Origin of the sequence: Fodinicurvata sp. EGI_FJ10296 (assembly GCF_040712075.1) — a bacterium.
GTDB lineage: Bacteria > Pseudomonadota > Alphaproteobacteria > DSM-16000 > Inquilinaceae > JBFCVL01.
This window is the reverse complement of the sequence record NZ_JBFCVL010000007.1, coordinates 228,074-285,744: the sequence shown is the minus strand read 5'-3', so window position 1 is coordinate 285,744 and position 57,671 is coordinate 228,074. Positions and strand designations below refer to the sequence as shown.

Annotated in this window: 45 protein-coding genes (2 of these 45 running past the window's edge); 37 read left to right on the top strand and 8 right to left on the bottom strand. The window is 63.4% G+C overall.

The features are described from left to right. Positions 1-442, top strand: the 3' portion of a protein-coding gene (locus ABZ728_RS17135; RefSeq protein ID WP_366657457.1) for a tripartite tricarboxylate transporter TctB family protein. It extends 77 nt beyond the left edge of the window; 442 of the gene's 519 nt are visible here — the last part of the coding sequence; the start codon falls outside the window, past its left edge; the stop codon is at positions 440-442. A 61-nt stretch (positions 443-503) separates the two neighbouring features. After that, positions 504-2,057 carry a tripartite tricarboxylate transporter permease gene (locus ABZ728_RS17130; RefSeq protein WP_366657456.1) on the top strand — a complete coding sequence of 518 codons (1,554 nt, stop codon included), beginning with the start codon at positions 504-506 and terminating at the stop codon, positions 2,055-2,057. 82 nt (positions 2,058-2,139) lie between these two features. Here ABZ728_RS17130 and ABZ728_RS17125 read toward each other — a convergent pair whose 3' ends face one another. Further along, complete coding sequence (locus tag ABZ728_RS17125; protein ID WP_366657455.1) at positions 2,140-2,877, bottom strand: hypothetical protein; 738 nt, start codon at positions 2,875-2,877, stop codon at positions 2,140-2,142. Between the two features lie 430 nt (positions 2,878-3,307). Between ABZ728_RS17125 and ABZ728_RS17120 the strand changes: the two genes are divergently transcribed. The 5 genes from ABZ728_RS17120 to ABZ728_RS17100 are packed head-to-tail and all read left to right on the top strand — an operon-like array spanning position 3,308 to position 10,394. After that, on the top strand, positions 3,308-4,408 hold the full coding sequence (locus tag ABZ728_RS17120; protein WP_366657454.1) for a GntG family PLP-dependent aldolase: 1,101 nt from the start codon (positions 3,308-3,310) through the stop codon (positions 4,406-4,408). A 3-nt stretch (positions 4,409-4,411) separates the two neighbouring features. Continuing rightward, positions 4,412-6,490 carry a hydantoinase/oxoprolinase family protein gene (locus ABZ728_RS17115; protein WP_366657453.1) on the top strand — a complete coding sequence of 693 codons (2,079 nt, stop codon included), beginning with the start codon at positions 4,412-4,414 and terminating at the stop codon, positions 6,488-6,490. Next, the gene (locus ABZ728_RS17110) at positions 6,487-8,157 is read left to right on the top strand and encodes a hydantoinase B/oxoprolinase family protein (RefSeq protein ID WP_366657452.1); all 1,671 of its coding nucleotides are present in this window, start codon (positions 6,487-6,489) and stop codon (positions 8,155-8,157) included. The genes ABZ728_RS17115 and ABZ728_RS17110 overlap by 4 nt, the downstream gene beginning before the upstream one ends. After that, entirely contained in the window at positions 8,154-9,329 is a 1,176-nt protein-coding gene (locus ABZ728_RS17105) for an aminotransferase class V-fold PLP-dependent enzyme (RefSeq protein WP_366657451.1), read from the top strand. Before ABZ728_RS17110 ends, ABZ728_RS17105 begins: the two co-directional genes overlap by 4 nt. Before the next feature lie 45 nt (positions 9,330-9,374). Further along, positions 9,375-10,394 carry a tripartite tricarboxylate transporter substrate binding protein gene (locus tag ABZ728_RS17100; protein WP_366657450.1) on the top strand — a complete coding sequence of 340 codons (1,020 nt, stop codon included), beginning with the start codon at positions 9,375-9,377 and terminating at the stop codon, positions 10,392-10,394. Between the two features lie 277 nt (positions 10,395-10,671). Here the strand turns inward: ABZ728_RS17100 and ABZ728_RS17095 are convergent, their stop codons facing one another. After that, a complete protein-coding gene (locus ABZ728_RS17095; protein ID WP_366657449.1) occupies positions 10,672-11,634 on the bottom strand; it encodes an ABC transporter substrate-binding protein in 963 nt (320 codons plus the stop codon). Between the two features lie 232 nt (positions 11,635-11,866). Between ABZ728_RS17095 and ABZ728_RS17090 the strand changes: the two genes are divergently transcribed. Continuing rightward, positions 11,867-12,640 (top strand): DUF1445 domain-containing protein, encoded by a 774-nt coding sequence (locus ABZ728_RS17090; RefSeq protein WP_366657448.1) that lies wholly within the window; start codon positions 11,867-11,869, stop codon positions 12,638-12,640. Positions 12,641-12,657: 17 nt separating this feature from the next. On the opposite strand, the gene ABZ728_RS17085 is transcribed toward ABZ728_RS17090, so the two are convergent. Next, a complete protein-coding gene (locus tag ABZ728_RS17085; protein WP_366657447.1) occupies positions 12,658-13,473 on the bottom strand; it encodes a glycerophosphodiester phosphodiesterase family protein in 816 nt (271 codons plus the stop codon). A gap of 244 nt (positions 13,474-13,717) precedes the next feature. On the opposite strand from ABZ728_RS17085, the gene ABZ728_RS17080 reads away from it, so the two are divergent. From ABZ728_RS17080 to ABZ728_RS16975, 22 genes are all read left to right on the top strand, one after another. Then, a complete protein-coding gene (locus ABZ728_RS17080) occupies positions 13,718-15,076 on the top strand; it encodes an extracellular solute-binding protein (RefSeq protein WP_366657446.1) in 1,359 nt (452 codons plus the stop codon). Positions 15,077-15,194: 118 nt separating this feature from the next. Further along, positions 15,195-16,076, top strand: coding sequence for a sugar ABC transporter permease (locus ABZ728_RS17075; RefSeq protein ID WP_366657445.1), 882 nt, complete (start codon positions 15,195-15,197; stop codon positions 16,074-16,076). 3 nt (positions 16,077-16,079) lie between these two features. Further along, entirely contained in the window at positions 16,080-16,907 is an 828-nt protein-coding gene (locus tag ABZ728_RS17070) for a carbohydrate ABC transporter permease (protein ID WP_366657444.1), read from the top strand. Beyond that, positions 16,904-17,995 (top strand): ABC transporter ATP-binding protein, encoded by a 1,092-nt coding sequence (locus ABZ728_RS17065; RefSeq protein ID WP_366657443.1) that lies wholly within the window; start codon positions 16,904-16,906, stop codon positions 17,993-17,995. Before ABZ728_RS17070 ends, ABZ728_RS17065 begins: the two co-directional genes overlap by 4 nt. Positions 17,996-18,027: 32 nt before the next feature. After that, positions 18,028-18,936: a glycerophosphodiester phosphodiesterase family protein gene (locus ABZ728_RS17060; RefSeq protein ID WP_366657442.1), complete on the top strand. Its 909-nt coding sequence runs from the start codon at positions 18,028-18,030 to the stop codon at positions 18,934-18,936. A 127-nt stretch (positions 18,937-19,063) separates the two neighbouring features. Next, a complete protein-coding gene (locus tag ABZ728_RS17055) occupies positions 19,064-19,579 on the top strand; it encodes a hypothetical protein (RefSeq protein ID WP_366657441.1) in 516 nt (171 codons plus the stop codon). Positions 19,580-19,868: 289 nt separating this feature from the next. Next, positions 19,869-20,135 carry a hypothetical protein gene (locus tag ABZ728_RS17050; protein WP_366657440.1) on the top strand — a complete coding sequence of 89 codons (267 nt, stop codon included), beginning with the start codon at positions 19,869-19,871 and terminating at the stop codon, positions 20,133-20,135. A gap of 262 nt (positions 20,136-20,397) precedes the next feature. After that, positions 20,398-22,278, top strand: a complete 1,881-nt coding sequence (locus ABZ728_RS17045; protein WP_366657439.1) for a hypothetical protein — start codon at positions 20,398-20,400, stop codon at positions 22,276-22,278. A gap of 215 nt (positions 22,279-22,493) precedes the next feature. Beyond that, positions 22,494-23,030 carry a type VI secretion system lipoprotein TssJ gene (tssJ, locus tag ABZ728_RS17040; RefSeq protein WP_366657438.1) on the top strand — a complete coding sequence of 179 codons (537 nt, stop codon included), beginning with the start codon at positions 22,494-22,496 and terminating at the stop codon, positions 23,028-23,030. A gap of 73 nt (positions 23,031-23,103) precedes the next feature. Then, positions 23,104-24,441: a type VI secretion system baseplate subunit TssK gene (gene tssK / locus ABZ728_RS17035; RefSeq protein WP_366657437.1), complete on the top strand. Its 1,338-nt coding sequence runs from the start codon at positions 23,104-23,106 to the stop codon at positions 24,439-24,441. 6 nt (positions 24,442-24,447) lie between these two features. Continuing rightward, a complete protein-coding gene (icmH, locus tag ABZ728_RS17030) occupies positions 24,448-26,004 on the top strand; it encodes a type IVB secretion system protein IcmH/DotU (RefSeq protein ID WP_366657436.1) in 1,557 nt (518 codons plus the stop codon). Beyond that, positions 26,004-29,687: a type VI secretion system membrane subunit TssM gene (tssM, locus tag ABZ728_RS17025; protein ID WP_366657435.1), complete on the top strand. Its 3,684-nt coding sequence runs from the start codon at positions 26,004-26,006 to the stop codon at positions 29,685-29,687. Before icmH ends, tssM begins: the two co-directional genes overlap by 1 nt. Positions 29,688-29,718: 31 nt before the next feature. After that, positions 29,719-31,671 (top strand): serine/threonine-protein kinase, encoded by a 1,953-nt coding sequence (locus ABZ728_RS17020; RefSeq protein ID WP_366657434.1) that lies wholly within the window; start codon positions 29,719-29,721, stop codon positions 31,669-31,671. Positions 31,672-32,067: 396 nt separating this feature from the next. Then, positions 32,068-33,216, top strand: coding sequence for a type VI secretion system protein TssA (gene tssA, locus ABZ728_RS17015; protein WP_366657433.1), 1,149 nt, complete (start codon positions 32,068-32,070; stop codon positions 33,214-33,216). Positions 33,217-33,354: 138 nt separating this feature from the next. After that, on the top strand, positions 33,355-33,876 hold the full coding sequence (gene tssB / locus ABZ728_RS17010) for a type VI secretion system contractile sheath small subunit (RefSeq protein ID WP_366657432.1): 522 nt from the start codon (positions 33,355-33,357) through the stop codon (positions 33,874-33,876). Next, positions 33,873-35,372 carry a type VI secretion system contractile sheath large subunit gene (gene tssC / locus ABZ728_RS17005; protein ID WP_366657431.1) on the top strand — a complete coding sequence of 500 codons (1,500 nt, stop codon included), beginning with the start codon at positions 33,873-33,875 and terminating at the stop codon, positions 35,370-35,372. Before tssB ends, tssC (ABZ728_RS17005) begins: the two co-directional genes overlap by 4 nt. 100 nt (positions 35,373-35,472) lie before the next feature. Then, on the top strand, positions 35,473-37,074 hold the full coding sequence (tssC, locus tag ABZ728_RS17000; RefSeq protein ID WP_366657430.1) for a type VI secretion system contractile sheath large subunit: 1,602 nt from the start codon (positions 35,473-35,475) through the stop codon (positions 37,072-37,074). A 55-nt stretch (positions 37,075-37,129) separates the two neighbouring features. After that, entirely contained in the window at positions 37,130-37,939 is an 810-nt protein-coding gene (locus ABZ728_RS16995) for a type VI secretion system accessory protein TagJ (RefSeq protein ID WP_366657429.1), read from the top strand. A gap of 40 nt (positions 37,940-37,979) precedes the next feature. Beyond that, positions 37,980-38,459, top strand: a complete 480-nt coding sequence (gene tssE, locus ABZ728_RS16990; RefSeq protein WP_366657428.1) for a type VI secretion system baseplate subunit TssE — start codon at positions 37,980-37,982, stop codon at positions 38,457-38,459. A gap of 30 nt (positions 38,460-38,489) precedes the next feature. Then, entirely contained in the window at positions 38,490-40,325 is a 1,836-nt protein-coding gene (gene tssF / locus ABZ728_RS16985) for a type VI secretion system baseplate subunit TssF (protein ID WP_366657427.1), read from the top strand. Next, positions 40,289-41,536 carry a type VI secretion system baseplate subunit TssG gene (tssG, locus tag ABZ728_RS16980; RefSeq protein WP_366657426.1) on the top strand — a complete coding sequence of 416 codons (1,248 nt, stop codon included), beginning with the start codon at positions 40,289-40,291 and terminating at the stop codon, positions 41,534-41,536. Before tssF ends, tssG begins: the two co-directional genes overlap by 37 nt. Beyond that, positions 41,533-43,227 (top strand): class I SAM-dependent methyltransferase, encoded by a 1,695-nt coding sequence (locus ABZ728_RS16975; protein WP_366657425.1) that lies wholly within the window; start codon positions 41,533-41,535, stop codon positions 43,225-43,227. The genes tssG and ABZ728_RS16975 overlap by 4 nt, the downstream gene beginning before the upstream one ends. A 78-nt stretch (positions 43,228-43,305) precedes the next feature. Here the strand turns inward: ABZ728_RS16975 and ABZ728_RS16970 are convergent, their stop codons facing one another. The 4 genes from ABZ728_RS16970 to ABZ728_RS16955 all read right to left on the bottom strand — a co-directional run bounded on the left by ABZ728_RS16970 (position 43,306) and on the right by ABZ728_RS16955 (position 46,046). Further along, positions 43,306-43,524 (bottom strand): hypothetical protein, encoded by a 219-nt coding sequence (locus tag ABZ728_RS16970; RefSeq protein ID WP_366657424.1) that lies wholly within the window; start codon positions 43,522-43,524, stop codon positions 43,306-43,308. Positions 43,525-43,769: 245 nt separating this feature from the next. Continuing rightward, positions 43,770-44,528, bottom strand: coding sequence for a PP2C family serine/threonine-protein phosphatase (locus ABZ728_RS16965; RefSeq protein ID WP_366657423.1), 759 nt, complete (start codon positions 44,526-44,528; stop codon positions 43,770-43,772). A 32-nt stretch (positions 44,529-44,560) separates the two neighbouring features. Beyond that, entirely contained in the window at positions 44,561-45,631 is a 1,071-nt protein-coding gene (locus ABZ728_RS16960; RefSeq protein WP_366657422.1) for a methyltransferase domain-containing protein, read from the bottom strand. Between the two features lie 31 nt (positions 45,632-45,662). Then, positions 45,663-46,046, bottom strand: a complete 384-nt coding sequence (locus tag ABZ728_RS16955; RefSeq protein ID WP_366657421.1) for a PAAR domain-containing protein — start codon at positions 46,044-46,046, stop codon at positions 45,663-45,665. Between the two features lie 296 nt (positions 46,047-46,342). Between ABZ728_RS16955 and tssH the strand changes: the two genes are divergently transcribed. From tssH to ABZ728_RS16930, 5 genes are all read left to right on the top strand, one after another. Next, positions 46,343-49,003 (top strand): type VI secretion system ATPase TssH, encoded by a 2,661-nt coding sequence (gene tssH / locus ABZ728_RS16950; protein WP_366657420.1) that lies wholly within the window; start codon positions 46,343-46,345, stop codon positions 49,001-49,003. Between the two features lie 171 nt (positions 49,004-49,174). After that, positions 49,175-49,651 (top strand): type VI secretion system tube protein Hcp, encoded by a 477-nt coding sequence (locus ABZ728_RS16945; protein WP_366657419.1) that lies wholly within the window; start codon positions 49,175-49,177, stop codon positions 49,649-49,651. A gap of 169 nt (positions 49,652-49,820) precedes the next feature. Further along, positions 49,821-51,878, top strand: coding sequence for a type VI secretion system tip protein TssI/VgrG (locus ABZ728_RS16940; RefSeq protein WP_366657418.1), 2,058 nt, complete (start codon positions 49,821-49,823; stop codon positions 51,876-51,878). Positions 51,879-51,892: 14 nt separating this feature from the next. Next, entirely contained in the window at positions 51,893-52,471 is a 579-nt protein-coding gene (locus ABZ728_RS16935) for a hypothetical protein (protein WP_366657417.1), read from the top strand. A gap of 38 nt (positions 52,472-52,509) precedes the next feature. Then, positions 52,510-53,631, top strand: a complete 1,122-nt coding sequence (locus ABZ728_RS16930; protein ID WP_366657416.1) for an FHA domain-containing protein — start codon at positions 52,510-52,512, stop codon at positions 53,629-53,631. 61 nt (positions 53,632-53,692) lie between these two features. Here the strand turns inward: ABZ728_RS16930 and ABZ728_RS16925 are convergent, their stop codons facing one another. Beyond that, positions 53,693-54,787: an AI-2E family transporter gene (locus ABZ728_RS16925; RefSeq protein WP_366657415.1), complete on the bottom strand. Its 1,095-nt coding sequence runs from the start codon at positions 54,785-54,787 to the stop codon at positions 53,693-53,695. 313 nt (positions 54,788-55,100) lie between these two features. Here ABZ728_RS16925 and ABZ728_RS16920 point away from each other — a divergent pair, with 313 nt between their 5' ends. Together ABZ728_RS16920 and ABZ728_RS16915 are read left to right on the top strand one after the other, a co-directional pair. Further along, complete coding sequence (locus ABZ728_RS16920; protein ID WP_366657414.1) at positions 55,101-57,593, top strand: MFS transporter; 2,493 nt, start codon at positions 55,101-55,103, stop codon at positions 57,591-57,593. Positions 57,594-57,596: 3 nt separating this feature from the next. After that, on the top strand, positions 57,597-57,671 hold the start of the coding sequence (locus ABZ728_RS16915; protein ID WP_366657413.1) for a glutamate-cysteine ligase family protein. The gene runs 1,494 nt beyond the window's last position; only the first 75 of its 1,569 coding nucleotides appear in the window; its start codon is at positions 57,597-57,599; its stop codon lies off the right edge, out of view.

Here is a 57,671-nt window from a genome sequence, read left to right as displayed (position 1 = left end):
TGGCTTTCTGGGCGCCTATTGGTGGCAGGCCGCAGGCCTTTCCGCCAGCGCTGTCAGTTTTCCGATGACGCTGACCGGCGTTCTTGTCGTCTTGCTGGTCGTCCAGATCGTCCTGTCATGCCGCGAGATATGGAAAGCAGTGCCCGGCGATGCCGAAGATGGCGACGCCGGATTCTTTCAGCGGATCAGAGGGCGCCAGCTCGTCGCCCCGGCCCAGCGCCTCGGTATGATGGCTCTCGGCGCGGGGTTGTTCGTCTACTGGCGCGAGCTTGGCGGCACGCTGGTAATCCTTCTGTTTACCTTTGGCGTGCTGGTGATGCTGGGCGAACGGCGCTGGCCCGTTCTGCTCCTCATGCCGGTCGGGCTGACCGTTGCACTCAGCTATCTGTTCAAGGCCGTCCTCAGCGTCCGTTTTCCGGACGGGCTGCTGGCCCTGTTTTAAGCCCGTTTCCGTCGCACGGGTTTTCTGAATTGTCGATGACGTATCGATCGGAGGACGGAATTTGAGTATCTTTGAATTGATCGGCGTTGGCCTGACGGCGGTGTGGGGTATCGAGCCCTTTGGCTGGATGCTGCTGGGCACGTTTCTGGGGATCATCGTCGGCGCCACGCCCGGCCTTTCTTCCGGCATGGCGGTGGCACTGCTGCTGCCGATCACCTTTGCCATGTCGCCCCTGAACGCGCTGATCTTTCTGACCTCGACCTATGTTGCCGTCACGTATGGCGGGTCGCTGACGGCAATTCTGCTGAACACGCCCGGCGCGCCGGAAAACGCGGCGACGGCGCTTGACGGCTATCCGCTGACCCAGCAGGGCCGGGCAAGCGAGGCGCTCGGAACGGCCATCATGTCATCCGCCTTGGGCGGCTTGTTCTCGTATCTGATGCTGCTTGTGGGCATTGGCGCGCTGGCGGCATTCGCGCTCAGATTCGGACCGCCGGAACTGTTCCTCGTGGCGCTGATGGGGATCGCCATTCTGGGCACGATCGGCTCCGGCTCGCCGCTGAAGATCCTGGCCTCGGGGGTGTTCGGACTGATGCTGGGCACGATCGGCCTGGTGCCGACGGGTGAATGGCGAGCGACGTTCGACAGCCTTTATCTGGTCGAGGGCATGCCCGTCGTGCCAATCCTGATCGGATTGTTCGTCGTGACCGAATTGCTGGTGCTGATCGGGCGCGAATACGTCGTTCAGGGCAGCAGCGGTGTCGACCAACGCAGCATCGCCGGCATGAAGCGCGGTTTCGGCGTTCCGTTCCGGCACTGGCGAACGCTGCTGCGCTCCGGTCCGACCGGTATGCTGGTGGGAATGGTGCCGGCAGCCGGCGGAACGCTGGCGGCATTCGCGTCATACGCCCTGGCCAAACGCGCGTCGAAGGATCCCGACAGCTTCGGAAAGGGCAATCCCGACGGCATCGTGGCTGCGGAATCCTCCAATAATGCCTGTTCCGGCGGCGCCCTGATGACGACCATGGTGCTGGGGGTGCCCGGCAGCGTCGCGACGGCGGTATTGCTGGGGGCGATGACCATGCACGACCTCCGCGCCGGCCCGCAGCTGGTGCATCAGCAGATACCGGTCGTCTACGGCCTGATCATGGCCGCGATCATCTCGCAGGTCTTCATGGTGGCAATGGCGGCAGGGGCGGGCTACGCGATGACCGGTGCCCTTTCGGTCCGGACCCGAATCCTCGTGCCCGTGCTGATGATGTTCTCGATCCTCGGGGCGTTCGGACTTCGCAACGCGACCTTCGACGTCTATCTCATGCTGGGGTTCGGGCTGCTCGGCTTCTTGATGCGGTACTACGACTACTCGCCGACCGCGGTGGTCATGGGCGTGATCCTCGGCCCGATCGCTGACAACGAACTGATCCGGACGATGCAGCTCTATCGGGACAACTGGTATCTGTCGTTTTTCGAGCGGCCCGTGGCGTTCGCGTTGCTGGTCGTGCTGGTGGCCAGCCTGTCGATCGGTGCCTACAAGGCCTTCAGGGGCAGCCGCGCGAAGCGCCGTATGCGGTCGCTGGTGGGACCGGGTACACAGATGCCGGTCGACGACTTCTAGCGACCGGCACCCGCTCTTTTGCTTCGCGGCTTCTTCTCCGGCATCCCTTCAGGGGTGCCGGAACCGCGTTAGGTGCCTCGGTTCAGGCCAGGGCGACCCGGCCGAACCGCTCGCCGGAGAGTTTGAAATCCAGCGTGCGGGCAATGGCCCACATTCCCGCCAGGTTGGTGGTGATAATCGGTTTGCCGACCGCCGCTTCCATCGCCGTGATATGAGCAAGGCAAGGCATGTTCCCGCCCGGCATGACGATGGCCTCGGCATCGCTACGGTCGACACTCGTGGCCAAATCGATCAGGCGGCTTTCGTCCAGCGCGGCGATATCGAAATTGGTAACGATGCCCAGCCCCGACATACCGGATACGATGAAACCGGCGCCTTCGAAATAGCGTCTGGTATCGCGGTTGATGGTATCGGCGAACGGCGTTGCCAGCGCCAGCCGCCGGACGCCCAGTGCGTTCAGCAGGTCGACCATCGTCACCCCGGCGACGAGCGCCGGTGCCCCGCTGGCATCAGAGATGCGCCGGGCCAGATTTTCGTCGTAGTCGTGTCCCATGACGAACGACGCCGCCGATTGGCAGAACAGCACGACATGGGGGTGAGCCGCGCCCAGCTTTGCGGCCTCGATATCGATCTCCGGGTCCTGGCCGGCAATGCCGGCGCGGTCGACGCGGGTCATCGTGACCCGGGCGAAATGCCAGCTTACCTCCAGCGGTCCGATCGAGTTGTACTCGCGCTCCAGCGTCGTGTTGGACGAAGGTATCAGCAGTCCAGCCCTGAAGCGCCTTTGGGCGGGGGCGGCCGGAGCCGTGGTGTCGGTCATGGAGGCGGCCTTTTGCGAAAATTGAAGGGTGCCGGGACTGCCACGCCGGTCGCGGTTCGCATCGGACAACGGTGGTGGACGAATGACGGCCGATACAGCATAGGCGTCTGGCGCGGGCAATCGTACGGTGTCATTCCCGATAACAGATATGCCTGGCCCATATGGCGGCGCGGGGCGATACCCGCATCGGCTGCGGACCATGCGCGGGTCAAACGAAGGGCTGCAATGGATGGGGTTGGGGTACGGTGATATGCCGGATCAGTATATCTGCTAGGCACCTCATCGGCTTGTTCCCGGACGCCGGCTGGTCGACTGTGATCGGACGCCTTCGATCCCCGAACGCTCAATCCGGCAACTGGCCAGCAACTGGCCGCGGGTCGACAGGGCAGACAGGGGCGGGCGCACCGGAGTTTCTCGGGAACAAGTTGGCATGCTGGTCGATCTCCGCAGCGACACCGTTACCAGACCGACGCCCGCCATGATGGGTGCGATCGCTGCGGCGACGGTTGAAGACGCTGCGCGCGGTGCCGATCCGACAGTCGACCGGCTGCAGAGCGCCGCCGCGGTGGTCACCGGCAAGGAGGCGGCCCTGTTCGTTCCGAGCGGGACCATGGGCAATCTGACGGCGCTTGCCTGCCATACCCGTCCGGGCAATTTGGTTGTCTGCGAAACATTGGCCCATGTCGTTCGATCCGAGCGGGGTGGGATGGCGGCGGTCGCCGGCGTGCTGCCGATCCTGATCGACGGCCCGGACGGGTTGCCGGACCCGGGCGCCGTGCGCGACTTGCTGCGCTCGCCCAATGCCCGGACAAGACGAAATATGGCAGGCCGCGGGCCGGGTAATGTCGGCCTGATCTGCATCGAGACCAGTCATAACGGGCGCGGTGGCGTCGTTCCGCCTCTGTCCGGAATGGCGGCGATACATGAACTGGCGGCCGAGGCCGGGATACCGATCCATCTCGACGGCGCCCGGATATTCAATGCCGCCGTTCGGCTGGATGTCACGGTCGGCGAAATCTGCCGATATGCCGACAGCGTCATGTTCTGCGTGTCCAAAGGTCTGGGCGCGCCGATCGGATCGCTGTTATGCGGCGATCGCGATTTCATCGAGCGGGCAAAGTCCACGGTCAAGATGCTGGGCGGCGCGATGCGGCAGTCTGGCCTGATGGCCGCCGCCGGACTGGTCGCCCTGGACGAGGGGCCCGCCCGCTTGCCGCACGACCACGACACGGCGCGAAGGCTGGCCGAAACACTGGCCGGGCTGGATCCGCGGCTCGTCGACATGGACAGCGTACAAACGAACATCGTCAACCTCGATCCCTGCCCCTTCGACGGTCATGCGGCGGCCTTCGCCGACGATCTCGAAGCGCGCGGCGTCCTGATCGACCGTCGCGATGACGGGACACTCCGCCTGGTAACGCATCATCAGATCAAAGACGCGGAAATCGCTGTCGCGGCCGCTGCCCTGTCGGCGGCGTGGCGCGAATTCGTGCGCGACCCCGCCCATCGCCTTGACTGGAAAAGGAACTAATTCATGGGCAATGTCCTGGTCGGAATCGACGTTGGCGGGACCTTCACCGACGTCGTGGCCATCGACCGAGATCGGGCGGAGTATCATTACTTCAAGCTGCCGTCGACGCGGGAGAATCCGGCCGATGCCGCATTGGAAGGCCTGAGCCGGGTACTGGAAATCGCCGGCGAACCGGCATCCTCGGTCAAAGCTTTTTCGCACGGTACGACGGTCGCGACGAACGCGATCCTTGAAGGTCGATATGCGCCGACCCAGCTCGTCTCGACGGCGGGTTTCCGGGACATTCTTGAACTGGCACGGCAGCGGCGGCCGCAACTGTGGAATCTGGACCGGCCCAAACCCGATCCGATCGCGCCGCGCGACCGCCGGTTCGAGGTCGAGGAACGTCTGGATGCCAGCGGCAGCGTGGTCACGCCCCTGTCGGCGGAATCGCTGCGCCGGCTGGTCGAGAATCTGGCGCGATCCGACGGTCGAACAGTGGCAGTCTGCCTGCTGCATTCCTATGCCAATCCTGCCCACGAGGCCGCGATTGCCGAGGCCATCAAGCAGGCGCTTCCCGATATGTATGTCTGCTGTTCGAGCGACGTCGTCGGCGAGTTCCGCGAATACGAACGCTTTTGTTCGACCGTTCTGAACGCAGCACTGCTGCCGGTGATGGGGCGGTATCTGGGCGCGCTGGAAGACGGTGTCCGTGATCAGGGCGCGCCGGCCGGCGTGACGGTCATGCAGTCGAACGGCGGCACCATGTCGGCCGAGCGGGCACGGGAGCGACCGATCGGCACCTTCCTGTCCGGACCCGCTGCCGGTGTCGTCGGTGCGATCGCCGTCGGACGCGACGTTGACACCCCGGATTTCGTCACTTTCGACATGGGCGGCACCAGCACCGATGTCTGTCTGGTGGAAAATGGCCGCGCGCCCATCCGCCGCGATCAGACCGTCGGCGGCATGCCGGTTCGAACGCCGACCGTCGATATTCATACCGTCGGTGCGGGGGGCGGCAGTATCGCCTGGATCGATGACGGCGGCCTGCTCAAGGTGGGCCCCAAAAGCGCCGGGGCACGGCCCGGTCCGGCCTGCTACGGCCATGGCGGGACCCAGCCAGCGGTCAGCGATGCCAATGTGGTGCTGGGGCGGCTGAACCCTGTTGCCCTGCTGAACGGCCGGATGAAGGTCGATCTGCCGGCCGCGCACGCTGCCCTGTCGAACCGGATCGGCGATCCGCTGTCGCTCGACGCCGAGCAGGCGGCGATCGGTATTCTGCAGATCGTCAACGCGAACATGGTTCAGGCGATCCGCGTGATTTCCGTCGAACGTGGCTATGACCCGCGCGATTTCGCCCTGATGGCGTTCGGCGGTGCGGGACCCCTGCACGCGGCGGAAATCGCCGAAGAACTGGGCATGCGCACAGTGGTCGTCCCGGCGCGGCCGGGTCTGCTGTGCGCGCAGGGACTGCTTCACTCCGAGCGCCGGACCGATTTCAGCCGCACGCGGATCATGCCCGTCACGCAGGCGACGCTCGCCGATCTTCGGACTCTGATCGAGGGGATCGACGAGGAAATGGCCGCATGGTCGACGAGCGAAGCCCTGGATCGTGAGGCGCTGACACTGCGATACGCCGCCGACATGCGCTATGTCGGCCAGGACTTCGAATTGCTGATCCCGTTCGATCGCGCTGCGGTTTCGGGCGGCGGCATCGTCGACGATCTGCATGCGTCCTTTCACAGGTTCCACCACGAGCATTACGGCTATGCCGCCGAAGGCAAGCCCGTGGAACTGGTCGCGGTCCGGCTTACGGCGATCGCGCCTGCCACACCGCTGCCGGCCGCAGCGCACGCGCCGGCCGACGGCGACGGCCGCACCGGAGAGCGTCCGGTCTGGTTCAAGTCCACCGGCGTCACGGCGACTCCCGTTTATGACCGCTCAAGGCTGCCGGCCGGGACGCGTCTGGAGGGTCCGGCACTGCTGGAACAGATGGACAGCACCACGGTCGTACCGCCGGGCATGACCGCCCGCCTTGCGGCTTCCGGCGATATCGTCATGACGCGGAACGATGCCGCTTCGAACGGAAAGGACGCGCAATGACCGGCGCTGCTAAAGACCTGGACGGAATGGACGCGATCTGGGTGGAAGTCATCGCCAACCAGATCATGGGCGTGGCCGAAGAAATGGCCTCGACGCTGATCCGGGCGAGTTTTTCCCCGAATATCAAGCAGCGCGCGGATTGTTCCACGGCAGTGCTGGCCCCGAACGGCGACGTTCTGGCCCAGGCGCCGCGCATCCCGATCCATCTCGGGTCGATGATCGGGGCGATCGAGCATCTGCTGCACTTTCATCCTCTCGACACCCTGTCGCCGGGCGACATGTTCCTGGCCAACGATCCCTATACCGGCGGCGGCCAGCATCTGCCGGACATCAACTTCGTCGCCCCGGTCTTTTTCGAAGGCCGGGTCGCGGCCTTCGTCGCCAATATCGCCCACCACGCCGATGTCGGCGGTATGGTCGCGGGAAGCGAATCCTCGATCTGCCAGACGATTTTCCAGGAGGGCATCAGGCTGCCGCCGGTCGCGATCGTGCGCGGCGGCGTGGTGAACCGCGACATTCAGGAAATCATCACCCTGAACTCGCGCACGCCCGAGGAACGGCATGGCGATATCCTGGCACAGATCGCGGCCAACACCGTCGGCGTCCGGCGTCTGACGGAATGCATGCAAAGATATGGCCATGACCGTGTCATCGGCGCCTGCAACCATTATCTCGATGCGACGGAGCGCCGGTTCCGCGCACGGCTCGCCGACATTCCCGACGGTGTGTTCGAGGCCGCCGATGCCCTGGATCCCGATCTTTATGGCAATGGCGAAACCGTGCCGATCAAGCTGCGGCTGGAGAAAAAGGGCACCGAACTGATTCTGGACTTCGAAGGCACCGGCCCACAACTGCCCAGCGCCCGGAACCTGCCGGTAGGTGCCCTGCATTCGACGATCTACTGCGTAGTCAAGATCCTGCTGGATCCGGACCTGCCGGCGAATTCCGGCTATTTCCGCGCCATCACCGTCAAGACGCCCGAAGGCACGGTCGTCAGCCCATCGCCCGGTGCGGCGGTCGGCGCGCGTGCTCTGGCCTCGGCGGTGGTTGGCGACGTTGTGGCGTCGACGCTGTCGCAGATGGTGCCTGAAAGCGCGGTTGCCGGGTCGGGGCCGCACCATCAGGCGACATTCTCGGGAACCTACCCGTCCGGCGGTGTCTGGGTCGACTATGAGACCTTTGCTGGCGCGCAGGGTGCGCGGCCCTATCAGGACGGCATGGACGCGGTGCGGATTCACGCCTCCGGCGCGTCGAACCTGCCGGTCGAGGCGCTGGAACACGCCTATCCCCTGATTATCGAACGCTATGCCCTCAGGGACGACAGCGGCGGCGCGGGACATTATCGCGGCGGCTGCGGGCTGATCCGTGATTATCGGGCCCTGTCGCCCATGACGGTCAGCCTGTCGGCCGAACGCCAGGCCGTGGCGCCGCGGGGTGTCGATGGCGGCCGGGACGGGGCGACCGGCGCCTTCGTGCTCAATCCGGGGCGTTCGGGCGAGCGCAGACTGCCCTCGGCTGTGGGCGAACTGGCCATGGCACAAGGCGATGTGCTGAGCATCCGCACACCCGGCGGCGCCGGCTTCGGCGACCCGGATCGCCGCGACCCCGCGCTGCTTGAGAAAGACATCCGCGAAGGACGCGTCACGAAAGGGGGGGCCGGACTATGAGCACACAGGCCGAATTCAGATCGCTGTTTCCGGTCTTCGACCGCCGCATCTATATGGATATCGCCGCGCGGGCGCCGCTGTCGCGCCCCGTTCGTCAGGCCTATGACGCATGGCTGGACGACTGGCAGGGGACGGGCGGCACCAAGGACCAATGGATGGCCGCGCTGGAGCGGACCAGGGGGAAGTTCGCCCGGTTGATCGGCGCAAAAACGTCCGAGGTGGCGTTCACCAAGAACGTGTCCGAAGGGCTCAACATCATCGCCAACGCCATCGAATGGCGGGCCGGCGACAATGTGGTGCTGTGCCCCGACGTGGAGCATCCGAACAACATCTATGTCTGGCTGAACGAGCGCCGGCGCGATGTGGAAATCCGCATTGTGAAGTCCGACCATGGCCGCGTCCGCCCGGAGGATTATTTCGCGGCCATCGACGACCGTACGCGCCTGGTCGCCATTTCGCAGGTTTCCTTCGCGCCCGGCCGGACCCTGGATCCGACGCCGATCGGCAAGTTCTGCCGCGAGCGGGGCATCTTTCTGCTGGTCGATGCCGCGCAATCCGCCGGCGTCATGCATGTCGACGTCGAGGCCATGAACATCGATGCACTGGCGGTCAGCAGCCACAAGGCGATCCTGGGGCCATACGGCATGGGGTTCCTCTACTGCCGCCAGGAGTGGCTGCAGCGTATGCAGCCGGTTTATCTGGCGCGCTATTCCGTCCTGGTCGCCGAAAGCGATCATGAAGAGGTGATGGGCACCTTCAGCTATCAGCTTCCCAACGACGGCCGCCGTTTCGAGGTCGGAAATTACAACTACAGTGCCGCCATCGCGACCGAGGCGGCGCTGGACATGCTGCTGGAGGCCGGATCGCGGACCATCGAAGCCCATGTCCTGAACCTCGCCGATACCTTTACGAAGGGTCTGGAGGCGGCGGGCCTGGAGGTGTGCAGCGGCCGTCGGGATGACGGGCTTTGCCAGATGGTAACCGTCGGCCAATGGGGCAGCGGCGGGCACTACAGCAGCGACGACGAATCCCTGACCCGGCTCTTCGAGCTGTTGCTTGAGAATGGCGTGACCCTGTCGCTGCGACGCGGTCTGGTCAGATTTTCCCTGCATTACTACAACAACGACGACGATATTCAGAAAGTGCTGTCGCTGGTTAAAAGCACCAACTGAATAATGTAACAACAATGACATCAATCTAAACAGTGGAGGCATAAAATGCCAAGAAACATATCAAAACCGACCTCGCGTCTGGCGTTGCTGGCGACCGTGGGTGTGGCTATCGGCAGTCTGTCGATTGCCGACTCAACCGATGCCGTGGCACAGGATTGGCCCGAGCGCGATATATCCGTGATTGTCGCCTTTGGCGCCGGTGGCGGCACCGACCGCCAGACACGGGTCATGGCGCGTCATCTCGAAGAAGTCCTCGGCGTGTCGGTCACGGTACAGAACGCGCCCGGCGCCGGCGGACAGGTCGGGGCGCTTACCGTCCTGCGCGAGGAGCCGGACGGCTATACCATTCTGTCGACCAACCAGCCCGACCAGAGCATGACCATCGCCCTTCAGGATGCGCCGTATGATGCCGACGACTGGGCCATCCTGGCCGTCGACATCTACGATCCGCGCCTGATCGTGGTCGCCAATGATTCGCCCTATGAAACCTGGGCTGATTTCGTCGAGGCGGCGCGCGAAAATCCCGGCGAGCTCTCAGTCAGTGCCGTGACCGGCGGCGCTCAGGATCTGTTCGGCCGCTGGATCATGGACGTGTTCGATCTCGACGTCAATCACGTCGGCTATCCCTCAGGTGGTGAAGCGGGCAGTGCGGTTCTGGGCGGTCATGTCACCGCGAATATCGGCGACGATTTCTCGCGCCTGAACATGCGCGACGACGTCCGGGGCCTGCTGCTCGGGTCGCCGGAACCCAGCCCCCGCTGGCCCGAAGCGACGCTGATGGTCGATGCGCTGGCCGAAGAAGGCCTGGAGCCACCGACCCCTGACTTCCTGGCACGGTATCACGTCTATGCCGTCCCGGCGGCCATGGTCGACGAGCACCCCGAGCGTTTCGCCCGCCTTCAGGACGCCATCATCTCGATCAAGGACCTGCCGGAATACCAGGACTTCATCGCCGAAAGCGGCGTCGAGGACCTGTCGGTCATGGAGCCCGGCGAGAATTACGAAGAGAACTTCCGCCTGTCGCTGGAAGCGCTTGGCGAGATCAGCGATCTCGCCGCCCAATAGTGCTCACAGGTAATCCCGCCTCCTGACGGGGCGGGGGCAGACCGCGAAAACGGGCCCGGTTCACAACCGGGCCCGTTTTCGCGTCTGCCCCCCCGGCGAGCCTGCCGAAATTTGTTGCCGGTGTTGCAAAACCGGGCGGCACGGGCGTTTGGGAGGACCGAACCGTGCCGCCCGGCAGGCGGCGCCCCAATCAGGGCGCTCGCTGGGATCTCCTCGACACGCGATTGAGGAGCGATCGAGGAGAGTGCGCGCGAGGGTGCTGGAGTGGCGGTCGCGTCTACCCTCCGTTCGGCAGCGCCGTCTCCAGACCGCCGTCGCCGGCGAAGCGGCGAACGACGTCTTCGGCGAATGTCATGTCCATGCAGTCGTCAAAAGCAGGTTTGCGCTTGATGAAGCCGCCCGACACGAGGCCTGCGGCCTGCCGGTCGAAGCCTTCCTCGGCCATGGCCGGTGTCGCGCCCCAGATGCCGAGCTTCAGGTAGCGGTCGATTGCGGCCGTCAGGATGGCGCGGTCGACGCCTTCGAAATAGGGCGCGACCAGCGTCGCGATGGCCTCGCTGTCGCGGCTGTGAATCCACTGCTGTGCCACGAACATTCCATGGACCATGGCGCGCGCGGCGGCGGGGTTTTCCGTCAGCCAGCGCCGGGTGGCGAAAAAGGTCGTGTAGCTGGTCAGGCCGCGATCGGCGGCCGCGTACCAGACCGATCCCCGTCCACCGGCAACCAGCTCTTCAACGATCGGCTGGAATGTCTGGATGACGTCGGCGCGGCCGTCGGCAAGGGCCGCGACGGCATGGGGCATCGAGAGATTGGCGATGCGCCGGATGCTGGCGGGGTCGATGCCGACGCGGCGCAGGTCTTCTTGCAGGCATAGCCAGGGCGTCGGCACTTCCGACACCGACACCAGCGTCAGATCCGCGAGATCCCTGAGGTGGAAGTTGCGTGGCGTGCGCCCGACCAGAAAGAAGGGGTCCCGGGTGACGACCTCGCAGAATCCGACGACATGCTGTCCGCGCGGTTGGTCCGGCGGCCTCTGATCGGCGTCCTGCATGAGCCGCATGGGACCACCCCAGGCGACATCCGCCTTTGCGTCGCGCAAAGCACCGCAAACATCGGCGCCGGGCGGGACGGCACCGAAATCGATGGTCAGCCCTTCCTTCTCGAAGACGCCGAGCGCCAGCGCCGCGTAGAACGGCGTGTAAAAGACAGCCCGGAAGCGTTCCCAAAGAACGACATGCACAAGGATTCTCCGGCATTGATAACCGCGGTCGCCGCAGGTCGGATCGCGTCGAGCCAGGGCGGGCGAGGGTTCTAAAGGAACCGGAACGGTAGCACCGCCGATGCCGGGAATGCAGGTAGAAATTCGATATATCAGGATTGCGCTTTCGGAAAATGCGCTTTTGAAAGCTGGTAGCGCGATTGACGGTGTATTCTCTGAGGCTATCGAATGATCTCACGTTGGGGCGATGGCCATGTTTCGAATGTTTTCCAGTCGGCTCGCTGGCGCCGTGGCGCGCGGGACGGGCGACAGGCCTGTGGGCCTGAATGTCTTTATCCTGCCGGCTGACACCGCCTATCCGTTCATCGCCTGGTGCTATGCCAATTATGCGTCGGGCGCTGTGGTCGATTTCTCCGACCGCGGGTCGCCGCTGTTGTTCGCCGACACCGCGACGCCGGTGGATGTGCGCACGGCCGCTGCCCGGTATGACGTGATGAAGGCCGATACGTGCAGCCGCACACCGGCCGATCTCATCGCCGACTGGTCAGACGACCTGGTGGCGGTCGGGATCGGGTGTTCGGTGGTCGTCGATCATGCGATGACGGCGGCGGGCATCGGCCTGAAGCATATTGCGCGTTCGGTGGCTCTCGCCGTTTACGAGACGGCGGTGCCGACCCGTGCGGTCGGTCCGTTCTCCGCCCGCCAGCATGTGTCCATGCGCATCGTGAAGAAGGCGCAGGCCGATGACGCCGTTGCGGTCACCGGGCGCTATCCCGTGCTTCATGGTGCGCCGGTTCATGTCGGCGATGCCGCCGAACTGGGGATCGCCGATCTCGCAAAGCCGGTGCTGGGAGCGGGCCTGATGCCGGATGACGACGAGATCTGCCTTTTCTGGGGCTGTGGTGTGACCCTGCGCGCGGCGTTGTCTGGCACTGTATTCTGGATGGCCAACAGCGAAGGCAGCCTCGTTGCCACGCCATTTCCGATATCGGCCTTTCGCACGCCGGATCCTCGGGCGCCGTCCTGAAGGCGTACGCCGGTGCGTCAGCCGGCCGCGCTGCCGAGCGCGTCATCGACCAGATGGCGCACCCATTCGACATCGTCTCCCGACAGTGTGTCGATCAGGCCCTCGCGCAGATATGCCGCAAGCTGCGCTCGCGGATCGAGGCCGGCCCGATCCATCGCCGCGATCCGGGGCGGGTTATAGGCATGGCAGCGTAGCGATAGCCCGACCTCGCGCAGAATGCGCGCCTGGTCGGGGTCGAAGACGTCAAGATCGATGCTGAGTTGGTCGAGCCGCGCCGACTGGGCAACGGCCAGCGGGTCGGGATGACGCACCGGCACGATGCCGGCGGTCGCAACATCGGGAAGCCTGTCCTTCAGCCACCCCAGCCACGCATGGTCGAAGGACAGCAGCATCACCCGGCTGCGGTCGTGTGGATCGGCCAAAGCGCGTGCCAGTGCGGCCGCCATGGTGGGCAAATTGCGCTTTTCCTTTATCTCGACCTCGATCATGAAATCATGCGCATGCGCAAAGTCGAGCGTCTCGGCCAGCGTTGGAATGCGTTCGCCGGCAAAGCCGGGCCCGAACCACGACCCGGCGTCGAGCCGCTTCAACGCGCTGAGGGTCATATCGGCGGCGGCACCGGTGCCGTCGGTGGTCCGGTCGACCAGGAGGTCGTGGAGAATGACGATCTCGCCGTCGGCGCTCAGAACGGCGTCGATCTCCGCCGCCGTGCCGCCGGCCTCGACCGTTGCCCTCAGGGCGGCGAGCGTGTTTTCCGGGGCTGCGGTGCAGTGTCCGCGATGGCCGGAAATCAGGGGGCGCGCGCCGTCGGCTCTTCGGAAGCTTTGAGCCATTTCGAATGCCTCTGTCTGCGGATGAGGGAACCTGGAGGCTGCCGGTGCATCATACCGCCGGCGTTGCGATTCGTATTCCACATTCTTGACACCGGCACATTCCTGAACGAAAATTCCAACCGGACTATGTCATAAAATGTTCATTTCACTTATATGTGTTTGAAACATTCCAAAGATAAATAATGGAAACACCCGATCGGCATTATTGGCGATCGCGATGTGAAACCTACCTTGGGAGGTACCATTGGCATTCATTCGTACGACAATGCTGGCGACCGCTTCGGTTGCTTTGCTTGCCGCTCCTGCAATCGCACAGGATACGATCACGCTCGAAGCATGGACCGTCGGACCGGACGATCCGTCCGAGCCGCGGGCCGACAATCTGGAACGCGCCGTTGAGGCCCTGAACGGCACCCTCGAAGAGGAAGGCGCCGATTACAGGGTCGAGATCGAAACCGATTTCGACACTTCAGACTGGGACAGCTATCGCCGCCGCGTGCTGCTGTCCTTCGAATCCGGCGATGCGCCCGATATCGTCTCCTCCGCCCATATCGACGTTGCGCCATGGTCTGATGCCGGCTTCATCGCGCCGCTGGATTCCTACATCGACGGCAACGACCGGTTCGACGACATCGTTCCCGCCCTTTGGGACGCCGTTACCTATCGCGGCTCGCGCTGGGCGATACCCCAGGACACCGAGGCGCGGCCGTTCTATTACAGCAAGCCGCTGTTGGCGGAACTGGGTTGGAGCGACGAGGAAATCGACGGTTTGCCGGACCGCATCGAATCCGGCGACTTCACCTGGGATGACGTGATCTCGGTCGGCCGCGAAGCCGTGGAAGCCGGTGTCGTCGAGGAAGGGCGCGGCTATTGGCACCGCCCGGTGAACGGCCCGGATTTCTGGCAGTTCATGCTGCTGCACGGCGCCACGCTTCAGGATCCCGAGAGCGGCAACCTTGTCTATGACCCCGAAGTCGGCGAAGAAGTGTTCGCCATGTTCGAGACCATGGTCGAGGAAGGCGTCCTGACGCCGGACATCAACGGCATGAGCTGGAACGACTTCCACGCCCAGACCAGTTCGGGCGAGTCTGTTCTGTTCTGGTCGGGCGGCACCTGGAACTGGGCGGAATGGGCGACCGGCCAGGTCGCCGACAGGGGTGGCAACGAGTATCTGCAGGAAACGATCGGTTTTGCCCTGCAGCCGCAGGCCGATGCCGATGTCGGCCCGCTGACCCTGTCTCAGCCGCACAGCTACATGATCAGCGAATCCTCCGAGCACAAGGACGTTGCGGCCCGGGTTCTGGCCCATGCTCAAGACCCTGAGATCGAGCGTCATCACTTCCTGACCACGCTGCGCCCGCCGGTCCTGCAGTCCAGCCGCGAACTTGCGGAATTCGAGGACGACTGGTTCATCAGCCGGATCGCCTATATGGCGGATTACAGCGGGTTCCAGCCGCTTCACCCGTCGCTCGGCGTCTATTCGGAGAACTACTATCGCGTTTTGACCGCGGTCGAGCAGGGTGAGTTCGACGCCGCCATGGCGGCGGAGATCCTGGCCGAGGAACTCGCCGGCGATCTCGGCGACGCGATCGAAATCCGGTAACGGCCGTATGACGTCACATCAAACCGAAAGGCGTGCGGGCCCAGTGCCCGCCGCTTCCGGCCCGTTTCCCGGACGATCGGCAGGGCGATCCCCCGGCCGATTCTGGGGACAGGTGCGCATGCCGCTGCTGTTCCTGCTGCCGGCAGGCGTGCTGGTGATCGCCTTTTTCATCTGGCCGGTCGTCAATACGATCCTGCTTTCGCTCACCAATCTGTCGACAGCGAATTTCGGCAATCCCGATTTCGTTGGGCTGGACAACTATTCAACCGTGCTGAGTGATCGCTGGATGCCGCGCATTCTGGGCAACAGTGTTTTCTACCTTGTTGCCACGCTGGCGTTCTTCAATCTGGGTCTGGCGCTGGTCATCGCCGTCTCGACCTCTTTCATCCCGCAGCGGGCCGCCGACGGCATCCGCCTGTTCTGGCTCCTGCCGCGCATCACCTCGCCGGTCGTTTTCGTGCTGATCATCCAGGGTCTGCTGGCCCCCGGTCCGTATGGCGTGCTCAGCCAACTGACCGGCGTTTCGCAAAGCTGGATCAACGCCTATCCCTGGACGGTCATCGTCTTCGCCAACGGAATCATCGGGGCGTCGTTCGGGATGCTGATCTTCACCGCCTCGATCAAGTCGATCCCGGATGAGCAGTTTCAGGCCGCCGCCGTCGACGGTGCCAGCCAGATGTTTCTGGTGCGCCGGGTAATCCTGCCACAACTGCGGTGGCCGATCCTGTTCGTGACAGCCTATCAGTCGCTCGCCCTGCTCAGTTCCTTTGAATACATCATGCTTCTGACCAATGGCGGACCCGGATTCTATACGACCGAAGTCTGGTCGCTGTGGGCCTATTCGGAGGCATTCCAGAGCTATTCGGGAACGGCGCGGTTCGGCCTGGGATCGGCCATGGTGGCGGGGCTTGTCGTCGTGGCGCTGATCGTCTCGCTGATCATCCTTCGGCTGTTCCGATTCAATGATCTGGTCACCAAACCGAAGATCGAGGTGAACTGAGCCATGCCCGGTTTCCAACGTAACTGGTATCTCTGGATGGCATTGCTGCTGGGGATCACCTTTCCCGTGGCGCTCGGTTATCTGTGGCTGATCATCTCGTCATTGAATTCCGAAATGCACGGCCTGCAGCCGGTCGGGCTGTGGGAAATCGACAACTGGCGCTTTCTGTGGGAGCCGATCGGCCCGCGGCCGATGATCTGGACCGTGCTGGCGAACACGCTGATCTTCGCGCTCGGCACCTCGGCGCTGATCGTCACGGTCTCGGCGATGGCGGCCTACGCCATCTCGCGGCTCAACTTCCCGGGGCGCGGATTCATGCTGGGCCTGATCCTGATCCTGCACGCGTTCCCCGCGGTCAGCCTGCTGATCGCGACCTTCTACGTCCTGCTCGCCATCGGGCTGTTCGACAGTCTGCTCGGCGTGGTGTTCGTCATGGCGGCCTTCCTGATGCCACTGGGTATCTGGCTGCTTAAGGGGTTTTTCGACGGCCTTTCCTGGGACATGGAGATGGCGGCACTGGTGGACGGCGCGTCGCGCTGGCGGATTTTCTGGCATATCGCGCTGCCGATGATCCGGCCGGGACTGTTTGCGCTCGGCATCTTTACCTTTCTCGTCGCGTGGGGCGAATTCATCGTCCCCTATACTTTCATCGTCTCAAGCCGGACCTGGATCTTCTCGGTCTACCTGCAGAGTCTTGCCGGCGATATGGAACGCGCCGACTTCGGACTTGTGGCGGCGGTCGGGGTCTTTTACACGCTGCCGGCGGTGATCATCTTCCTGCTCGGCCAGCGCTATCTCCTGCAGATGTATTTCGGGGGTTCCAAGGGATGAGCCAGGAACAAATGTCTCATGCGCGCGGCGTGGACATCGAACTGAGCGATCTGTCCAAGCAGTTCGGCGATGTATGGGCGGTCCGGCCGTTGAACATGGCGGTCGAGAAGGGTGAGATGGTCGCGCTTCTGGGCCCCAGCGGCTGCGGCAAGACGACGACGCTGCTGATGGTGGCCGGGCTGCTCAAGCCGACGGCGGGCAGCGTCCGCTTTGACGGCGCGCCGATCGACCATCTTCATCCGGGCAACCGCGATGTCGGCATGGTGTTTCAGTCCTATGCGCTGTACCCGCATATGACCCTGTTCAAGAATATCGCCTTTCCGCTGGAAACCCAGGGGCTGGATCGCAAGGAGATCCAGCAACGCGTGACCGGGGCGGCCGAGATTCTGGGCATCGTCGACCAGCTTCAGCGACTGCCCGGACAGGTATCGGGTGGCCAGCAGCAGCGCGCGGCCATTGCCAGGGCCATCGTCAAACGCCCGGCGCTGTTGCTGCTGGACGAGCCGCTGTCCAACCTCGATGCGCAGGTGCGCCTGCAGGCCCGTGCCGAACTGCGCCGCCTGCAAAAGGAACTGGGCGTGACCAGCCTGCTGGTGACCCATGATCAGGCCGAGGCGCTGGCCATGGCCGACCGGGTGGCGGTCTTCCACAACGGAACCATCACCCAGTATGCGACGCCCGACACCCTGTATCATTCGCCGGCAACGCTGTTCGTGGCGGGCTTCGTCGGTCACCCGCCGATGAACCTGATCGCCGGCCATTTTCGCCAGGGCCATTTCGACTTCGACGGCGGGCGGGTGGCCTGCCCGGGAATCCCTGACGACAGCGGTCATCTCGGGCTCCGGCCCGAGGAGATCGTTCTGGCTGACGACACGGACCAGGAAGGCGGGCACCGCATTACCGGGACGGTCGATGTCGTCGAGGTACAAGGCCGCGACCGCCTCGTGACCGCCAGCGTCGGCGACAATGTCAGCCTGAAGGTACTGGTGCCCCGGGAGACCCCCGTTCCGGCCCATGGCAGGATCGTATTGTCGATTGCCGGCTGTCGGCTTCACCCCTTCGGCGCGGATGGCCGGCGTCTCGATTGAACCGACCCTCATGGGTCGCAGAAAGAAGCATTATGCACGTTCCCATTCTGAAACATCACAAGCTGCTCACCGGAAACGGTGAGGCACCGCCCAACAGTCTCGACGCGCTGGAAGCGTGTCTGGCGTCGGGCGCCGGGGCGATCGAATTCGATATTCGCGCCGCTGGCGACGACCGTTTCGTCCTGTTGCACGACGCGACACTGGAGCGGGAGACGAACGGTATCGGGCCGGTTTCGGCCATCGACAGCGACGCCTTCGCCGGCCTGACGCTGCGTGGCACTCGCGGCAAGGGCGATCGCGGCAGGACGGCGACACTCGATGATGCCGTGTTGCGGATCGCTGCCCATGGCCGGCCGCTGAAGGTGCAGATCGACCTGAAGGAAATCCGACCGCTGTCGCCGGCACTAGTTGCGGCACTGGCGGCGGCGGTCAGGGAAATGCAGGCGAACCCGGCATTGGAGGTTGTGGTCGGCTGTATCGCCGACTGGAATCTGCGGGCGCTGCGCCGGGTGTATCCGCAAGCCGTGCTGGGTTTCGATCCGATGTTGTATCTGGACCTGCCGGATGCATTGACTGACCAGCCCGGCCGCCGCGTCAATGCCTATGGCTTTTTCGATGAGCATTGGCTCGGCCAGCGGCAGTGGCTTTCTGCGGCCGATTATCTGAACGAGCGGATTCAGGGGCTGATCGAAGGCTTCCCGCATGCGCGGGAGTGCTATTTGCGGGCCGGTGTGGCGCTGGCCGCTCTGGATGCGGGGCTGGATGCGGTCGCCGCCATCAGGAGCGTCCAGCCCGATATGCTGATCGATCTCTGGACGATCGATGCTGTAACACCGGCCGATCAGACTGCACTGCGCCGTCTGCTGGCGCTGGGCCCCGACCAGATCACAACCAACCGCGCGGCGATTCTGGGGCCGATGATCGAGGGCTGGAGGGGGTAGTCGCCCCGTCTTTACGCTCATGAGATGCTGGCGCGCGCGGCGCAGATCACGGCAGGTTTCCCGGCTGCTGCGAAACTGCCTGCCGGCTCGTGCAGGAAGGCCGTCGCGACGGCCGCGGAGGATTGTCATGGATTTCGAGGATCTCGTTACGGCACTGTCGCCGCCGACAAACCGGCTCGGAAAATCCGACGGCGAACACGAACACCATCTCTACGAAGGCGCGGTCATGGTCGCCTATGCCATGCACGTGTTGCGAACGCAGGATACCCAACACGTCCGTGTTCACCCCGATGGAGAACACGGCAAGCAATTCGACTTTGCGGCCTGGCTGCTTCGACGCGACTTTATTAAAATCTCCAGCATCGGCACCACCAGCTATGGCGGCACGTACCGGAATGCCGCAGGCCAGGAGATCACCGTCAATCCAAAGTCGGGGCTGGGTGATGTGGTTGCTGAGGTCGGCAACCACGTCATCTCCGCCGAATGCAAAGGTGGCATCATCAACACGAGGCATTCAGGTCAGGTATCGCGGCTCTACAAAGGGTTGTGCGAGACGGTCGGCATGTTGATGGCGACACCGTCGCAAGGACGGCAGGTGGCCGTCGCCCCTTTCACGGAAGGCACCTTGCGTCTGGCCGAATGATTGGCGCCGCGTTGCGCCTTGGCTGGCATCGAGATCGCCTTGGTAGGCAGTCGCGGCGAAGTCAGGGATGTGCCGCCTGTGGTTTGAGATTGCAGGGCAAAGTCGCCGATCGACGCGACAGCACGAACTGAGGGCAACAGGGGCGAAAACTGCAATTCAAGGATCTGTTGCCGCGCATCTTCCAGGCCAATCTTGCGTGACTGTTTCATCCACGTTGACCCTCGCTGCCACCTTCGAGCGTCAATTGTGTATTTGGGCACGAGCTGTCCATCTAGATGACGCGACGGACATGCCCAAGTTGCGAGGTTACCAAGATTTCCTGGTGCCCTGCGGCGAGTTCGCTGGGATGGATGTTGGGCAGGGCGAGTTGCGAACCGATCTGACCGAGATGTTCATGGTTGCTAACGTTGTTCGCCATCTCAAAGGTTCGCCATGCAAATGGCTGAAGACAATCGCACCGGCGCTATGGGACGATGCCGCCAACAACTATCACGATCTCATGGTGGGGCCGCCGATTCCGAGCGAACACCTGAGAATCCGGACGGGCGAGCGATAACCCACCACCAGAGCCACCAAAGATCAAGCCTTCGACCTGCTCGCGTCGGTGGCTGCTTTTGCGCGCGAAAAAGGTATTGCGCTGAACGATCCATTTTATCTGTCTCAGACTCCGATGCACCTCCCGATATGAGATATCCGTCCGGCATAGTCGTACCGCCTTTACGCTCCGCCTTTACGCTCCGCCTTTACGCTCCGCCTTTACGCTCATGGGGGGCGCTGCTACACCGGCGCCGGGTGCACCCGGCGGCGGGAGACGGTTTGTGGACGAGCGATGGGTGCCGGGGCGGCGCAGCGATGACGACGGCGATATCACGCGCCGCGAGGGTCGATGGCGCGCCCGCCTGGACCGCCTGTCGCTGCGCCGGACGCGCCTCGGCCTGATCCATGCTGTTGTCGTGATCGCCGGGCTTGCGGTCCTCCTGTCGGCGCCCGGCCTGGATATGCGGGTGGTTGCCGGTGCGATCGTTCTGGCGGCGCTCCATTTCGCCTTTCGCCATGCCCGTCGGCGGCTGGGCGGCGGGGCTGAACGCGCATCAGCGATGCTGGCACTGCTTAAGGATCGGCGATTGCGGCGCGCGCGCGATTGGGACGCGATGGCCGGAACAGCGGCGACGGCCGCCGACCGCGCCCACCCCTTTGCTGAAGATGCAGGCATCGTCGGCCGCAACTCGCTGCTGACCCTGCTCGACACGACGACGACCGAACTGGCGCACAACCGTTTGCGATCCTGGCTGACCATGAGCAAAAGCGATCCGGCCGCCACGGCCGAACGGCAGGCGCTGGTGGCGGAACTGGAACCACGGACTCATTTTCGCACGCGTCTCAGAATGGCGGCGCGGCATGCCGGGGGATGGCGGCAGATCGACGACGGCCTGCGGCGGGTCGACCCGCCAGCGCGACCCTGGTGGCTGGTCGTGTTTCATCTGGTTTGCTGGGGCCTGGTCGCCCTGGCCTGGGCCGGATCGGGCAGCCTGTGGAGCTTTGCGCTGTTGGTGCCGGCTGGCACGGCCAATCTGGCGGCAACGCGCGATCGCAACACCGGACAGACGGCGCATGAATTGCAGACACTGCTGGACGATGCGTCGCGCGTCTTTGCGGTGATGGAGCGTTATCGCGCCGGTGCCGGGGCTCCGGCGCTTGCCGCCGTGCTGGCGCCGCTGCAGGATCGGCGAGAGCCGCCGTCGGTGCTGGCACGCCGGGCGCGGCGGGTTTTCGGCTGGGCTACGGTGGAACTGACTCCGGGATCGCGTCTGGTCGCCAATCTGCTGGCGCCGTTCTCGGCGCTGCTGCTGATCGCCATGGCCCGGGTCACCGACCGGATGGCGGAATCCGTCCCGGCCGCCGTCGATGCCTGGGGGCAGATCGACGCCTGTTCCGCCCTTGCCACGATCGTCGATCTCGGCCGCGCGGATGAAGGGTTCGTGTTTGCGAGCTTTTTCGAGAAGGGGCCCGTCGTTGACGAAGCGGCCCCTATGCTCGTCGCAGCGGATGTCGGGCATCCCTTTCTTGCCGAAAAAACCGTCAACCCCGTCGTCATTCCGGCCGATGGACGTCCGGCTTTCGTGACCGGATCGAACATGACCGGCAAATCGACCTATCTGCGGTCGATCGCGATCAACCTTGCCCTGGCCAATGCGGGCGCACGGGTGCAGGCGACGCAATTTTCAGTAAGGCCATTTCGACTGGTCACCAGCATCGCGCCGCATGACGATCTGGTGTCCGGCGTCTCGCGCTTCTATGCCGAGGTCGAGCGTGTGGCCGGGATCGTCGATACCATGGACCGACCGGGACCGGGCACGCTGTTCCTGATCGACGAGATATTCAGCGGCACCAATGGTCTGGAGCGGCGCGCCGGCATCGCCCGCGTGGTGCATCTGCTGGCGCGGCCCGGCAATGGCGGTCTGATCACCACCCATGACGTGGAAACCGTAGCCGAGATCAGCGCCCTGCGCGATTGCTCGAACCGGCATTTCACCAGCACGGTCGTCGCCGACTCCGATGCCGGCCCCGACGGCAAACGATTGATCTTCGACTATCGCATTCGTGATGGAATCAGTCGCGACACCAACGCGCTGTTCATCCTCGACCGCCATGGTATCACCGACCCCGACGCGAGTCCGCATTGCGCCGGCACGTCATAGGTGCCCGGTGCGGGCTCGGGACGCGCTCTGCGGGATGACCCGCGCACAGGGCTCGATCGGTGCAAACCCGTCACATTTGGTGTCGCTTTTATGCCACAAGGCCGGCGCTGATCACCTTCCGGTACCTGAAATAGGTAGGTCTTTCTTGCAAAACAGGAGCTTGTGGAGTTTCTTTGATCTTCGGCTTCATCCGAAATGCAGGGGCGCAAGACTTTATGAGGCGACTGTCGGGACCCACAAGGGGCAGGAATGCCGCAGCATTCGCCGCACTTCTTCTGATGCCGGCGCTCGTATCGGCGTGCAGTGGCACACCGCCGCCGCCGGAAACCGTGGTCGATCTGACTCTCATCGCGACCCCGGATCTGAACCCGGATGCCCAGGGCCGGCCGTCGCCCGTTCATGTGAGAATATTCGAGCTAACGTCTGAAGATCCGTTTCGGGTAACGACTTATTACGATCTGAGAGACGAAGCTGAGGATACTCTCGGTCCGACGGCCATATCCATGCGTGAAACGGTCGTCAATCCCGGCACGTCGGTCCAGCGGACGTTCGAGGTCGAAGACACGGCCCGCGTCATTGCGCTGGCGGCGGACTATCAGGATATCGAGACGGCAATCTGGCGAGCGTATATACCTATACGCACGGGCGAGACGAATCGGCTGCACGGCGATCTGCGCGCCGATGAGGTCACGTTGATTCTGACCCGTCCGCAGCAGGAGGACAGCTGGTGGGATACGCTGTCGCCCTTCTGATGGCTGAACCAACGGAATACGGGCGCGGTAAACGGGGGTTTGATAGTGGGCGACGCGAAAGAGGGCGGTGGCGATGGCGCTAGATGATAAGGTCGTCTGGTACGAAGGCATGTTCCTTCGACCGCAGCATTTTCAGCAGCAGGACCGGTATATCGAACGTCTGATGCGCGAGCGTGTCGTCGCGCTGACGCCGTATGGCTGGGGGTTGAGCGAACTCAAGATCGACCGGTCGGTGCTGGAGACCGGAAAATTTGCGCTTCAGGAGGCACGCGGCGTGTTCGAGGACGGCACGCCGTTCTCACTGCCGGCGCTGGACGATCTGCCGCCCGCTATCGACCTGCCCGAAGGGGCGACCGGCAAGCGCGTCTTCCTCGCAGTGCCCGAGCGGCGGCCCAATGTCGCGGAATTCGGCGCCGCGGAGGGCTCCGACACGATTTCCCGCTATGACATGGCCGAGCAGGAAATTTTCGACACGATTACCGGGTCGACCCAGTCGGCGCCGGTGACCGTCGGTAAGTTGCGCCTGAAATATCTGGTCGAGGGCGAAAGCACCGCCGGATACTCGGTGATCGGTCTGGCGCGCCTTCAGGAGGTCAGGTCCGACCGGAAGGCGGTGCTGGAGGAGGCTTATATTCCGCCGGTGCTCAACGCCGCCGCCTCGGCGACCCTGGCCGGGTTTCTGACCGAACTGACCGGACTGCTGCGCCACCGGGGCGAAGCAATCGCCAGCCGGATCGGCGGTGGCGGTGGGTCGCGCGGCGTTTCCGACGTCTCCGATTTCATGATGCTGCAGTCCATCAACCGTCATGAGCCCGTCCTTGCGCATCTGGCGCAGATCCGCGACGTGCATCCGGAACGGGTTTTCGGGCTGTTGCTGGAACTCGCCGGGGAGCTGGCATCCTTCACAGCCAAGGGCCGCCGGCCACCGCAGTTCCCGGACTATCGTCATGACGACCTTCAGGCATCGTTCAAGCCGGTCGTCGCCGCGATACGCGAAAGTCTGAGCGCCGTCCTCGAACAGTCGGCCGTGCAGATTCCGCTCCAGGATCGGGGCCACGGCGTGCGGGTGGGGACCATCGGCGACAAACGCCTGTTGCGCGATGCCGGGTTCGTGATGGCGGTGCGGGCCGACCTGCCGCAGGAACAGATTCGCAAATCCTTCCCCCGGCTGGTGAAGATCGGTCCGGTCGAACAGATTCGCGAACTCGTTAACGTCGCCCTGCCGGGTATTCGGATCAGGCCGATGCCGGTCGCGCCACGGCAGATCCCGTTTCACAGCACCGCGGTTTATTTCGAGTTGGAACGCGGCACCGAGATCTGGAAGCAGTTGGCGACGTCGGGCGGCATTGCCATTCATGTCGCCGGAGACTTCCCCCAGCTTTCGGTGGAGCTCTGGGCGATTCGGGGATAGGGCGTCATGTCGGACGAAAACCCGTTCGCGGACGACGATCTGGACAAGACGGTCATCCGTTCCGCGCCGCGGCCGGAGCCGTCTCCGTCTGGCCAGTCGTCCGCCCAGACGGGGGAGCATAGCACCGCTGCCCGAAGCTCTGCCGCGCCCGGCCGCAGGGCAGCGGGCATGGGCGCCGCGTCGCCTGCCGCCAACCGGCAGGCCGTGCAGCCCGGTGGGCGACGGACCGCCAACAGGCTTTCACGAGACGGGGCCGGTGCGCCGACGGTGCGGCGGGAAGTTGCCGACGCGTCGCAATTCGTGGGCGGCAGCATCACGCGCCTGATCGATGCCGCAGCGCCAATGTTCGCGCTGGTGGTCTGGACCCGCGACCTTGAAGATCATCCCGATCCGGAAGGGTTGCTGGAACGCGCAATCGTCGAGATCCGCAATTTCGAGAACGCCGCATTGGCCGCGGGCTACACCTCGGAGCAGATCAGGACCGCGCGTTACGCCCTGTGCGCGACCATGGATGACGTCGTCCTGGCGACGCCCTGGGGGGGGCAGAGTGTCTGGAACAATCGCGGCCTTGTTTCCACGATCCACCGGGAAACCCTGAGCGGCGAGCGGTTCTACGACGTTCTCGACCATCTGTGGCAGCGGCCCCAGGATTGTCTGGAAGAACTCAAACTGATGTATATCTGCCTCTCGCTGGGGTTCGAGGGCAAATACCGCATCATGCCGCGTGGCGCGAACGAACTGAACCGCATTCGCGACAAGCTCTATCGGATCATTCATCAGTACATGGACGAGCCGGCGCCGGAATTGTCGCCGGCGTGGCGCGGGCGGTCCGAGGATCACCGACCCCTGGGCGGGGTCGTCCCGCTTTGGCTGCCTCTGGGGGGTATGCTGGCCGTTCTGATCGGCATATTCGGTTTCTATTTCATGGATCTTCGCTCGGGCGTCGCCGATACGTCGCGGTCCATCGCCATGCTCGGCACACCCGTGGACCGTGTGACAGTCGACCGTCCGGACGACCTGCAGCCCGTCGCTATGCCCGATCCTCCGGAGCCGGAGCCCGAACCCGAACCCGAGGCTGCCCCTGTCGTCACCGAAACGCCGCTGGTGCGAATCGCCGGTTTCCTTGAGCCTGAGATCGAGGAAAATCTGGTCGAGGTCGACCGCACGGCCGACGGCATAACCGTGCGCATCATTGCCGCCGATCAATTCGCCTCCGGCAGTACGACGCCGACAGACTCCATGCAGCCCCTCGTCCGGCGTATCGGAGCGGCACTTGATGACGAGGATGGGGGCGTTCTGGTCGTCGGACATACCGACAACGTGCCCGTTCGCGCCGGCGCGCAATTCGCCGACAACCGCGATCTGTCCCGGATCCGGGCGGAAAGCATCGCCGATATTCTGCGATCGTCAATTGGCGATCCCGACCGTGTCGGGGCGCAGGGCATGGGTTCGCAGGAACCGATTGCCAGCAACGATACGGCCCAGGGTCAGGCCCGCAACCGTCGAATAGAAGTGATCCTTCGGACGACGTCCGCCAACGGGATCGCGGAGCAGGAACAGTAATGGCCGGGTTGATCCAAATGCTCGCCACCCGGTGGCTGATGTCGCTGATTCCCGCTCTGGGGATCTGCGTGCTCATCTGGTTCTACGGTCCATGGATCGTGATCGGCGGGTATCAGCCGCTTGGCCCGGAACTGGTCCGCATCGTGATCATCCTGGCGATCATGATCGCCTGGGGGCTTTTCAATCGATCCGACGGCAAAAAGGCCGATGGCGCCGACGAAAAGCCAAAGAAAGCATCGAAGGCCGACGCGAAGACAGAGGGTGCCGCGCCGTCGGAAGATGAAAAGAAGGCCATCGAGCGCGAGGTCGGCTTTCTGCGGCGCGAATTTGCCGGCGCCATGCGCATACTGCGACGCTCAAAAAGCGGCCGCGGACTGGGCGGACGTTGGCGCTATCAGCTGCCCTGGTACATGGTCATGGGCGAAGCCGATGCGGGCAAGTCGTCGCTGGTGGCCAATTCCGGATTGTCATTTCCCCTGGGCGAACCGACCGAGCCGGCGCCCGATCGCGAACTGGACAGCCTCTGGGCGGAACGGATCGGCTTCTGGTTTTCTGACGATTCGGTCCTCATCGAACCGCCCGGACAATTCCTCGAAGAAGCCGCCGATCAGCCGGTCGCTGGCGGCGTCTGGACGGCCTTCCTCGATGAGATCCGGCGCAATCGGCCCCGGCAGCCGCTGAACGGGATCGTTCTGTCGATTTCGCTGCCCGACATCGTCGACCGCGACGAGGCCGAGATCCGCCAGCGGGCGAGCCGCCTGAAGCAGCGCCTGCGCGAGATTCGCACCCGGCTCCGGCTGCGGCTACCGGTCTATGTTGTCTTTACCAAATCCGACCGGCTGGCGGGCTTTACCGAGTTCTTCGATACTTTCCCGCGCGATGTCCGCAATCAGGTTCTGGGCGTAACGCTCCCGCTCACCGAGGAGAAGGCCAACAGTTCCCCGCTTGCGGCCCTGGAACCGGAATTCGATGCGCTGCTGGAGAGCCTGAATGCCCGCGTTCTTGAGCGTCTGCACCAGGAGCCCGATATGGACCGGCGGGGGCTGGCCTTCGGGTTTCCCCAGCAACTGGCACTGGCGCGGGGTCGGATCCATGCCTTCCTGCAGACGCTGTTTCAGGTCAGCCGATACGAGGAATGGCCCCTGGCGCGCGGCATCTATTTCACCAGCGCCGAGCAGGGTGGCGAGCCGGTCGACCTGATCCTGGAGACACTGGCCGATGCGGTCCCGGGCCATTCGCAGCCGGAGCCGCTGACCGGCCGGCGCAGCTTCTTCATCGTCGAACTGCTGCGCGGGGTGATTTTCAAGGAAAGCAACCTCGCCGGTATCGATCCGCGATTCGAGCGCAAGCGGCGGCTGCGATTCATGGCGATCACCGGCGGCACAGCGCTGGCCACGGTGCTGCTGCTGCTGGCATGGCAGGCCAACCACCGCGACAGCCGTGCATTGCTGGATCGCGCCGATCGCGGAATTGCATCGGCCAACCAATCGATCGCGGCGCTGGAAAACAGCGTCGGCAATCTGTCCGTGGTCGGCGACACCGAATTCCGCAGCGTCGCCGCGCCATTGGGAACGCTCGACGCCATGCGCGACGATATCCAGGCCGCGGTCAACGCCCGTCCTTTCCGCACCCGGCTTGGCAACTATCGCGGCCGCACGGTGCTGGAAGCCGCCGACAACGCCTATGATCAGGCACTGGAATCCTTGCTGCTGCCGCGCCTGCTGCTGCAGATGGAGCGCCGGATCCGGGATGGGTCGCTGGGCTATGATCCGTTGTATCAGGCACTGCGCGTCTATTTGATGGTGGGGCGCGAGGGGCCGATGGACCGTCCGGCGGTGATGGCATGGCTGACCGACGAATGGCGGCGGGTGTTGCCGGGACCGGAGAATCTGGCCGTCCGCGACGCGCTTGCCGGCCATGCGGCCGCGCTGTTCTCGCAAGACTACGAGACCCCCGATCTTGACCGGGGAATCGTCGATACCGGACGCGAGCGCCTTGCGGGTTACCCCATGGGCGAACGCGGCTATGCATTGCTGCAAGAGCTGCCCCGGGTGGACAACATTCCACGCTGGCGGCCCGTCGATCATGCCGGACCGCTCGCCGGCCGGGGGCTCGTCCGGCGCTCCGGCCGGTCGCTGTCTGACGGTATGCGCGGTCTTTATACCTATGACGGGTATCACGAGGTCGGCAAGCCCGCCGCCGATCAGGTCGCCCGGGACCTTTCGGGCGAGGGCTGGGTGCTGGGCCGGTCGAGCAATCCCGAAGAGCGGGCGCGCGATGCCGTGCAGATCCGCGACGATATCCTGCAGATCTATGTCGAAGACTATGCGCGCCAGTGGGACGGACTGCTGGCCGACATCTCCATCGCGCCCTTTCGCGATGTCGAGCATGCTGCCGATGTTCTGAATGTCGTCAGCGGGCCGTCGTCGCCGTTGAAAGAGCTGCTGGCGGCGGTCGTGACCCAGACGACGCTGTCGCCGGGCCCGGACGCTTCGGCGGGTAACGGCGATGCCGGCGGACCCGGTGACGGGAATGGCGGCGGCGATGGCGATGCGGGTGCCGGTGGCGAGAACGGCGTCGCTGGCGCGCTGTCGGGACTGGTGCCGGTATCGCTGGCATCGGAAGGTGACCGGGAATCGGCCCTGATGGCCGAAATGCTGGAGCAGGCGCCCGACGCGCCGCCAGAGCGATACGTCAACGACCGCTTCTCGGATCTGCGTTCGGTGGTTGGCGACGGCGATGGTGCTGGCCTGCAAAGCGTTCTCGATAATTTTCGTGATGCATACGAAATATTCACCCGGCTGTCGCATGGGCCGAGCGAGGACGGCGCGATCACCGCTGCGCTCGACGGCTCGTCTTCCGGCGGAATTCCGGTCACCGTCGCCCTGGCCAACGCGGCCGAGGCGCTTCCCGGCCCGGTCGGCGACATGGTGTCGGAAGTTGCGCGCAACAGCCGCGCGGTCAGCTCTGGCGGCGCGCAGGAGGTCATTTCCACAGCATGGCAGGACGACGTATTGCCAGTCTGTTCGGCCGCACTGCCCGGCCGCTATCCGGTTGACCCCGCTGCTGACCAGAATGTGCCGGTCGGGGATTTCGCTGCCCTGTTCAGCCCCGGCGGAACGCTGGACGGCTTCTTCACGACTCAGGTGGCGTCGTTCGTCGACCAACGCCAGGACCCCTGGGCCCTGCGCGACAGTCGTGCGGCCGATCTCGGCCTCGCCGCCTCGACGCCGGCGTTCTTCGAACAGGTCGACGAAGTGCGCAACGCGCTGTTCCCGGACGGCGCCGAAGCGCCCACCATCCGGTTTCAGCTTCGGCCGCGCGAACTGGATGCCTGGGTCGATCAGGTGGTGCTGGACGTGAACGATCGCCGGCTGACCTATGGCCACGGCGTCCGCGAAACGCAGACATTCGAATGGGTTGCCGCCGATGATTCGCAAGTCCGCATATTCTTCACACCCGATCTTCACGGCGAGCCGGGCGGTTTGGTGGAGACCGGGCCGTGGTCGCTGCTGAAATTCCTCGACCACGCCCAGGTGGAACCCGCCGGTGCGCCGGATCGCTATACGCTGACGATCGCGCTCGGCGGGCGTCAGGCAGTGTTCGATCTGACGGCGAGCAGTGTCGACAATCCCTTCGGGGCTGATATTTTCCAGGGGCTCTCCTGCCCGGCGTCTCTCTAATGCGGACACCATTCGATCGGATCAATTGACAATGGCGCTGGATACCATCGAGGCGGTCGGTCCCTACCGTATCGAAAACGTCCTTGGCCGGGGCGCGATGAGCACCGTCTATCGCGGTGTCGATGACCGCGACGGACGGGTCGCGGCGGTCAAGGTTCTGCGCACGGATATTCTGGCCGGGCAGGAACGCACGGCGACGATCGCCCGTTTCCTTCGCGAAGCCGAACTCGGCCGGACGCTCGATCATCCGCGGATCGTACAGGTTTACGATAGTGGCGAAGTCTCGGGCGAACCCTATCTGGCGATGGAATTGCTGCTCGGCAAATCTCTGGCCGAGATGCTGCAGGGCCCCCGCATGCAGCCCGTACACGCCGCGCATCTGGTGACCGAACTGCTCGATGCCCTGGCCTATATTCACAGCCGCGGGATCATTCATCGCGATATCAAGCCGGGCAACGTCATGGTGCGCAATGACGGCCATGTCAGCCTTGCCGATTTCGGCATCGCGCGCGTCAGCGGATCGGAAATGACGCAGATGGGCGATATGCTCGGTACGCCGGCCTATATGGCACCGGAGCAACTGACCGGCGAAGTCGTCGACGGACGCGCCGACATCTTCGCCGCCGGCATCGTCCTGTATGCCCTGAGCACGCGTCGCCGCCCGTTCAACGGCACGGTGGCGACGGTCATGAACGCGATCCTGAACGAGAACCCGGTGCCGCCGTCGCGGATTGACAACCGCCTGCCGGCCGCGTTCGACCGCGTCGTTGCCAAAGCGCTGGAGAAATCGGCCGATCGCCGGTTCCAGACAGCCGGCGAATTCGCCACAGCGCTGCGCCGGATCGTTCCGGATCTCGCCAGGCTGGAAACCGAAAGTACGGCGGCAGCCACCCCCGGAGGGGCCGGTTCGTCGGCCACCGCAAAGCGCACGGTTCGGCCGGACGAGGTGGCGGAGCGGCTGCTTGCCGCCTATGAACGCGTCGCGACCGAGGCACTGGACGAAGCCGATATCGTTCCGATCGAACGGGCCGAAGCCGCGTGGAGCCAATGGGACGGGGCTGCCAAAGACAGCCTGCGGCCCCTGGCCGAGCGCTGGGCGGGCGATATGGCGACCCTGGGCGACGCGGTGGTGACCGGTGCGCCGGTGCCGCGGGGCACGCACCTGCCGCGGGCCGACTGGATGCCGGTCGTGCGGCTCGCGGCGGTCACCCTTCGGCTCGCCAACCGGTTGGGGCTGTCTCGGCTTGTTCGGGCCCACCATCGGCGTCTTTGCGACGAACTGGTCGAGCCGTTCATCGTCTATATCGACACCGCCGGCACGATGCTGTCGGGCGATGACAACCCCGATCTGTCCCGGCTTTCCATGGATCTGTTGCGCCTGGACGTTCTGGAGATGGCGCTGGAGACGCTGTCGGCCTCGGCGGAGTTGCGGATCGTGCGCAAGACCCGCGCCCTGGTCGCGATTCAGGCGATGCGCAAGGTCAACGAAACCGTGTCCGGCTATACCGAGACGGGCGATATGCTGGCCCGTTTCGATGTCGCGCTGATCATGAGCGAGGTCGAGGAATTGATCGCGATCGCGTCGCGGCTTACCGACGATGCGGCGATTCAGGCCGGGCGGCAACTGCGCGAAAAGGCCGAGACGGTGATCCGCGATTTCATCGCCAATGCCGACCGGCTGGCCGCCATGACGGTGGAAGAACTGAGGGAAGCCGATGCGGCCGTTGATGCGCGGGTGTTCGGCGCCAAGCTGCGCCAGGTGCAGGCTCTTTACCATTTCGCCGTCCGATTGCCGGGCGAAAGCCATCGCGCATTGATGGGACGTTTCGCCGAGGCCGTTCATTCGCAGATCGAGGCACTGGCCACTCACCTGATGACAACGAGCGGTACGGATGATGTTTTGTCGACACTGTATGATATGGCCCACGATCTGGGCTGGAATGAACTGGCGCAGACGATTCTGCGCCATCTGAAGAATCGCTGAGAAGGCAGGTATGGAAGACTATTGCCTACCGTCGGACATTTGCGCCGCAGTCGTTGCGTCGAGCTGTCATTCGGCATATCTTTCGTTCGGATGGTTGGGACTAAGCCTTTTGGGTGAGGCGCCTGGCTGTCGGCCCGGGGTGGTTCACAAATCGACAATTCGCGACGCTTCAGGATTGTTGAGCCTCGACTCCTGTTCGCTTCCCAGGGATCGATGGGCGTCGGCCGCCGGGCATGTCCGGGATAACGAATGATCTTAATGTATTCTGAACCTAGGCGGTTGTATTGTGACCAAAGGTCAATTATCCAGAAGTCGGATATTGCGTCCTCTTCGGTCAAGGTCTGCTGCATCACATTAACTTTTTGATAACACAATAGAGTGCGAGCGTGGGTGACTATGGCGACTGAGCCGGTAATCGATATTGAGAGCCTTGTTCTGCCAATTGACGGCGATTCGCCGACCGGAAGCGATATCCGCCAGGACGTGTCGCCGCAGTCAGTCTATTACCAGCTGAAGGACGCTCGCAGCGCCGCCAGGGCGGCAGAGCGTTCAGCAGACGCCGACAGCGAAGAAGGCGGCCTGCTGCCCGAGTGGCGCGCGATTCTGGAATTGGCGCCCAATGTGCTGACGACGCAGGCCAAGGACCTCGAAGTCGCGGCGTGGTACATCGAAGCGCTGGCGCGCGGCTACGGGTTTGCCGGGCTGCGGGACGGATTCGAGCTGTCGCGCCGACTGGTCGAAGAATTCTGGGACGGTCTCTATCCGGAGCCGGACGAAGACGGCATCGAAACCAAGGTGGCGCCGTTCTCGGGCCTGAACGGCGAGGGTGGTGACGGTACGCTCATCCAGCCGATTCGCAAGATTCTGCTGTCCGACGGCGAGGTTCCGTTTGCGGCCTGGCAGTATGAACAGGCACTGGAAATCTCCAAGATCGTCGACGAGGAAAAGCGCACGCGCCGCGTCGAAGGTGGTGCCATGACCATGGACGGAATCGAGGCCAGCGTCCGCGAGACCCCGCCGACCTTCTTCCGCGACCTTCTCGACGATATTCAGGCCGCAATCGATGCGTTCAAGGCGCTGGCCGATGCTTTCGACGCCGCTGCCGGACCCGATGCCCCACCGACGAGCAATATCCGCAATCTGATGCAGTCCGTTCAGGGGATTGCTGCTTCGGTATCGCGCGATCGACTGCCTGCAGCCGACTCCGGGGCCGGTGAAGCGGCGGCCGACGCGGCCGCTGGCGACGGCGCAGCCGCCAGCGGCGGATCTGCCGGCGCCGGGGTCGCGCAGGGCGGTGGAACGGCCGTGCCGACGGGCGCGGTCCAGTCTCGGGAGCAGGCGTTTCAGGTACTGGCGAAGATCGCCGATTATTTCCGCACGAATGAGCCGCATTCGCCGATTTCGTACTCGCTGGACGACCTTGTTCGCCGCGGGCGCATGTCGTTCCCCGACTTGCTGGCGGAACTGATGGATGATGCCGATGCCAGGCGGCGGTTGTTGACGTCGGCCGGAATCAAGCCGCCACAGGATGAAGAAGGTTACTGATGCCGGTCAATGGTGCCAGCGCGAACCGGTTCGGGTGGCGTTCGGCGGCATCACCGGGTCGCGGTATGAATGTCGTTCCAGATCGTCGGGATCGGCTGACAGAATTGTCGAAGACTTGAAGCAGGGGAGTGGTGGTCTATGAGTAGTATTCATCAGAAACTTAACCGCGTGCGCAAGCCGCGTGTCCATATAACGTATGACGTCGAAACCGAAGGTGCAGTCGTTTCCAAGGAACTTCCCTTCGTTGTCGGTGTCATGGGCGATTTTTCCGGTGACCCGACTTCGCCGTTGAAGCCATTGCGTGACCGGAAATTCATTCAGATCGACCGCGACAATTTCAACGATGTTTTCGCTCGGATGACGCCGGGCGTGAGCATGAAGGTCGATAACACGCTGGCAGACGATGGCAGCGAAATGGCGGTCGACCTGAAATTCAAGTCGATGGAAGACTTCGAGCCGGCCAAAGTCGTCGAGCAGGTGGAGCCACTGCGCAAGTTGAAAGACGCGCGTGACCAGTTGCGCGATCTGATGTCCAAGGTCGATCGCTCGGAGGATCTTGAAGGATTGCTGGAAAAGGTTCTTCAGGATAACGACCAATTGAAGGAGCTTTCGGACTCTCTCGGTGTCGAGGCGTCCGGTGACGGGGAGACCAAGGAATGAGCACGGAAGCCGAAGCCCAGGGCGAAGGCGGCGCCACCGCCACCGAAGAAGGTGTTGCCAGCCTTCTTGATCAGGCAATCGGTGCGACCCGGCAGACCGAGCCCGACCGGGCCAAGGAACTGCTGAAGACGCTGACCGAAGAAGCGTTGTCGGGAACGGTTACGTTCGACAAGAACATGACCCAGACCTTCAACAAGGCGATCGCGGCCATCGACGCCAAGATATCACGGCAGCTCAACGCCATCATGCATCATCCCAAGTTCCAGAAGCTGGAAGGCACCTGGCGCGGGCTGAAGTATCTGGTCATGAACTCCGAAACCGGATCGACCCTGAAGATCCGTGTCATCAACCTGCCCAAGAAAGATCTGCAAAAGGATCTTTCCAAGGCGGTGGAATTCGACCAGAGCCAACTGTTCAAGAAGATCTACGAGAACGAGTTCGGCACGCCGGGCGGTGAACCATACGGCGCTCTGGTCGGCGACTACGAGTTCACGAACCATCCCGAAGACGTCGAAATGCTGTCCAGCGTCTCGAACGTCGCCGCGGCTGCTTTCGCACCGTTCGTTTCGGCGGCTTCGCCGAATCTGTTCGGATTCGAAAGCTTCACCGAGCTGTCCAAGCCGCGCGACATGGAGAAGATCTTCGAGTCGGTCGAGTACTCCAAGTGGAAGAGCTTCCGCGAAAGCGACGACTCCCGTTTTGTCACACTGGCGATGCCCCGGGTTCTGTCGCGGCTACCCTACGGCGAGGCCACCAAGCCGATCGACGAGTTCGCCTATGAAGAGGCGCCCGCCGATCCGGCGACGGGTGCGCCCAAGCCCATGGGCCATGACGACTATTGCTGGATGAATGCGGCCTATGTTCTGGCCGGCCGGTTCACCGACGCCTTTGCCCAGCACGGCTGGTGCACGGCGATCCGTGGTGCCGAGGGTGGCGGCAAGGTGTCCGACCTGCCCAGCCACACTTTCGTCAGCGATGATGGCGACCCCGATCAGCAATGCCCGACTGAAATCGGCATCACCGATCGGCGCGAAGCCGAACTGAGCAAACTGGGCTTCCTGCCGCTGTGCCACTACAAGAATACCGACTATGCGGTGTTTTTCGGTGCGCAGACGGCCCAGAAGCCCAAGGTCTACGACCGGCCGGAAGCGACCGCGAACGCCGCGATCTCGGCCCGGTTGCCCTACATCATGGCCTCGTCCCGTTTCGCCCACTACCTCAAGATCATGGCACGGGACAAGATCGGCTCGTTCATGGAAGTGGGCGACTGCGAGGAATGGCTGAACCGCTGGATCAACAACTATGTCAACGGCAATCCGGCGGCCGGCCAGGACATGAAGGCCAAGTACCCGCTGGCCGAAGCAACGGTGAGCGTGAAAGAAGTCCCGGGCTCGCCCGGCTCCTATCATGCCGTTGCCTGGATGCGTCCCTGGCTGCAGATGGAGGAACTGACCACCTCCATGCGCATGGTTGCGCGCATTCCGCAGACCGGTTGATGGTGGATCGATGGGTGCCGGCGCGGGCTTTCGGCGCGTTTCCGGCACCGATCGGATGCACCCGTAGCGTGGCTTTGGCGCTGCAGATCAGGGGGCGGACATGAGCGACGGGCGGCATACCGGCCCAGCGGAAACGCTTGAGCCCCGGGATGCCGGCGGCCCGCCCGACGATGGGGCCGGTGCTGGCGATGGCCCGACGGAACGTTCTGCTGCCCTTCCCAAGGGCGGGCTACGGTCGGTCCTGTTTGCCGAAGCACACAGGCCGACGCCGGCGATCGACGCATTCCTGGATGCGCGCGCGCCGGAAGACGTGCTGGCGCAGTGGTTCGGTGCGCGCCTTGAGGATCTCCGGGACGCGCCGGACCGGCTGATGGCCATGCTCGTCCGCGATATCGCTGAAATCGACGAGGCGATCACAAGGCAGCTCAATGCTATCCTTCACCACCGCCGCTTTCAGCGCCTCGAAGCGACCTGGCGCGGCGTTGCGCTGATCGTTTCGGAATCCGACGGGATCGAGAACGCGGTCATCCGCGTTTTGAACGTGCGGTGGCCGGAAATCGCCCGCGATCTGGACAGGGCTGTCGAATTCGACCAGAGCCAGCTCTTCTCGAAGATATACAGTGAAGAATTCGACATGCCCGGCGGGACGCCCTACGGGTTGCTGATTGCCGACTTCGAGGTTGCCCACAAGCCGAGGCCGGGCACAACCGTCGACGACGTCTCGGTGCTGACCGGCCTGTCGCAGATTGCCATGGCGGCCTTCGCGCCGATCGTGATCGGCTGCGCGCCGGAACTGTTCGGCCTGGAGACCTTCCGGGAATTCGGGTTGCCGATCGATGTCAGGGCGGTGCTCGACCAACAGGAATACCGCCGCTTCAATCGGCTGCGCGAGACCGAGGAATCCCGGTTTCTGGCCCTTGTGGTGCCGCATATTCTGTTGCGGCGGCCTTATTCGCCGACCCATGACGGGGAGATCGGTTTTCCGTACCGCGAAGACTGGTACGGCGCCAACCTTCGCACCATGCTTTGGGGCAATGCCGGCTACGCCTATGCCACTGTGGTGCTGCGGGCATTCGGCCAGTATGGATGGTTTGCCGATATCCGCGGCGCGCGGCGCGACGAGATGGGCGGCGGCATCGTCGATTGCCTGCCCAACATATCGTTTGCGACCGATCGGCAAGGCATTGCCTCGAAATACTGTACCGACGTATCGATCACCGACAAGGTCGAGAACGATCTCAACAGCCTCGGCTTTATTGCGCTGGCCAATGCCAAGGACACGCCCTATGCGATCTTTTACGGCAATCAGTCGGTGCATATGCCGAAGGATATGTCCGACGCCGCTGCGACCGCGAACGAGAGGCTCTCGTCGATGATCCGCTATGTCCTGTGCATCTCGCGATTTGCACATTACGTGAAGATCATGGTTCGCGACCGGGTCGGCCGATTCGAAACACCGGAGACGATCGAGGACCATCTCAGCCGCTGGCTGATGAACTACACGACGGCCAACGACCGGGCCAGCGAGGAAATGAAAGCGCGCTATCCGCTGCGCGACGGGGTGGTGCAGGTGCGCGATGTACCGGGCAAACCCGGCGCCTATCGCTGCGTCATCAATGTGCAGCCGCATTTTCAGCTCGACCAGGTGGTCTCGTCTTTCCGTCTGGTGACGGAATTGAACGCCATTGGCGCGGGCAGCTAGAAGCCGGCGCATGAATTTTCGCTATCGCGTATCAGACAACTTTTTGGGGGGCGACATGACCACCGGCACAGCAGCCAATCTCTACAAAGAAGGCAAACTTTCCGAAGCGATCCAGAACCTGATCGGTGAGGTCAAGAAGCACCCGACGGACGCGAGCGTCCGGGGGCTTCTGGCCGATCTGCTGTGCTTCGACGGGCAATTGGACCGGGTCGACGTGCATCTGAACGCCATCAGCAATCAGGACCCGGAAAAGGGTGTGCCCGTTGCGCTGTACCGCCAGCTGGTGCGCGCCGCCGTCGCCCGCGAGCAACTGTTCGGCGAAGGCCGGTTGCCGGAATTCCTGGAATCGCCGCCCGAGCACGTACAGAACCACGTCAAGGCGGTCGTCGCGCTGCGCGAAGGCAAGCCCGAAGAGGCGCTGGCCCTGATCAACCAGGCCGAAGAAACCCGCCCGCCGGTGGCCGGCCGCATGGACGATGTTCCCTTCAGCGACATGCGCGATATGGACGACGTGTTCGGTCCTGTGGTCGAACTGCTGACAAGCACGGGGAAATATTTCTGGGTGCCGATCGAATCGATCGAACTTATTGAATTCCACGCACCCGAACGCCCGCGCGACCTGGTCTGGCGTCAGGCCCGCATGGTCGTCGGCGAAACCGATGGCGAGGTCTATATTCCGGCGATCTATCCCTTTGCCACCGGCGACGAAACGGTGGAAGACGGTCTGAAGCTCGGCCGGGCAACCGACTGGCAAGAGGCCGAACAGGCGCCTGTTCGCGGACGGGGGCAGCGATGCTTCCTGATCGGCGAGGAAGCGGTCCCGGTCATGAGCCTGACCAATATCGAATTCACGGGCGCGAACTGACCCGCGCCTCCTTTCCGGCCGTGGATGACTCCCTGATACTATGGCCCTGAAACCGTCGACCAAGAATGTTGCCACGCGCGGATCGCTCCTCGATCGCCTTATCGACGACGAGGAGACGCCCCGGGCGCATGCCCTGCGCCTTGGCGATCTGCGCGCCGCAATCCGTCGCGACCTGGAAATGCTGCTGAACACGCGGTACCGATGCGTCGGTTGGCCGGCGGATCTCAAGGAACTGGAGAATTCGGTGTTCAACTATGGCCTGCCGGATCTGCTGGCCATGGATATGGCGGCCGAGGAAGACCGGCTGGCGTTCGTCAAGACGGTGGAAGAGGTCATCAGGCGCAGCGATACGCGGTTCCGCGAGGTGACGATCCATCTGCTGGAAAACAGCGACGAACTGGATCGAACGCTGCGCTTTCGCATCGAGGCGATCGTTCAGGTCGATCCGGCGGCAGAACAGATCGTCTTCGACACCACCGTCGACCCGGCGACCAAGAGCATTACGATAAAGAGCCGATAGGCACGAGCAGATGGGTAAACGCAGGTAGGCATGGTCGACGAACTCCTCCCATACTACAATCGGGAACTGCTTTTCCTGAGGAAGCTGAGCGGCGAGTTCGCGAAGGCTCATCCGAAGATTGCCGCCAATCTTCGGATCAGCGGCGACAGCGTGGACGATCCGCATGTGGCGCGGCTGATCGAAGCCGTCGCGCTGTTGAACGCCCGTGTCCGTCACAAGCTCGACGACGAATTCACCGAGGTCGCCGAGGCGCTGCTCGAAATTCTCTATCCGCATTTCCTGGCGCCCTGGCCCTCCATGGGCATCGTGGAAATGCAGCCCAAGCCCGATCTTGGCGGTGTCTACAAGGTCCGGCGCGGGACCGAGATCGACATCGACGCCGCCACCGGCGAAAAATGCCGCTATCGCACCACCGCCGACGCCGATCTGTGGCCGATCAGGCTGACGGCGGCGTCGCTGCAGCCGGCACCGTTCGTCGCACCGGCCAATCCCCGGATCGACCGCGCTTCGTCGGTGTTGAAGCTGGTTTTCGAAGCGATGGGCGACGAGTTCTCGTTCACCGAAGCGCGCCCGGGCAAGCTGCGGCTCTATTTGCGGGGCGCGCCGCAAATCGCATTCTCGCTATACGAACTGCTGCTGAACAACGCGATGCTGGTCGGGGTCGCGGGCGGCGGCGACGGGGCGTCGAAGGCCGCGCGCTTTCTGGAGCCGGGTTCGATCCGGCCGGGCGGCATGACGGCCGACGAGGCCGCCTTGCCGGCAACGCCGGCGGCGCAGAAAGGATACCGGCTGCTTTCGGAGTATTTCGCCTTTCCGGAGAAGTTTCTGTTCGTCGACATCGAGGGGCTTGCCGACGCCATTCCGCCGGAGGCCGGCAAGCGTCTGGAACTGTATGTTTATCTCGACCGCGCCCAGCCCGACATCCAGCGCAGCTTGACCACGGAAACCTTTGCGCTGGGCTGCGTGCCGATCATCAATCTGTTCGAGCAATCCGCAGAACCGATTCGGTTGTCCCAGACGACCCATGATTATCGCGTGATTCCCGATGCGCGCCGGTCGAACGCCATGGAAGTCTATGCGATCAATGGCGTCCATGCCCTCGACCGGGACGGCTCGAAGCGGGAGTTTCTGCCCTTTTATTCGATCAAGCACACAAGGCAGGACGTGGCCGGCTATTGGTTCGCCAGCCGCCATGCGGATTCCGTGGAAACGACGAGCCGCGAGATGCGCATCAGCCTCGTCGATCTGGGTTTCGACCCGCAGGTGCCGGCTGACAGCGTGCTTCACATCAAGACGCTGTGCACGAACGGCGATCTTCCGGCTCAGATTCCCTATGGCGGCGGCAACCCGCGTCTGGGCTTCGTGTCCGGCGCGGCCGGCGTCGACCGGGTGGCCTGCATCACCCCGCTGACGTCGACGCGGCGGCCCGACTGGGGGCATGGCTCGCGCTGGCGCCTGATATCGCATCTGACGCTCAATCATCTTTCGCTGACCTCAACCGCCGACGGCACCGACGCCCTGCGCGAGATCCTGAAGCTCTACGACGTGGCCGACAGTCCGGAAACGCGGTCGCTGATCGACGGCATCGACAGCGTGCGGGCCTCGCCGGGGACGGCGCGCTATCCCGTCGATGCCGGTGCGCCGCCCTGGGCAGCGGCCGTCTGCCGGGGCGTGGATGTCGAGGTCGTCTTCGATCCGGCCAAGTTTTCCGGCAACGGCACCTTCCTGATGGCAACGCTGCTCGACGTGTTTTTCGGGCTCTACTGTACGATCAACTCCTTTACGCGGCTTACGGCGCGTGTGCGCGGACAAAGTGGAATTCTGAAGCGATGGCCACCGAGAGCCGGCGAACAGCCACTTCTCTGATCGCGCAATTAGAACGCGATCCCGACAGGTTCAGTTTCTTCCAGGCCGTCAGGGTTCTGGAGTGGGCGGCAGCACGGGACAGCGCGGCTGCGCGCAATGCCGCGCGCCATCCGGTCGGCGGCGATGCCGATCCCGCCAGCGAGGCTGTCCGTTTTCGGTCGACCGTTTCCCTGATCCACCCGGCGGCCGAAGTGACGTCTGTCGTTCCGGCCAAGGACGGCAAACCGCCGGAACTGACGGTATCGTTCATGGGGTTGGTGGGCCCGGTTGGCGCTATGCCGGAACACTACACCGAGCAACTGATCGAGGCGATCCGGGCAAAGAATACCGCCTTCCGCGATTTCCTCGATATGCTTCATCACCGGACAGTATCGCTGTTCTATCGCTCATGGGCCAAACACCGCCTGCCGATCGCTCATGAACGGCGGTATGCCGCCGAAGATCGATCGATCGCCGCGACGGGCGACCTGTTTGGTCTGGCGCTGTCGAGCCTGGTGGGCCTGTCCACTCCCGGTCATGCCGGCCGGCTCGCCTTCGGGGACGACCTGGCGCTGCACTACAGCGGCCATTTGTCGAACCGTCGCCGCTCGGCGGTCGGGCTGCAGGCGATGGTGGCCGATCTGCTCGGCCGTCCCGTCGAGATCCGCCAGTTTCGCGGCGCCTGGCTGGAAATGGAGGAAGACTCCCGAACTCGGCTGCCGAGCGTGATGGCGCCGATGGGTCAACACGCCCGCCTGGGCGTGGACGCCATCATCGGTGCGCGCGCCTGGGACGTGCAGGCCGGATTTACCATTCGCGTCGGCCCGCTGGGACTGGACGGGTTCCGCGACCTGATGCCCGGCCAGCCGATGCTGCGCAAACTGGCCGACCTCGTCCGATTTGCGGTCGGGCCGTCGCAGGCGTTTTCGATCCAGCCGGTGCTCAAGGCGGATGCCGTGCCGATGTGCCGGCTGATATCGAACAAGGAAACGGGCCCGCGCCTGGGCTGGAATACGTGGATTCTCGGGGAAACCGGTTCCGGCGCCGCCAGCAGCGATCGTGACGATGCCGTATTCACCATGGCCGATTTTCATCAGATCCTGCCGCCCGATCCTGATCCCGATCCCGATATCGCACCGGATATCGAGCCGGGCGACGTTGACCCGGGCACGCCGGGAGACGGGGACCAATCGGACGCCCGAACAGAAACTTTAGTGAGCGAAGAATCATGACGGACTGGACTGGGGGATACGTCTCGGACATTGAGTATGTGCCGGGATTCTACAGAGAGCAAAGCCCCGGTCAGCTCGACCTGGCCTGCCTGCTGTGCGGGGTGGAACCTCCGCGCAGGCTGGGCGCGGGCGAGTCGTTTACCTATTGCGAGATCGGATGCGGGCAGGGGACGACCGTGATGGCCCTGGCCGCCGCCAGCCCCGAGGGCGACTTTCACGCGATCGACTTCATGCCCGCCCATATCGCGCGGGCGGAGGAAACGCGCCAACGCGCCGGGCTCGGCAATGTCTCGTTCATGGAGGCCGATGTCGTTGCATTAGCCGATGGCGATGGTGCGGGGCTTCCGGCCTTCGACTACATCACGCTGCATGGTGTCTACAGTTGGGTGTCCCCGGCGGTAAGGGCAGGTGTGGTCCGGTTTCTGAACCGGTTTCTGAAGCCGGGTGGTGTCGTCTATGTCAGCTATAACGCCCAGCCTGCATGGTCCGCCATCGCGCCGACCCAACGCATGCTGTACGAGTTCGCTGCCACGGTCCAGGCGTCCAGCGACGAGCGGGCGCGGTCGGGGATCGAGTTCGTAAAGAAGATGATGGCGGCGGGGTCGCCGGCGATCAGCGGCAATGCCGTCGATCAGCTTTTCGACCTGAAGAAAGCGACACGATCGGCACCGGAACGGGTGATCTATCTCGCCCACGAATTCCTGAACGGCAGTTGGCAGCCGCTCTATCATATGGATGTCGCCCGCGATATGGTCGACGCCAAACTGTCCTTCGTCGGCATGGCCACACTCCCGGAGAATTTCGCCGGAATTGGCTTGTCGGACGAGGCCAAAACCGTCGTCAACGGGCTTCCCGACGGACCGTTCCGGGAAACCGCCAAGGATTACTTCAACGGCCGGGGGTTCCGCCGCGATGTCTTCGTTCGCGGGCGACGCGCCGTTGCCGCCGATGAGCGCGAACGCCGTCTGGCAGAGGCGATGCTGGCGCCGGCGGTCGCGCCGGAAGATTTCAAGTTTCAAGGCGATGTTCTGACCACCAGGATCGATCTTGCCCGCGAACCGTACCAGGCGGTTTTCGACGCCTTGTCCGAAGGGCCCCAGCCGGTCGGCGATCTGGTTGGGCTGGCCCACGACAAGGGCGCCTCGGTCACGGCGACCGAGGTTGTCGGCTTTCTGGTCGGGCTGCGTCAGGCATTGCCGGTTCTGTGCGACGTCACGACCGAAGGGGTCGAGGCATGTGCCCGGCTTAACCGGGTAACGTTGGGCGACGCATTTCGCGCCGATCGCCGCCTGAGCTATGCGCTGGCGACGCCGGTCGGCCATTCCGGTCTGAACGTGGCGTCGGTCGAGGCGCTGGTCCTGGATGGACTGTTTCAGGGCGTGCCCGAGACGGTCGAAGCCCTGACAGCTCATGTCTGCGACCGGGCCGAAGCCGATCCGGCCGAAATTCGCCACGACGCGGCGCTGGTCAGTGGCGAGGCGGCGGTTGCCGAACAGGCTGGTGACAAGCTGGACACCGAGACGCCCGGCGGCGACAAGGCAAAACGCGAAGCGAAATACGGAGCGGAGTCAGACAAGAGTGACGACGCAAGCCGGCCACTGGGCGAGCGCGTGGCCCGCAGTGTTGGCTGGTGTCTGGACGAGGCGCTTCCGTTCTGGCGCAAGCTTGGCCTCGCTCCTCCGCCGCGATAGACGAGCGCCTGAGTGACGGCAGGCGGTTGCCGGGATGCGGCTTGCATTGGAATGGATCATTGAGCCGGACGAGCAATTCTATTCCCGCTCGCTGTCGGACTCGCTTTTCAGTGTCAGATACATCAACGCCAGATATATCGCCGGAATAATCCCAAGTATCATGAACTCCAGAAAGCCTGCGGGCTCGCATTCGAGGCAAGCGAATCGATAGGCGACAAAGACTATCGCGGCCAGAATAACGATAAGCCCGATCCACCATGGAAGCATCGGGTTCCGGCTCTGGTTCCGTTTGGTCATTGTCTTCTCTCCGCCCGCTTGGCCAATGCGCAGTTCCCACCAACCAGCTGAATTCTGCGGCAACCGGCTCCGAAAGAAAAGTCTCGGGCCCGCGAGTGTCCCGATGCGTTTTGTCACTCCCTTCCGGCCTCACTTCGCTTACGAAAGTGAGAAGGGTATACCAAAGTGAGGACGCGATCAGGAATGCGCCCCGGTGCACGGGGCCGGCATCTGCGCATGCATTCACCGCTATGCGGAACAGGGGCTCAATCGACCGGCCGCACGACGCAAAGTGAGATATTGTCAGGTCCGCCGCGCTGCATGGCAAGATCGAACACGCCCGTGACGAAGCCGATGTCGTCACCTGCGTTAGACCCGGCGAGGCCGCCCAGTTCACTGTTGCCGATCACGTCGGTGACGCCGTCGGTGCAAAGCAGATAGGCGGCGTCGACATCCACGCCTTCAATGATATGCGCGTCGATGGGTTCCGGGGCGAATTTCCCCCCGATGGCCTGGGTCAGCATATGCCCCCGGCTGCCGGTTCGCCCGTCCGGGCCGGCGGCACCGGGGCTGTCGTCGGTTGACAGGGTTTCCACCGACCGGTCGCGCAGCCGGTAAACGCGGCTGTCGCCAACATTGAAGATCAGCGCCTTTGCGTCCGGTCGATAGACCACGGCCGCAATGGTCGATCCTGGCGGCGACGTGAAGCCGTGTTCCGCCCCCAGACGAACGAGATCGGCGTCCAGACGGCGGACGAAGTCGAACACGTTGCGGGCATCGACGAGATCGCGAGCTTCGCGGCCGAGGCGGGAAATCACGAACCGGCTGGCCAGCGATCCCCCCTCGTGGCCACCCATACCGTCGGCGACGGCACAGGCGAGGCTGGCGCGCGGATCGAGCAGTCTCTGGACCGGCGTTTCCAGGTCCGCGTGGCTGGCCCAGCTGCCGATACCGATCGCATCCTCATTGCCGGCGCGCACGACTCCGCGATTGGTCAGGGCCGTCACGGATAGCCTTCGGGTCATTTTGCCTCATCCTCACGGTCTCGGATCGTTCGCTAAATCCGCTTCAGCACGTAGACGTCTGTTGCATATTCCATTGTGCAGCGATCGTGAAGGCGAACCTGCCAGGGCCGGGTTTCAACCGACTGCCGCGCCAGCCGCAGGCCGGGCAGCGGCGAGGCGCCGTCTGCAAGCAGCGCCTGCAGCCGTTTCTCGGGTGCGCCGCCGTCCGGGCCGCGCTGGGAATGGCCGCCGATCCATCCTTCGATCGGTGTCGCCGAGGCCGACCAGTCGAACGGCGTGGCCAGTATGCAGTGCCCGTCCCGCGTCAGAACGCCGTCGATGGCACCCAGAGCCTGAATCGGCGATGCCACGCAGTCGAGAACGTTCATCGCCACGACCAGCGAAAACGTCTCCGGCTGAAACGGCAGCGCCAGTGCATCGGCGATCCAGAAATCGACCAGCGCGGCGTCGGTCGTATCGACGGATCGCGTGATGCGGCGATAGACCAGGCCAATCTCGCGCAGGCTATAGGTGATCCGGCCATCGGTCAGGGCGTCGCGCCCGATACGCAGCATGCCCCAGGAAAGGTCCACGCCCAGAACCGGATGGCCGCCGGCGTGCTTGGCCAGGTGGAGCGATGTTCCGCCGACCGAGCAGCCGAGATCGAGTATCGGTCCGGGTGCCGGGGGCGACGGGCCGGTCAGTTGTCCCAGTCCGACGTCGACCAGCGCCATGACGCTCTTGGCCCCGTTTCGGTCGGTGTCGCCGCCGTAATGGTCGGCGGCATAGATGGAGGTGTGCTGCCGGCTGATGTTGAACGGAGACCCAGGGTCGAGGCAGTCGCCGATCAGGCTTTCCGAGCCCATCGCCAGATCCCGCCGCGCCATCATGTCCCATTGATGGCCCTGAACCCAGGAACGGACATCCGGGACCAGCACCGGGATGCCATCGATGATCGGATACTCCTGCCGACAGGCTGCACTGGAGCAGACCAGACTCCCTTCGATGATCTCGTCGTCCGTCGACGCCTCGATTCGATCGGCCACCAACGGATAGTCAGCGTTGATCGTCCGGCTGCAACGGGGGCAGATCGGCTTCAAAGCGTCGAAATGGCGTTTCTTCAATAGAACTCTCGATCCTGCGGCCGATCCGGCGTCAGCCTCCGATGATCACGGTCGGACAGCCGGGGGGCAAGACCTTTCCGACCGGGCCCGGTATCGGAGCGACGCAACTGGTGTGGCTGGTGAGGTCGTTGATCCGCGCCGCCGGCATGTTCCCGATCAGCACCGTTGCCGATCCCATGGCGATCATGCCGGGCCCCGCCGGAACGCAGCCGGGCAGAACGCAAGGCATCGTTATGTCGGTCGCGCGGGCGGCCGGCATGTTGCCGATCAGACAGTTCGGCTGGCCCTTGACGATCGCGAGCGGGAGGCCCGGATGGGCGCTTGGCGCCGGGACCGGCGCGGGCGGGTGAATCGGTGCGTGGCAGTGCGGCGCGTCCTGTTTGACCATATCGCCGATACGGGCGGCTGGCGGCATCTGCGTTTCCTTCGTCGGCTATACACGTTGCCCCGGCGCATCACATTCGTGCGCAACGTGACCCGTCCTGATCAGGGTGCTAGCATTTCGGACTGTCAATGGTAACGATGTGGTAACCCCAACGCCATAGGATTAACGCACGAAAGTGTACGCCCGACACCTCGTTGGGGTAGATTTGTTCTTCTGGTTAAGGCATTCTCCGCAACATACCTGATTAGCGCAAAGCCTCGACAGCATAAAGTCGCGTTACACCCGGAAAAATCAATACATTTCAACGTCTGAGGAGGCGAGGGGCAGTGGTAGCCGTTGATCTTCAATCCATGGTCGGGTGGCTGAACCCGCTCTGCAAAAAGACATTGGAGTCGGCTGTAGGGCTGACGATGTCGCGAACCCATTTCAATGCCGAGCTTGAGCACTGGCTGCTGCGGATTCTTGAGGAGAAGGATACGGACGCGGATGCCATCCTTCGCCACTTTGAAATCGACCGGGACCAGGTCGTCAGCGATTTGAATCGCGTCCTCGACAAGCTGAAGACCGGAAACAGCCGCCCGCCGGCCTTGTCGCCGAACATGGTCAAGCTGATGAAAGAGGCCTGGCTGCTGGGCTCCCTGCAATATGGTGAGCGCAAAATCCGGTCCGGACATCTTCTGGTGGCGCTTCTGGCCGATGAGACGCTGGCGCCGCTGGCGCGTGACGCCTCGCGCCAGTTCGATGCCATACCGGCGGACACGCTGCGCAAGCATTTCCCCTCCATCACCGGATCGACCGCCGAGGCGTCGGCATCCGAAGCCGAGAACGCGGCGGCTTCTGCGGCACCGGGCGGCGGTGCTCCGCGTGCCGCGGGCGGCGGCAAGACGCCCAATCTGGACCAGTTCACCATCGACGTTACCGAAGAAGCGCGGGCCGGCAAGATCGACCCGATTCTCGGACGCGACATGGAGGTCCGGCAGGTCATCGACATCCTGACCCGGCGCCGCCAGAACAATCCGTTGCTGGCCGGCGAGGCCGGGGTCGGCAAGACTGCCGTGGTGGAGGGCTTCGCTCTTCGCATCGCAGAGGGCGATGTGCCCGACGTGCTCAAGGACGTCGCCGTCAAGTCGCTGGATATGACCCTGCTTCAGGCCGGTGCCGGCATGAAGGGCGAGTTCGAGAACCGGCTGAAGAACGTCATCAACGAGGTCGAGTCGTCGGCAAAGCCGATCATCCTGTTCATCGACGAGGCGCATAGCCTCGTCGGCGCCGGCGGGCAGGCCGGTCAGGGGGATGCGGCCAACATCCTCAAGCCGGCATTGGCACGCGGCCAGCTCCGTACCATCGCCGCCACGACCTGGGCCGAGTACAAGAAATACTTCGAGCGGGATGCGGCGCTAACCCGGCGCTTCCAGGTGGTCAAGGTCGATGAGCCGTCGGAAAAGGTGGCCGTGGACATGATGCGCGGTCTCGCCCCGGTGCTGGAAAAGCACCATGGCGTGCGCATCATGACCGAGGCCGTGGTCGAGGCTGTGCGTCTGTCGAGCCGGTATATTCCGGCGCGTCAGTTGCCGGACAAGTCCGTCAGCCTGCTCGACACGGCTTGCGCGCGCGTTTCCATGAGTCTGGCGACAACGCCCGAGCCGATCGAAAGCCGCCAGCGCGAGCTGGAGACATTGGCTTCCGAGGCTACGGTCCTGCGCCGCGAAAGCGCCACCGGTTCCAACCATGCCGAGCGTCTGGCTGAACTGACCGACCGGCAGCAGGCGATCGAAACCGAACTCACCGATCTTAACGAGCGCTGGGCCAGGGAACGCGACCTGATCGACCGGATTCGCGATCTGATGGGCCAGATCGAGGAAAAAGTCGAATCCGCGAATGGCGGCCCGGACGACGCCGACGATTTGCGCACGCAATTGGCGACCATCGAAGCCGAACTCGAAGACCTTCAGGGCGATACGCCACTGCTGAAGGGACGGGTCGACGCGCAGGCGATTGCCGAAGTCGTTGCCAACTGGACCGGTATCCCCGTCGGGCGCATGGCGTCGAACGAGATACGTACGGTTCTGTCGCTCAAGGAGCGGATGGAAGAGCGGGTCATCGGTCAGCCGCATGCGCTGGAAGCCATCACCGAGACGCTCTGGACGGCCCGGGCGAAACTGACCGACCCGCGCAAGCCGATCGGCGTCTTCATGATGGTCGGCACCAGCGGCGTCGGAAAGACGGAAACGGCGCTCGCACTGGCTGAACTCATGTATGGCGGTGAGCAGAACATCACCACCATCAACATGTCCGAGTTCAAGGAAGAGCATAAGGTCTCAATGCTCGTCGGATCGCCGCCCGGCTATGTCGGCTACGGCGAGGGCGGTGTGCTGACCGAGGCGGTTCGGCGCCGACCCTATAGTGTCATCCTGCTCGATGAAGTCGAGAAGGCGCATCCCGGCGTTCAGGATATCTTCTATCAGGTATTTGACAAGGGTATGCTGCGCGACGGCGAAGGACGGGATATCGACTTCAAGAACACCGTCATCATCATGACCTCCAACGCCGGCACCGATGTGATCCACAGCCTGTGCGCCGACCCCGAAACCATTCCGGATGCTGCCGGGCTGACCGAAGCGTTGCGTCCGGAACTTCTCAAGATCTTCAAGCCGGCATTCCTGGGTCGGACGACACTGGTTCCCTACTTCCCGCTTTCCGACGACATCATTCGCAAGATCATCGTGCTGCAACTCAGCCGCATCGAAAAGCGTGTGCACGAGAACTACAAAGCGTCCTTCACTTACAGTGACGATTTGGTCCAGAATGTTGCCGACCGTTGCAACGAAGTTGAAAGCGGTGCTCGTAACATCGAGCAGGTTTTGACGCGCGGATTGCTCCCGGAACTCTCCTCGGAGGTTCTGCGTCGCATTGCGGATGGCACAACTTTCTCCGGTATACATGTTTCTCTGGATAGTAACGGGGAATTTGCCTATCAGTTCACTTGAGACTGCATGGGCATTGGTCGATCGGGTAGGTGGGGGCCCGGTGTGTGGTTGATCGCAGGATCAAGATCGGCTTTCCTGCAGGCCGTCGGAACGCTGGGTCCGACGGCCCGGAACGTCGGCACGAAAATCCCCAGGCGCTAAGTCTAGGTTCATAAGGAGAGGAAGCAAGAAATGGCAATTTACGTTAAATACGGCGCACTCAAGGGCGACGCCACACACGAAGAGCACAAGGATTGGCTTGACGTGGGATCGCTGCAATGGGGTGTCGGGCGTGCGATCATGACCCCGTCCGGGTCAACGAAGAACCGCGAAGCGTCGGAGCCGTCGGTAAGTGAAGTGACGATCACCAAGATGATGGACGCGTCCTCGCCGTCCTTCTTCACCGAGGCCGTCACGGGCAACAAGGGTGTCGAAGTCAAGATCGATCTGGTCTCGACCGGAAGTCCCGGCCGGACCTATGCGACCTACACGCTGACCAACGCGCTGGTGTCCGGTTACAGCATGAGTTCCGGCGGCGATCGCCCTTCGGAAAATATCAGCATCAATTTCTCGAAGATCGAATATAAGTACATTCCATCGAAGACCGAGAACGCTGCCGGCAACCAGACGGTTGTCAGCTATGATCTGTCCACGACCAAGAGCGGCTAATTCTTCACCGTCCGCCGAACACCGCGGCACGGATATTTTTCCGTTCCTGGGGCCGGGTGCTTTCCTGTCGTCGATTTTCGACGGGGATGTCTCGGCCCTTTCATTCGCCTTCGGTGGAGTGCTGCAGGATGCGGTCATAACTCGGTTCCCGCCGATCGAAGGTTCGTGAATGCCCATTACCCAGGAAAAGCGCCTCTTATCTCTGGACACGCCGTTCGGGACCGACGAGGTTCTGGCGATAGGATTCCAGGGCAGGGAAGCGATGTCCGATCTGTTCGAATTTCAGATCGACATGGTTTCCGAAGATCCGGCACTCGATCCGAAAAAGATTCTCGGAGCGGACATAACGCTGAAAGTGCGCCACACCGGCGGCGACGAGCGTGTCTTTTCAGGAATTGTCCGGCATTTCAGCCGTGGGATGCCATACGGCGTCAGTCTCCGATCCTATAGGGCGACCGTTGTCCCGACGCTTTGGCTGGCGACACTCAAACGAAATTTCAGGATCTTTCAGGAGAAGAGCGCGATCGACATCGTCAAGGAATTGCTTGGCGAAGTGAGCGGTCTGGATTTTTCCGTCAAGGCGTCAGGCGGAACGACCAAGCGCGACTATTGCGTCCAGTACGACGAAACGGAATTCAATTTCATTAGCCGGCTGCTTGAAGAAGAGGGCTTGTTCTATTTCTTCAAGCACAGCGACGGCGCTCATCAGATGATCATCGGCGATGCGACGTCGCATTACGAAGATTGCGCGGAAGCCGAGGTCGAACTGCGGACGGGCGGCGATTTTCACGGCTCGGCACTCAGGTCCTGGGCATCGGCGGCCGATGTCATCACTGGCAAGGTGACGCAAACGGATTACGATTTCGAGGATCCGTCAAAGGATCTGAAGACCGACTCCACGACGACAGCCGATCCGGCGATCCATAAATCGCAGGAGATCTATCACTATCCGGGCCGCTATACCGAGAAATCCGCCGGAACATCGCTGACCGATGCCCGTATAGAAGCGCATGAAGCGGTTCAGGAGACGGTTGAAGGTGCAGGGTCGACTGCCGGACTGTTTGCCGGCGGCAAGACCACCCTGAAGTCGCACCCCTTCGACGGCGAGTCCGGAACCGGCTTCCTGTGTATCGAAGTGGACCACGAAGCCACCGACCATACGCATCTGGCCCAGGGCTCGGGTGCGCCGACTTACGGCAATGTGTTCAGAGGCATTCCCGACAAGACGCTCTACCGTCCACCGCGCCGCGCGGAGCGGGAGCGCGTTCGCGGCCCGTTGACCGCACTGGTTGTCGGGCCGAGTGGCGAGGAAATCTACTGCGACAAATACGGCCGCATCCGGGTACAGTTTCACTGGGACCGTGACGGGAAAAAGGACGAGAACAGTTCCTGCTGGATCCGTGTGGCGCAAATGATGGCCGGCAAGACCTGGGGAACAATATTCACGCCCCGTATCGGCATGGAAGTCGTGGTGCAATTCCTCAATGGCGACCCGGACAGACCCCTTGTGACCGGCACTGTCTATAACGGCGACAACATGCCGCCTTATACCCTGCCGGACAACAAGACCCAGAGCGGCTTCAAGTCGCGCTCATCCTTGAAAGGCGACGGGACGACGTTCAACGAACTCCGGTTCGAGGACAAGAAAGAAGAAGAAAAAGTATACTTTCACGCCGAGAAGGATTTCGAGCGCGTGGTCGAGAACGACGACACGCTGGATGTCGGCCACGACCAGAAGATCGACATCAAGAACGACCGCACGAAGACCATCGCGGAAGGCAACGAAAAGGTCGATATCACCAAGGGCAACAGAACGACGACGCTGGCCAAGGGTAACGACACGCTGAAGGTCAGCGAAGGAAACCGGGTCACCGAGATCGCCAAGGGTAACGACAATCTGACCATCTCCAAGGGCAACCGCGCGGTAAAACTGGACGGCAGCGGCAATTATACCCTCGATCTTGCTTCAGGCGACGGCAAGGTCACCCTGTCGTCCGGCAGCTATACTCTCAAAGCCAATGCCGGATCAGTGACCGTACAGGCCGCCCAGAACATCGAATTGAAGGTCGGCGGCAACAGTATCAAGATTTCCCAGACGGGCGTCGAGATCAAGGGAACCATGGTCAAGGTCAACGCGCAGGCGAAATTCGAGGCGAAGGGCGCGCTGGCGGATGTCAATGCAAGCGGTATGCTGACCCTCAAGGGCAGCCTCACAAAGATCAACTAGGCGGACCCGGCATAATGGACTTCGGTGACCTCAAGAAGCTGCGATTCGAATTCGCTCGGGACGCGGTGGGCGATCTGGAGCTGTCGGATGAAGCGATGGCCATGCTCAAGGCCAATCCGACGACGCCTGATTTTCTCGGCGCCTGTGTCGAGCAGGGATTGCTGGCCGATGCCGTCCGCGTCATGGCCATTGCCCTGCCGCGCCGCGAAGCGGTGTGGTGGGCATGCCTGAACGCGCGCGCGGCGCGGCGCGACGACGATCCGGCCGTTCGCCTGAAGGCGCTGGAATCAGCCGAACGGTGGGTGTTCAAGCCCACCGAGGCGGAACGTAACAAGACATACGAGCTTGCTGATATTGCCAGGTTCGATTGTCCGGAATCCTACGCGGCAATAGCGGCATTCTGGTCCGGCGGCAGCATGGCGCCGCCTGAATCGGCCGTTGCCGTCCCGCCGGGCGATGCGTTGACCGGAACGGCGGCTGCAGCGGCCGTGCTGCTCGCGGCGGCGCGGGAGCCGAAAACCATCGAAGCATGGTATCGTCGTGCGTTGGAGCAGGCGATCGACATCGCAAAGGGCGGCAGCGGCCGGGTATAATACGCGTCACTGGTTGCCGCGGCAGAGTGGAAATCGAAATGAAGCTCAAGATCACCATGATCGAAGGAACGCCGCAGGCCGATGACGGGACCATACGCGTCGTCGATACCGGCAGGGTCACTATCGGCCGTGGCGATGACTGCAGCTGGAGCCTTCCCGATCCCGATCGCGCCCTGTCCAAGCACCACTGCGAGGTGCTGTTTCAGGGGACGGTTTTCGTCCTGAAGGATACCAGCACCAACGGTGTATTCATGAACGACGGCGCCGAGCCGCTCGGTCGGGGAAAGTCCGCCGTGCTCAAGAACGGCGATACCTTTCGGGCTGCCGACTTCGTGTTCCGCGCAGATTTGATCGGCGACGAGATCGATCCGTTCGCCACGCCGGAACCGATAGCCGCTCCGGCCGGCGTCGCCAGGCCCGCACGGGGCGACCGCAGTTTCGTTGACCCCGGGTCGCCACTGGACAGCAATGCCTTTTCAAGCAACGCAGCGGACCCCTTCGACGCATTTGCCGGATCGCTCGACGATGGCGGCGACGACGGCTTCCTGACGAACGCGAAAACCGATGGCTGGGCTGCCGGCGCCGACGACACCACTTCCGAATTCGCCAGCGGGTGGGGAGACGACTGGTCGACCGATAGCACCGGCGACGAATTCGCGTCGGGATCCGATGGCGGCTTCTTTGACAAGTCCGGCCCTGACGGCGGCGGCTTCGATGCTTTCTCCGCCTCCGACCCGATCGGTTCCGAAACCGGGTCGGTGCCATTCGGTCCAGGCCCTGAGTTGGCAGGGGACTCCGGCGGAGACGCACCCTGGGGCGGCGGTGCGGTGGATCAGGATATGGGCGCTGCCGGCCGCAGTTCGGCTCTCGCGGCGATCCTGATCGACGCGCTGCTGATGACCGGGCGGCATCACGAAGCGATTGCCGGGCGGCTCGGCGTTCGACTGGGCGCGGAGGGCGGCGATCTGCCGGCCGTCTCCGGCGAATCGCTTGTCGCTCATCTTCTTCAATTGCCGGGCGATGAGGGAACCGCAATGGCGCGGGGACTCGGCCGCGCCGTCGTCGCCCAGGCCGAAGCCATAGCCCAGACGCTCGAAGCCGGCGGAACATCCGGCGCTGCGGATGGGGGCGATCCCTTCGGCGACGATCCATTCAAGTAGACACAGCTTCGCGTCCGACGGTCCTTCGTTCTATCGGCGCCGGTGCGATCGTCTGGTTTCGCTAGTTTTCAATGTCGTCGCCGAGCGTATCCTCGACGTAAAAATGCAGAATGAACACTCTTGCGACCGCGCCGAGGGGTGTGGCGAGGGCCAGTCCGTAGAGCCCGAAGAGCAGGCCCAGCACGATCTGGGCAATGAAGATGAATGCGGGCGGCATATGAACGGCCCGGCGCTGGATCATCGGTGTCAGGAGATAGCTTTCCAGGGTCTGGACGCCGATATAGACGACCAATGCGCCCACGATGCCCGGCCACCCGGCAGAGATGCTCGCCAGCATGATGGCGAAGCCCGCGATCAGTGGGCCGAGGGTCGGCACGAAGGCCAACAGGCCCGCCTGTAGCCCCAGGGCAAATGCGGGTCCGACGCCCACAAGCCAGAGCCCGCCCCAGGTGAAAAGGAAGATCACCGACATTGTGATCGATTGACCCAGGAGCCAGTGCCGCAGGGTTCGTCCGGTCTCATCGAGGACGTCGCGAACATGGGATCGGCGGCTCAGCGGAACCAGCAGCAGCATCGCGTCACGATAGATCCACGGTTGAGCCGCAAAAAAGATGCCGAGGAAAATGATGATGGCGGCATCGCCAATGACGCCACCCGCGACCGCGATCGCCGTCCAGGCCGGTCCGAAAAGCCCCTGAAGATTGGGCATCAGGGACTGGAGAGCCGACGGGCCGATATCGCTGCCGGATCGGCGGTCAATGGTGCCGCCGCCATCGGTGTCCGAGTCGCCGAATATGCCCGGACCGTATTCCTCGATCAGACTCAGAATCTCGTTCGATTGCTCCCGCAGGGTGGCAATGAGATCGGCGATCTGCATCGCGATGGCCGCGCTGCCCCAGGCGAGGCCCGCCAGGAACAGGGCTGCAAGGACGATACAGACGATGGCCAGGCGAATGCCGCGCCCCCAGGAGGGTACGGCGCCGCCCAGCAATCGTGTCAGAGCGTCAAGGAATGCGGCGAACAGGATCCCGGCGAAAACGAGCAGGAAAGCCTTGCTTGCGGTCCAGAACACGAAGATCGATATTGCCGCCAATGCCGTCAGCACGACCCCATATCGAATCGCAGCAAACGGAGCGGACTGGGTCTGGCTGGGCATCAAATCTCCTGGAGTCGCGCTGTTCGTCGTTGCTGTGCTTCCGCGTCGGCCGGCCGATCCCGTCCTCGATACCGGCATCCGGCAGATATTCGATCATTTCGCATTGGCTGGGCCGGCGCCAGTGACATGTGAGGTGCTGCGGTGCAACTGTGCGATCCGTCCGGTCCACGCGCGTCTCTTCACGGTGATTTCACTAAATTATGCTCTTGTTGCGGTATCTGCCGCAGCATAGGCTGCGCGAAAAATTAACGATCGTATCGGCAACCTGCCATCGGCTGTCCGAATCCATGATGCCAATTACGGGTGCCACCTGATGCAAAGGCAGTTCGCCAATTCCCTGAAGATCGTTGCCGGCAGTCTTTTTCTTCTACTTCTTGCCCTGGCGACGAGCGGCATTCTCACCTTCTCGGCGCTTGAGCGGGCGCAACGGGATATCCTTTCCGGCACCTTCGAGTTGGCGGGGCGTGAAGGCGCCGAACAGGTCGAGTCAGGACTGCGCTTCGGCCGCCCTCTGGCTCAGTTCCTGGGGCTGGAGGAAATCCTTCAGGAGATCCGTGGCGACGCGACCGGCATCGACGACGTGCTGGCCGCACTGCCCGACGGGACCATTGTCGGATCGCTGCAGGATGACTGGCCGGCGGCATTGTCCGACAGTATCGCCACGCGTTTTGCCTCTGGCGAAATGTCGGCGGAGTCGACGGCCGCACTGTCGATCGATGCCACGCGCTATTTTCTGACCCCTGTGCTCGACCGCAACGGCGCCGTGGCCGGTGCAATCGTCGTGGGTGTGGCGGAATCGGTCCTTGAGGAACGTCTGGATTCCTCCATTCAAGGCAGCATCGCGTTCATGATTGCGGTTACGGCCATTGCCGCCGTGCTGCTCGCCATCGTCGCCGGACGGCTCCGAGCCCGCGCCGACCAGCCGCAGACTTCCCGCTGGCGCACGCTTCTGGTGCCGCTGATCGTGCTGCTTGGCGCGCAGGCTGCCTATTCGTTCGACGTTCTCAGGATCTTTCAGAACAACTACGCCAGCGCGACGAGCGCCGCGGCCGAACGGCTCGGCGACAGCGTGCACGACGATCTGGCGCAGCTCCTGGGCCTCGGATTGTCGCTGGAGCGGCTGCCGGGGCTGGATGAGCGTCTGCAGCGCGTGATTTCGGTCAGCGATGCCGTTCGAGGCATCAGCATCGTTGATCCCGACGGCACGGTGCGCCATGCGGCCGAGCGACAGCCGGATTCCGTTTCGCCGTTGGCGGCATCCATCCTCGGCCACCCGGTCGATGACATCATACGGCCGTTGACCGGCGCGGACGGCGAGATTGTCGGCGAAGTCCGCGTCACCGTCGATGAGACGGTGGTGGTCGATCAGATGGCCAACCAGGTCATCAACATCGTCACCGTTGTCGTGACGTCCGCCTTCTTCATGATCGAGCTGTTCATCTTGCTCGATATCCTGCTGAGGCGTTCGGCGCCATCGGTTCCGGCCCTGGAGCGGGTCGGACCCCGGCACATAATTGCGCGGCCCGTCATGTTCGGCTTCATCTTTACCTGGGCATTGCCGCTGTCCTTCGTGCCGCTGAAGATGCGGACATTGGGCGAGAGCCTGTTTGGCCTTCCTCCGGACATCGTGCTGGCACTGCCGATTTCAGCGGAAATGGGTTGCGCCTTGTTGACTGCGGTGGTCGCCGGCCGGATCGCCGACCGCGTCGGTTGGTTCCGCCCGTTCCTGGTCGGACTCCTCATTTCGGCACTGGGCGGCATCACGGCCGCGCTGGCGACCGACAGCCTCGTCTTCATCCTGGCGCGCGGTCTGACGGGCCTTGGATATGGACTATCCTGGATGGGCATTCAGGCTTTCGTCATTCGCTATTGCCCGTCCGAAAGCCGTGGCAGAGCGCTGGCGAATCTGATGGCCGGTATCTTCGCGGGGTTCATCTGCGGAACGGCCGTCGGCGGTGTGCTGGCCGAGCAGTTCGGCTATGAATTCGTGCTGCTCGCTTCGGGTCTGATGGTTGTCGTGCCCCTGGCGCTGGGCTGGGGCGTCCTGCGCGAATTCATCATTGGGCCGCAGAAATGGGATCTGGCCGAATATACAAGGACTGCCAGCGGGGGTGGGTCCGCTTTCGCCGGCTGGAATCGGCTGCTGCTGAGTCCACAATATCTGGGTGCGCTTATTCTTTCTGTCGTGCCGTTCTCCATTGCCCAGGTCGGTCTGCTCTACTTCGCCGTTCCGCTTTATCTGTCGGAAATCGGGTCATCGCAGGCCGATATCGGGCGGATCCTGATGGTCTACGGCATCGTGATCATCCTGTTCGGGCCGATGATCAGTACCTATATCGACCGGCGCGAGAACAAGGTGCCGTTCATCGTTTTGGGCGGCCTGATCGGCGGCGCCGGGCTCGGTGTGCTGTTCCTGGATGGCAGCATGCTCAGCATGCTGGTGGCGGTCTCATTTCTCGGCCTGTCGAGCAGCATGGCCGAGCCGGCCCGGTCCTCGTTCATCCTGAACCTGAAGGTGGTCAAGGAGTTCGGCGTCTCGTCGGCGATCGGGCTGCAACGGGCGGCCGACAAACTCGGCCAGATGCTGGGCCCACTGCTTATCGCTGCCACCTTCACGTCCTTTGGCATGGAACGCCGGGTGGCCCTGATCGGCTTTGCGTTTGCAGCCGCCAGCATCCTTTTCGCTGTCGTTGCGGTGCTCCGATCTCAACGAAGCCCGGTGACAGCCGATGATGATGCCCGCCCGGAGCCTCCGGCCACGGCGCCAGTCTCGACACCGGTCTCGACACCGGCGCGCGACGGCTGACCGATGACAGTCAGCAACTTCGGGGAATTTGCCGATCCGGCGCGCTGCTATCCAACGCTTGGCATCGAACTGGAAATG

Bases quoted from the DNA above. Each gene is read 5' to 3' on its own strand.
- ABZ728_RS17120 (WP_366657454.1), top strand. From the start codon at position 3,308: ATGCTGGTCGATCTCCGCAGCGACACCGTTACCAGACCGACGCCCGCC.
- tssK (WP_366657437.1), top strand. From the start codon at position 23,104: ATGGCGCTAGATGATAAGGTCGTCTGGTACGAAGGCATGTTCCTTCGA.
- ABZ728_RS17070 (WP_366657444.1), top strand. From the start codon at position 16,080: ATGCCCGGTTTCCAACGTAACTGGTATCTCTGGATGGCATTGCTGCTG.
- ABZ728_RS16920 (WP_366657414.1), top strand. From the start codon at position 55,101: ATGCAAAGGCAGTTCGCCAATTCCCTGAAGATCGTTGCCGGCAGTCTT.
- ABZ728_RS16975 (WP_366657425.1), top strand. From the start codon at position 41,533: ATGACGGACTGGACTGGGGGATACGTCTCGGACATTGAGTATGTGCCG.
- ABZ728_RS16955 (WP_366657421.1), bottom strand. From the start codon at position 46,046: ATGCCGCCAGCCGCCCGTATCGGCGATATGGTCAAACAGGACGCGCCG.
- ABZ728_RS17105 (WP_366657451.1), top strand. From the start codon at position 8,154: ATGAGCACACAGGCCGAATTCAGATCGCTGTTTCCGGTCTTCGACCGC.
- ABZ728_RS17050 (WP_366657440.1), top strand. From the start codon at position 19,869: ATGCCCAAGTTGCGAGGTTACCAAGATTTCCTGGTGCCCTGCGGCGAG.
- tssG (WP_366657426.1), top strand. From the start codon at position 40,289: ATGGCCACCGAGAGCCGGCGAACAGCCACTTCTCTGATCGCGCAATTA.
- tssB (WP_366657432.1), top strand. From the start codon at position 33,355: ATGAGTAGTATTCATCAGAAACTTAACCGCGTGCGCAAGCCGCGTGTC.
- ABZ728_RS16935 (WP_366657417.1), top strand. From the start codon at position 51,893: ATGGACTTCGGTGACCTCAAGAAGCTGCGATTCGAATTCGCTCGGGAC.
- ABZ728_RS17065 (WP_366657443.1), top strand. From the start codon at position 16,904: ATGAGCCAGGAACAAATGTCTCATGCGCGCGGCGTGGACATCGAACTG.
- ABZ728_RS17125 (WP_366657455.1), bottom strand. From the start codon at position 2,877: ATGACCGACACCACGGCTCCGGCCGCCCCCGCCCAAAGGCGCTTCAGG.
- ABZ728_RS16925 (WP_366657415.1), bottom strand. From the start codon at position 54,787: ATGCCCAGCCAGACCCAGTCCGCTCCGTTTGCTGCGATTCGATATGGG.
- ABZ728_RS17115 (WP_366657453.1), top strand. From the start codon at position 4,412: ATGGGCAATGTCCTGGTCGGAATCGACGTTGGCGGGACCTTCACCGAC.
- tssA (WP_366657433.1), top strand. From the start codon at position 32,068: ATGGCGACTGAGCCGGTAATCGATATTGAGAGCCTTGTTCTGCCAATT.
- ABZ728_RS17090 (WP_366657448.1), top strand. From the start codon at position 11,867: ATGTTTCGAATGTTTTCCAGTCGGCTCGCTGGCGCCGTGGCGCGCGGG.
- ABZ728_RS16940 (WP_366657418.1), top strand. From the start codon at position 49,821: ATGCCCATTACCCAGGAAAAGCGCCTCTTATCTCTGGACACGCCGTTC.
- ABZ728_RS17020 (WP_366657434.1), top strand. From the start codon at position 29,719: ATGGCGCTGGATACCATCGAGGCGGTCGGTCCCTACCGTATCGAAAAC.
- tssC (WP_366657430.1), top strand. From the start codon at position 35,473: ATGAGCGACGGGCGGCATACCGGCCCAGCGGAAACGCTTGAGCCCCGG.
- ABZ728_RS16945 (WP_366657419.1), top strand. From the start codon at position 49,175: ATGGCAATTTACGTTAAATACGGCGCACTCAAGGGCGACGCCACACAC.
- ABZ728_RS16995 (WP_366657429.1), top strand. From the start codon at position 37,130: ATGACCACCGGCACAGCAGCCAATCTCTACAAAGAAGGCAAACTTTCC.
- ABZ728_RS17060 (WP_366657442.1), top strand. From the start codon at position 18,028: ATGCACGTTCCCATTCTGAAACATCACAAGCTGCTCACCGGAAACGGT.
- ABZ728_RS17085 (WP_366657447.1), bottom strand. From the start codon at position 13,473: ATGGCTCAAAGCTTCCGAAGAGCCGACGGCGCGCGCCCCCTGATTTCC.
- icmH (WP_366657436.1), top strand. From the start codon at position 24,448: ATGTCGGACGAAAACCCGTTCGCGGACGACGATCTGGACAAGACGGTC.
- ABZ728_RS16965 (WP_366657423.1), bottom strand. From the start codon at position 44,528: ATGACCCGAAGGCTATCCGTGACGGCCCTGACCAATCGCGGAGTCGTG.
- ABZ728_RS17100 (WP_366657450.1), top strand. From the start codon at position 9,375: ATGCCAAGAAACATATCAAAACCGACCTCGCGTCTGGCGTTGCTGGCG.
- tssE (WP_366657428.1), top strand. From the start codon at position 37,980: ATGGCCCTGAAACCGTCGACCAAGAATGTTGCCACGCGCGGATCGCTC.
- ABZ728_RS16970 (WP_366657424.1), bottom strand. From the start codon at position 43,524: ATGACCAAACGGAACCAGAGCCGGAACCCGATGCTTCCATGGTGGATC.
- ABZ728_RS17110 (WP_366657452.1), top strand. From the start codon at position 6,487: ATGACCGGCGCTGCTAAAGACCTGGACGGAATGGACGCGATCTGGGTG.
- tssC (WP_366657431.1), top strand. From the start codon at position 33,873: ATGAGCACGGAAGCCGAAGCCCAGGGCGAAGGCGGCGCCACCGCCACC.
- tssJ (WP_366657438.1), top strand. From the start codon at position 22,494: ATGAGGCGACTGTCGGGACCCACAAGGGGCAGGAATGCCGCAGCATTC.
- tssF (WP_366657427.1), top strand. From the start codon at position 38,490: ATGGTCGACGAACTCCTCCCATACTACAATCGGGAACTGCTTTTCCTG.
- ABZ728_RS16930 (WP_366657416.1), top strand. From the start codon at position 52,510: ATGAAGCTCAAGATCACCATGATCGAAGGAACGCCGCAGGCCGATGAC.
- tssM (WP_366657435.1), top strand. From the start codon at position 26,004: ATGGCCGGGTTGATCCAAATGCTCGCCACCCGGTGGCTGATGTCGCTG.
- ABZ728_RS17075 (WP_366657445.1), top strand. From the start codon at position 15,195: ATGCCGCTGCTGTTCCTGCTGCCGGCAGGCGTGCTGGTGATCGCCTTT.
- ABZ728_RS17055 (WP_366657441.1), top strand. From the start codon at position 19,064: ATGGATTTCGAGGATCTCGTTACGGCACTGTCGCCGCCGACAAACCGG.